Below are 48,526 nucleotides of genomic sequence, written 5' to 3'. Positions count from 1 at the left end.
GGCAGGTGCTCGCGCGCGAGATGTGGTTCTGCAGTGTTCGATGACTTCGACATAGGTCCTGGTGCCTTTCAGTTCACTGTCGCGCCATGGCAACTCGTGCCTGGCTGGATTCAACTTCGTCGTCGTGCCTGGCTGGATTCAACTTCGTCGTCGTGCCTGGCTGGTCCGGCGCCAATGATGGTCACCGCGATGAATGTGCCGGTGTATTCAAACGGCGACTGGTGCGGCACCGACACCGGTTAGCCCTGGTTACGTCCGACACTGATGCCAAGGCCGAAGGCGATCGTCGCGCTCCCTGCGTCATCTCATGCATCCAGTCACTGTGCATTCAGTTCTACTCGGTGCGGTGGTTGCCAACAACGCTATGCCATGTGGATCGCGACCTTGCGGCATTCGGCGTTTTCCCCTTGCCGATTCCCCTTGCCGAGGTTCCGCTCTCGGCCGGCCCCGGTGTCAGGCGGTCGTGGGGGCTCCGCTGGTTCTGCCCTGACCGGAGTCACTGCCCGCGCACCGGAGTCCGGTCCCGCGGGAATGCGGCGCCAGTTTCATCGAAGACGCCACCTGGCGCACCAAAACCTGTGGAATGGGTGACATGGCCAGGGCCTCCACCAGGTGGCGCGGCGGCAGGTCTGAAGCGAAAGGGGTACAGGTGAAACGGCTCAACGGCTTGGACGCCACCATGCTGTACAGCGAGACGCCCGAGATTCACATGCACACCCTCAAGATCAGTGTGCTCGATGTGTCGAACGTCGAAGGCTATGACTTCGACCTTTTCCGCAGCATCGCTCAGACGCGATTGCACGCCCTGGCGCCACTGCGCTACCAGTTGGTCGACATTCCGCTGAAACTCCACCACCCGATGTGGGTGCAGAATGCGGAGATCGACCTCGACTATCACCTCCGAAGGGCGCAGGTCGCGGCTCCGGGCGGACGCCGGGAACTCGACCGGCTGATCGGCGAGATTGCCAGCACGCCACTGGATCGGGGTCACCCGATGTGGGAGATGTACGTCGCGGAGGGATTGGCGAACAATCGCATCGCGATCATCCACAAGGTCCACCACGTGCTCGCCGATGGTGTCGCCTCTGCCAACCAACTGGCCAGGGTGCTGCAGTCGGACCAGTCGGAGGTGGTCGGGCAACTCGCACCGGCACCGGCAGATTCGAGGACGGCGGTGAACCTACTCAAGGCCGCGGGACGGGATCACGTGCGACTGATGCGCCGATTGCCCCGGCTGTTGAACGAGACCGCCACCGGTGTGGGCAAGGTTCGCAAGCGGTCCAAAGAGAGGGGCGCTCATCCTGACCTGGCACGCAACTTCGCTCCGCCGGCGACTTTCTTCAACCATGTCGTCACCCCGGGCCGGCTGTTCGCGACGGCACCGCTGGCGCTGGCCGATGTCAAGCAGACTGCCAAGCATCTCGGCGTCACTCTCAACGACATCGTGCTTGCGATGGCGGCCGGCGCCCTTCGTAAGCTTCTGCTGCGCTATGACAAGAAGGCTGACTCGCCATTGATCGCCGGCGTCCCGGTGAGCATAAATACTGCCCCCGAGCGATTGATGGGCAACGAATTCACCTATATGACACCGTCATTGCCGGTGCACATCGAAGACCCGCTGGAGCGGGTCAGGCTCACCGCGATGGCGACCGCCATCGCCAAGGAAAACCATCGCTTACTCGGTCCGACCGTGATACCCAACTGGCTGAGTTATCTGCCGCCTGCCAGCACAGCGGGCGTCTTCAGCAGGCAGGCACGACGGGTCGAATCCGCGGCTGTGATGAATCTGACGATCTCGAACGTCCCGGGGCCACGAGAACGCGGCTGCATCGAAGGGGCGACGGTCGAGGAGATCTACTCGGTCGGGACGCTCGTCGCCGGCAGCGGAATGAACATCACCGTGTGGAGTTACGTCGATCAACTCGCCATCTCGGTGCTCACCGACGACCGCACCCTGGCCGACCCGCATGAGGCCACCGATACGCTGATCGAATCCTTTGTCGAGATCCGACGGGCAGCCGGTCTGTCCGTCGATCTGACTCAAATCGACAACGCGCTGCCGCTGGCCCACGTCGACTAGCGGCAACGCCGGTACTCGGTCTGAGCTGAATTAAACCTATCTGGTGGTGCTGTTGCGAACGACGTACCAGCTGCGCGCGACCATGCCGAGGACGAGCGCCGCGAAAGCGATCAGGAACCAGTCCTCCACGCGTCCGGTGTGGTTGCCGTGCATCATCAGCAGCAGGAAACCGGCCGCCAGCAGTCCACCGATCTGCTTGACTCGGGGATTCTCTTTGGACCAGCCCCACTCGGCAGACGGCACGTCCTCGACGTCGACATCGGTATGCCGTTCCACTTCGGTGCTTGCCATGGCTGCTCCTCATGATCGGGCCGCTTGGATGCGGTCATTCTGACACAGGTCCATTGCCGGTGGACGTAGAGCCGCCGGATGAACAGTCGCTTCGCCCCAAGAGGGCGCCAGCGCCTCATTGCTTCAGGGCCCGGTACCGGCGCAGCGACTCCATGCGCTCCTGCGCGTGATCGACGATGGGGTCCGGGTAGGTATTCGGGCGGTTGCTGCCCGCCTTGCAGACGTCGACGTGTACGTCGCCGGTGTCCTCCATCTCGCGCCATTCGGGCACCCAGCGACGCACGTATTCACCCGCGGGATCGAACTTGGCGCCCTGAGTGGTGGGATTGAACACGCGAAAGTAGGGCGCGGCGTCGGTGCCACACCCGGCCGCCCACTGCCACCCGTGCTGGTTGCTGGCCATGTCACCGTCGACCAACTGCTCGAGAAACCAGCGGGCGCCCCACTGCCAGGGCAAATGCAAGTCCTTGACCAGGAACGACGCCACGATCATCCGCACCCGGTTGTGCATGAATCCGGTCTCGGAAAGTTGACGCATACCGGCGTCGACAATCGGAAAGCCGGTCCGTCCGGTTTTCCAGGCAGCAAATAGCTCCTCGGCGTCGCTGTCCACATCGACCTCGATGCGGTCGAACGCGGAATTCCAGTTATGCCACGCGCTGTTCGGCCACTCGTGCAGCACGGCGGCGTAGAAGTCGCGAAACGCCAACTCTCGCAGGTATGCCTGCGCGCCCCCGCCCGGCCCCAGATCCACGGCCAAGGTGCGCGGATGGATTGTGCCGAACTTCAGGTGTGCCGACATGCGACTGCTGCCGTCCAAGTCCGGACGGTTTCGGTCGTCGGCGTAGTCGGTCAGACCGGTGCGGGTGAAGTCCTCCCACTGGCGCCGCGCGGCCTGCTCGCCGGCGGGCAGTTCGAGTTCGATACCGGCGTCGGGAATATCAGCGATGCCGGGGTGCCCGGGCACGTCGGCGGGATCGATCCAGCGTGCCGAGGCCGGGCCGGAGTCGGCCGGCGGCCGCCAGCCATGCTTGCGCCAGGCCCCGAAGAACGGGGTGAACACCTTGTACGGAGTGCCGTCGCCCTTGCTGATCCGGCCCGGCGATACGAGATAGGGCGACCCGGTCGGCACCAACTCCACGTCACAGAGCGCATCGGCCACCGCCTCGTCGCGTCGTCGGCCGAAGGGCGAGAAGTCCTGCGATACGTGTACCGACGTGGCCTCAACAGCCCTGGCCAGCAGCGGCACCATCGTCGTGGGGTGACCGCGCGCGACGAGGAGCCGTCCATCGAGGCCGTCGCGCAGCGCGCGCAGCGCGTCGTAGAGGTACTGCAACCGACGGGGGCCGACCGAGGCTGTCAAACGTGGGTCCAGCACGTAACAGGCCAGCACCTCACCATCGACGTCGGCGGCGGACAACATGGCGGGCAGGTCCGACAGGCGTAGATCGCGACGGAACCACAACACGGCAGGCATGGCATTGATGGTGCCCGCAATCGCCGCTGAAGAAAAAACGAAACCCCCGCACGCCTGGCAAGCGTGCGGGGGAATCCGCCGTGTGTGAGCTGTGTCGCCTTAGGAGGCCGGGGGCATCAGCACGGTGTCGATCAGATACACCGTCGCGTTGGCCGTCTGCACTCCACCGCAAACCACCGAAGCATCGTTGACGTGCAGCGCGCTCGGATCACCGGTGACGGTGACATCGCCGCCCTCCACGGTGGTGTGGGTGCCCACAACCTGTGACGGGCTCGCCTGTCCGGGGACGACGTGGTAGGTCAAGATGCTGGTCAACAGTGGCGCATCAACCTTGAGCTGTTCGATGGTGGCCGGATCGATCTTCGCGAACGCCTCGTCGGTGGGTGCGAACACCGTGAACTCACCACTGTTGAGGGTATCGACCAGATTCACCTGCGGATTGAGCTGTCCCGAAAGTGCTTTGGTGAGCGTGGTCAGCAGCGGGTTGTTCGACGCGGCGACCGCGACCGGTGCCTGCGACATACCCTGCACCGAGCCCGGACCCTCGGGCACCATTTCGGCGTAGGCAGTGCAGCCCGGACCGACCAGTTCCGCGCTGGCCGTTGTCGCAGTTCCGAGCGACAAGCCGATTGCAGCGGCCACCGCGAACCCGGCTCCTGCCAATGCTTTTCCGTTGACCGTCATCTTGTACGTTTCCTTTCACCGCAGCGACGCTGTTTGGCAGCCACTGTGTGGTCACTGTCCTACCGGACACTTGCACCTCGTATTCGGAGCATCTTGTGGCGCGGATGGGTTGTCGGACAAAATATTTCGGATGATCGGTCTGGATCGTCGTTTGGGCTGTTCGGTGTCGCGGCCGCCGCGCACCGGTCCCTCGCACACGAAATCCCCCGCCCTGCAAGGGACGGGGGATTTCGGGTAGCCGAGATGTCTAGCTGGCCGGCGGCATGAGCACCGTGTCGATCATGTAGACCGTGGCATTGGCGGTCTGAACGCCGCCGCACACCAGGCCGGCGTCGTTGACCTTCAGATCGTCACCTTCGCCGGTCACGGTCAGGGTCGCGCCCTGGACCGTCGCGTGGTCTCCGGCGACCTGATCCGGTGCGGCCTGACCAGGCACCACGTGGTAGGTCAGAATGCTCGTCAGCAGGTCAGAGTCGGTCTTGAGCGACTCCAACGTGGCGGCGTCGATCTTGGCGAACGCCTCGTCGGTCGGCGCGAACACGGTGAACTCGCCACCGTCGAGGGTCTCGACCAGGTTGACGTCCGGATTCAGCTGACCCGTGAGGGCGGAGGTCAACGTCGAGAGCATCGGGTTGTTCGATGCCGCGACTGTCACCGGATCCTGTGCCATGCCCGCCACCGAACCCGGACCGGTGGGCACCTGCTCAGCGTACGCCGCACACCCCGTGCCGACGAGGTTGGCGGCGGGATCGGCCGCCGCCGTGGGCTCGGCCGACGTGGTCTGCGCAGACGTGGTTGTCGTGGTCGCCGTGTCGGTCGCATCGGAGCTGCTGTCGCTGGAACAAGCGGCTGCGCCAAAGATCGCGACCGCGGCGATTCCTGCCGCGGCAGCTGTCTTCCGGTGAACTGTCTTCATATTTTCCCTATCCCTTCACGAACGGACATCGTCACCCGTCCTAAGCTGACGTAGAACATTCCCCGCTGTGAAGCGAATGGATGGGCCTGCAGGCTGTTCGTAATATTTGCGTAATATTTCCCGGACCATCTCGCATGCTTGTCGGGCTGCCCGAGGTAAGTCGGCGGCGAGCGGCACAATGGACCGGTGAGCGAATCCGGCGAACACGGGCAGCGGAACAGGCTGCGGGTGCTGATCCTGGGCAGCACGGGATCCATCGGGACGCAGGCGCTCGAGGTCATCGCCGCCAATCCCGAGCGCTTCGAGGTCGTGGGGCTCGCGGCCGGGGGAGGCAATCCTGACCTGCTGGCCAGGCAGCGCAAGCAGACCGGTGTGGCGAATATCGCCGTCGCCGACCCTGCCGCCGCCGCCAGCATCGGTGGCGTCAGCTACTCGGGACCGCAGGCGGTCACCCGGCTAATTGAGGACACAGCGGGGAAGGCCGGCGTCGACGTGGTGCTCAACGGGCTGGTCGGCTCGCTCGGGCTCGAACCCACGCTGGCGTCGCTGGCTACCGGCGCCCGACTGGCGCTGGCCAACAAAGAGTCCCTGGTGGCGGGAGGCCCGCTGGTGCTCAAAGCGGCGGCGCCCGGGCAGATCGTGCCAGTCGATTCCGAGCACTCCGCGCTGGCACAGTGCCTGCGTGGCGGTGCCGCCGACGAGGTCGCCAAGCTGGTCCTGACCGCGTCGGGAGGTCCGTTTCGAGGCTGGACCGCCGCGCAACTCGAGCACGTCACACCCGACCAGGCAGGCGCGCATCCCACCTGGTCGATGGGGCCGATGAACACGCTGAACTCGGCATCTCTGGTCAACAAGGGCCTCGAGCTCATCGAGACGCACCTGTTGTTCGGGGTCGATTACGACCGCATTGATGTGGTGGTGCACCCCCAGTCGATCGTGCACTCGATGGTGACGTTCACCGACGGCTCGACACTGGCCCAGGCCAGTCCGCCCGACATGAAGCTGCCGATCGGACTCGCCCTGGGCTGGCCTTCCCGGGTCGCCGGAGTTGCGTCGGCATGTGACTTCAGCACGGCCGCGAGCTGGGAGTTCGAGCCGCTCGACAGCGAAATTTTCCCGGCAGTCGACCTGGCGCGCGAAGCCGGTCGAGGGGGAGGTTGCTTGACCGCGGTCTACAACGCTGCCAACGAGGAGGCGGCGGAAGCCTTCCTGCAGGGACGCATCCCATTTCCGGCGATCGTACGAACCGTGTCGCACGTGCTGCGCGCTGCTGACCAGTGGGCGGCCGAACCAGCTAACGTGGAGGACGTACTCGATGCGCAGGACTGGGCCCGGGACCGGGCTCGGCGTGCGATCGAGAGGGAACCCGCAGGTAACAGCCCGCAGGTATTCGGTAGAAGTAGTAGATAGGGACTGGCCACCACATGATGTTCGCGATCGGCATCGTGCTCTTCGCACTCGCCATTCTGCTGTCGGTCGCCCTGCACGAATGCGGCCATATGTGGGTCGCGCGGGCGACGGGCATGAAGGTGCGCCGCTACTTCGTCGGCTTCGGTCCCACCCTCTGGTCCACCTTCAAGCCGAACAGGCTGGGGGTGACGGAGTACGGCCTCAAGGCAGTCCCGCTGGGCGGGTTCTGCGACATCGCGGGTATGACGGCGGTTGAGGAACTCACTCCTGACGAGCAGCCCCACGCGATGTACAAGCAGAAGACCTGGAAACGCGTCTCGGTGCTGGCTGCCGGGCCGGCCATGAACTTCATCATCGGCCTGGTGTTGGTCTACGGGATCGCCGTCATCTGGGGCCTACCCAACCTCCATCCCCCCACCAATGCCATGGTGGGGGAGACGTCGTGCGTGAAATCCGAAGTCACACAAGGCAATTTAGGTGAATGTATTGCCCCGAGCCCGGCGGCGGCGGCCGGTATCCAGGCCGGCGACGTCATCGTCGAGGTCGGTGACACGCCGGTGGCGACATTCGACGAACTGGTCTCGGCAGTCCGCGCGCTGGGCGGACCGACCACGTTAACGGTGCAGCGTGATGACAACGGTGTGACGCGCGAGTTCAACGCCTTGGTCGACGTGACACCGAGTCAGCGCTTCGTCGCGGGCGGCGTTGATTCCGCCGACGCGGTACCCACCGAGGTAGGCACCATCGGCGTCACCGGTGCCTATTTCGGTCCGACGCAGTACAACCCGCTCGCGGCGGTGCCGGCGACGTTCGCCTTCACCGGTGACCTCGCCGTGGAACTGGGCAAGGCGCTGGCCAAGATCCCGACCAAGGTCGGCGCGCTCATCGACTCTATCGGCGGTGGTGAACGTGACCCCGAAACGCCCATCAGCGTCGTCGGCGCCAGCATCATCGGCGGAGACACCGTGGATCACGGGCTGTGGGTGGCGTTCTGGTTCTTCCTCGCCCAGCTGAACTTCGTGCTCGGGGCGATCAACCTGGTTCCGCTGCTGCCCTTCGACGGCGGGCACATCGCGATCGCGGTATTCGAGAAAATCCGCAACCTGTTCCGGTCGGCGCGCGGCATGGTGGCCGCGGGGCCGGTGAACTACCTCAAGTTGATGCCCGCCACCTACGCCGTGCTGGTGCTGGTGGTTGGTTACATGCTGTTGACCGTTACCGCTGACTTGGTCAACCCGATCAGGCTCTTCCAGTAGGAGGCTTCATGGCTATCGGACTGGGGATGCCGGCACCCCCCGCGCCCACACTCGCCCCCCGCCGGAAGACGCGCCAGCTGATGGTGCGTGATGTCGGGGTCGGGAGTGACCATCCGATCTCGGTGCAGTCGATGTGTACCACCAAGACGCACGACATCAACTCGACACTGCAGCAGATCGCCGAGCTCACTGCCTCGGGATGCGACATCGTCCGGGTCGCGTGCCCCCGCCAGGAGGACGCAGACGCACTGTCGGTGATCGCGAAGAAGTCGCAGATCCCGGTGATCGCGGACATCCACTTCCAGCCGAAGTACATTTTCGCGGCGATCGACGCCGGCTGCGCCGCCGTGCGCGTCAACCCTGGCAATATCAAGGAATTCGACGGCCGGGTCAGGGAAGTGGCCCAAGCTGCCGGCGCGGCGGGCATTCCGATCCGGATCGGCGTGAACGCCGGTTCGCTGGACAAGCGGTTCATGGAGAAGTACGGCAAGGCTACGCCGGAGGCGCTGGTCGAGTCGGCGCTGTGGGAGGCCTCGCTATTCGAGGACCACGGCTTCGGCGACATCAAGATCAGCGTCAAGCACAACGACCCGGTCATCATGGTCGCCGCATATGAGCTATTGGCCTCCAAGTGCGACTACCCGCTGCACCTGGGCGTCACCGAGGCCGGCCCCGCTTTCCAGGGCACCATCAAATCGGCTGTCGCATTCGGTGCGCTGCTGTCGAAGGGCATCGGTGACACCATTCGGGTGTCGCTGTCTGCCCCGCCCGTCGAAGAGGTCAAGGTCGGCAACCAGATCCTCGAGTCGCTGAACTTGCGCCCGCGCGGCTTGGAGATCGTGTCGTGCCCGTCATGCGGGCGGGCGCAGGTTGACGTCTATACATTGGCCAACGAAGTGACCGCCGGTCTGGAGGGCATGGATGTGCCGTTGCGGGTCGCGGTGATGGGCTGCGTCGTCAACGGGCCCGGCGAAGCCCGCGAAGCCGATCTGGGCGTCGCATCCGGCAACGGCAAAGGGCAGATCTTCGTCAAGGGTGAGGTCATCAAGACCGTGCCCGAAGCGCTCATCGTGGAGACCTTGATCGAAGAGGCCCTCAGGCTCGCCGCCGAAATGGGTTCGGAGATGGAATCTGGAGCTGAGACAAACCGGGGTCCAGATGATGCAGGCGGTTCGCCCATTGTGACCGTAAGCTGATACCTGGTCCCGGGTGTGCGGGGCTGGCTGGTCAGGGTAAGTCGCAGAAAGAGTCCAAATGTCGGCTCCTCCGCTTTTTCGCCTCGTTGACGAGCGAAGGGTGTCGGTTGTGCGCGACAACCGTGACATGGCAGCGGTGCGTCAGGTACTCGACGATGATCCGGTGGCGTCGTGCATGGTTGCCTCCCGGGTTGCCGAGCACGGTGTCGCCCCGTCGGGGATCGGCGGCGAGCTGTGGACACGGCGGCGCGCGAACGAAGCGCTGTGCTTCGCGGGGGCGAATCTGATCCCCTTGCGCGGCGGGCACAACGATTTGAATGCATTCGCCGACAAGGCGATGAGCCAGGCGCGACGGTGCTCTTCGCTGGTCGGTCGTGCGGAACTGGTTCTGCCCATGTGGCAGCGCCTCGAACATGTCTGGGGCCCCGCCCGCGACGTACGCGCACATCAGCCGCTGATGGCTTTGGGCAGCGCGCCCGCCTGCGAGATTGATCCGGCGGTCCGGCCGGTCCGCATGGACGAGCTTGACGCCTACCTCGTCGCGGCCATCGACATGTTCATCGGCGAGGTGGGTATCGACCCACGGGGCGGAGACGGCGGCCGGGGATACCGCCGCCGGGTTGCCGGTCTGATCGCCGCCGGGCGGGCGTGGGCTCGGTTTGAACACGGACAGGTGGTGTTCAAGGCGGAGGTCGGTTCGCAATCTCCGGCCGTCGGTCAGATCCAGGGCGTGTGGGTGCACCCCGAGTGGCGTGGGCGCGGTATCGGCACCGCTGGAACCGCCACGCTGACCGGCGCAGTCATCGGCAGCGGCCGCATTGCCAGCTTGTATGTCAACAGCTTCAACGCCGTCGCGCGGGCTACCTACGCGCGGATCGGATTCAGTGAGGTGGGAACTTTCGCCACCGTATTGCTGGACTGAACTCCCGGCCGCATACGCTCCACCTCATGGCCGAGCCGGACAGGACAGCTGAGCGCAGGGCAATCGCCGACGCTATCGTTCACGCACTCGAACGCAGACACGCGGTGCTCGACGTGGTGGTCGGCTCCGAGGACTACGACGACGCGCTCGAGGCGATCGCTGACTTGCTGGACACCTCCGAGGTAGCCGCCGAAGCCGTCCTGACGTTGTCATTCGATCGGCTGACCAAGGTGGCGCGCCGCAGGATCGCCGCCGGCCTGGAGAACCTCGGCAGGGAACTGGCCTTCACCTCCGCCGAGCGGACCGGCGGATCCGCTCGGCGACTGACGCTGCGACCCTTCGCCGCTGACGCAGACCGGGACATCTTCGCCGCGCGAACCGCCGACATGCGCGTCAAAGGTGACGGCACCGCCGCCCCCGCGGGCGATCTCGGCGACGAGATTCGCGAAGCGGTCGCCCGTGTCGCCGCCGAGGAGGCGGCCTGGTTGGTGGCAGAGGTCCGACGGACGAAGGTCGGCATGGTCTTCGGTGAGCTATCCCACGGTGAGGTCGAAGTACGAGTCTGGATCCATCCTCACCATCGAAAGCAGGGCCACGGTACGGCCGCGCTGCGCACCTCGCGCTCTGAGTTGGCCGCCTACTTCCCGGCCGTGCCCCTGGTCGTGCGGACGCCGGCCGCGGGAACCTAGGTCTGCGGGAATCTGGGTCTGCGGGAATCTGGGTCTGCGGGAATCTGGGTCTGCGGGAATCTGGGTCTGGGGAAATCTGGGTCTGGGGGAATCTGGGTCTGGCGGACCTCTGTTCCGCCCCGACCGGTGCGCCTGCGCCGAAATCGGACTGTTACTTCCTAACATCAGTCCCAATGGCAACATTGACCTCATTAGTAACACGTGCGGCCGGGCTCGCCACGGTAACCGCGTTGGTCGTCACGCTCGGCGCCTGCACACCTCGGCCCGACGGACCCGAATCCACGGCGGAGGAGTTCTTCGCCGCGCTGGCAGTCGGTGACACTTCGGCGGCAGCTCAGCTCAGCGACCGCCCGGAAGCCGCAAGGGCGACGCTCAACAAGGTGTGGGCGGGCCTACAGGCCACCGGGCTGGACGCGCAGATCCTGAGCGCCAAGTACGCCGAGGACACCGGAACCATCACCTACCGCTACACCTGGCACCTGCCAAAAGACCGCACCTGGACCTACGACGGACAACTCAATATGGCCCGCGAAGAAGGTCACTGGGGAGTGCGATGGAGCGCCACCGGAGTGCATCCGCGGTTGGGCGAGAACCAAACTCTGGCGTTGCGTGCCGACGAGCCACGGCGGGCCTCGGTCAATGAACGTGGCGGCACGGATGTCCTGGTCCCCGGCTATCGCTACAACGTCGCGCTGGATGCCCGTGCAGCGGGTGCTGAGCTCATGGCCACCGCTCGGGTCGTCGCGGGAGCGCTGCACCGGTTCGACGACACCCTGGATCCGCAACGACTCGCCGAGCAGGCCAGCTCGACGACGGGCTCGCTGAGCCTGATCACGCTGCGGCAGGCCGACCACGAAGCGGTCTCGGGCACGATCGGGGCTCTACCGGGGGTGGTGATCACCCCGCAGCCCGAAATTCTCCCTGCTGACGAGGATTTCGCGCCCGCGCTCGTCAACCAGATCAAGGATGCCGTCGCCGGCGATCTGGACGGCGCCCCGGGTTGGCGCGTTGTCACGGTGAATCAGAACGGGGTCGACATCGATGTCGTCAACGAGGTGCCCGCCCAGCCGGCACCTTCGGTGTCGATCAGTCTGGATCGCGCCGTACAGGATGCCGCCCAGCATGCTGTTGACACCACCGGCAATCAGGCCATGATCGTGGTCATCAAACCGTCGAACGGTGAGATCCTGGCCGTCGCCCAGAACGCACCAGCCGACCAGGAGGGGCCGATCGCGACCATGGGCCTGTATCCGCCCGGTTCGACGTTCAAGATCGTCACCGCCGGTGCTGCGATCGAGCGGGACATGGCCACGCCCAACACTCTTCTGGGATGCCCGGGAAAGATGGATATCGGCCACCGCACCGTGCCCAACTACGGTGGTTTCGATCTCGGCACCGTGCCGATGTCGCGAGCGTTCGCCAGCTCGTGCAACACGACATTCGCCGAACTGGCCAGCCGGATGCCCCCGCGCGGGCTCACCCAGGCTGCTGCGCAGTACGGCATCGGGCCGGACTACAACATCGAGGGCATCGACACCATCAGCGGATCGGTGCCACCCACCGTCAACCTCACCGAGCGCACCGAGGACGGGTTCGGTCAGGGCAAGGTGCTGGTCAGCCCCTTCGGGATGGCACTGGCCGCCGCGACCGTCGCCGCAGGCCGCACGCCGGTTCCCAGCCTCATCGAGGGGCGGGAAACCGAGATCACCGGTGAGAGCAAGCCCATCGCCGCCACCGTTGTGGACAGTCTGCGCCCGATGATGCGCCTGGTGGTCACCAACGGCACCGCCAAGGGGCTGGAAGGTGCCGGCGATGTTCGCGGCAAGACCGGCGAAGCCGAGTTCGAGGGCGGATCGCACTCCTGGTTCACCGGCTACCGGGGCGATATGGCGTTTTCGGCGCTGATTGTCGGCGGCGGCAGTTCCGAGTACGCGGTGCGGATGCTCAAGGGCATGCTCGACGAGTTGCCGCCGGGGTATTAGCCGGCTGGATTGCCAGGATCACACCGCTCCGATGTGGTTTGCGCAGTTTGCGGCGGTACCGTGGAAGTTGTCATGACCGAAATCAACCATCTGCCCGCCGGTATTCCCACCGATTCAGTCGAGATGCGGATCTCCGACGCCGATCGCAATGGCACGCTGCGCCGTCTGCACAACGCTGTCGCACTCGGGCTGATCGACATCGACGAGTTCGAGGAGCGCTCGGCGCTGGTTTCGAGGGCCAGATTGCGCTCCGACCTCGACACACTGGTCGGCGACCTGCCCGGACCGGGCGCAATCGTCACTTCGGCGGCCGACCGCGTCGAGTTGCGGGGCGTGCTCGGGTCGCTGAAGCGTCAAGGCGAGTGGGTGGTTCCCAGCCGGCTGGCCCTGCACCGGCGTATGGGTTCGGTCGAGCTCGATCTCACGCGCGCACGGTTCGCCGGACCGATCGTCGTCATCGAGCTGGACATGAAGTTCGGCGGCCTGGATCTACGGCTGCCCACAGGCGCGAGTGCCTCGATCGACGACGTCGAGGTCAATGTGGGCAGTGCCCACGACCACCGCAGGGACGCCACCGCCGAAGGGAATCCGCACGTCATCCTCACCGGCAAGGTCGTCTGCGGGTCGGTGGACATTCGCGGTCCCCGCAAGTCCTGGCGGTTCCCGCGGCCGCTTCGTCACACTTAGCGATCCGGCGCTGGGCAGCCACCGGAGCGGCTTCGCCCGAAACGGTCCGCACGGCTGATCTCTGTTCGCGGACGCCCGGAGCTGCCTTTTCGTGTCGGTAGCATTGCGTCATGCCAGTAAGAACCGTCCTTCGTCCGGGCGTGGTTTCACCGATGCGGACGGTACCCAAGTCGATCGCACGTCCTGAGTACGTGGGGCGGTCGACCGTGCGCGAGGGCACTGAACCCTGGGTGCAGACGCCCGAGGTGATCGAGAAGATGCGGGTGGCCGGTCAGATCGCCGCCGGTGCGCTCGCCGCGGCCGGCGAGGCCGTCAGGCCCGGGGTGACCACCGACGAACTCGACCGGGTGGCTCACGAATACATGATCGACCACGGCGCATATCCGTCCACGCTGGGCTACAAGGGTTTCCCCAAGTCCTGCTGCACCTCGCTGAACGAGATCATCTGTCACGGAATTCCTGACTCGACGGTGGTCCAGGATGGCGACATCGTCAACATCGACGTCACCGCTTACATCCACGGCGTGCACGGCGACACCAACGCGACGTTTCTGGCGGGCAACGTCTCCGAGGAACACCGCCTGCTCGTCGAGCGCACCCACGAGGCCACCCGACGGGCGATCAAGGCGGTCAAGCCCGGCAGGGCGCTCTCGGTAGTCGGCCGTGTTATCGAGGCATACGCAAATCGCTTCGGCTACAACGTGGTTCGCGACTTCACCGGACACGGTATCGGCACCACGTTCCACAACGGGCTGGTGGTGCTGCACTACGACCAGCCGTCCATTCAGACCGTGCTCGAACCCGGCATGACATTCACCATCGAACCGATGATCAACCTCGGCGCGCTGGACTACGAGATGTGGGACGACGACTGGACCGTGGCCACCAGGGACAAGAAGTGGACGGCACAGTTCGAGCACACGCTGGTCGTCACCGACATCGGCGTGGATATCCTCACCCTGCTCCAGGCGTAGGGGATAGGTAGCCTGAACAAATGACCATGAGGCAGGTGGCGGGGACGGCTGTGGCGATACTCGTCACTGCCATGCTCGCCGGGTGTTCGCAGCTGGTTACCGGAAGCGCCGAGTGGCCCGGTGTCCGGCTCGAGCGCGCAGTGCTCAACGAGGGAGACTTCGCGCCCGGCGTGCGCTACCAGCGCATCATCAAGGATCGCGGTGAGGCAGATGGCGCGGGCGGCCCGCCGCCGATGCTCTCGTCGCCGCGGGGTTGCACCGATGGGTTGACTCGTGACATCGCTTCCACCGCCGAGCGCGGAGCAGGCAGCGCCGCGGAGTACATGGTGGCCTATGACGGCGCGCGGATAATCATCTCGGTGTTGACCTGGCCGCTGAATCTCGAGCGGTTGGCTGCAACCGCGGAGCGCTGTGCCGAGTACGAGACCTTCTTCGAACCAGCGGACAGGGGCATTCCGGTGACCACGACCCAGCTGGCGTCTCCGCGGCCCGATTCCTTGGTCTACCGGCAGACTATGCGGCTCGGTGCCGCCGAAAGCAGCGTTTACTTTTCTTTCGAGAACGTGGGGACTATGGCGGTTTTCGCCATCGCATTTCCCACGCCGGATCCGTCAATACTCGTCAAAGGCACTCTGCCACAGACATTCTTGGAAATCACCGGGAAGCAGGCCGCACGTGCGGAAGCAGTGTGAGCACCTGCGTCGAGCGTTCAAACCTACCCGGCGGGTCGGCTCCTGCCTGTAGCGTGACGCCGTGCCTGCTGTGCCGTCCGCCACCATCGTCGTCGATGGCTTCGCGGTGCCGGTTGAGGTGGCCGGCCCCGACAAGGGGTCGGTCGTGGTTCTGCTCTGCGCAGCGAACCAGGGTGCCGGCGCGTACGCAGCATTGTGTGAGCGGCTGCACACCGCCTCGCTGAAGACCGTCGTTATCGGTTCGGATCCGCGGTTGACCGACACGGCCGTCATCGGGATTCTCGATAAGCTCGATGTCCGCTGGGCACTGGTGGTCGGCGATCGGCAGGGCGCGGAATTGGCCTGGGAGCTGGCTGCGACTCGGCTCGACCGGTTCACCGGGTTGGTGGTCGTCGATCGCGGCCATCCGCGGGTGGCCGATCATGCGGGGGTGATCGTTGACGAACGCTGTCCGCCGGTCGAATTGAACACCACGGCGCTCGTCAGCACTAGCGCCGCACGGACGGTGGCCAAAGCCAGCCAGCGGTTCGTCTACGGGGACTACCGGGTCGTCGAGCTGCTTGGCAGACGTAAGGCCGCCGATTCGACAGCGCAACTGGCCGCCGAGATCGTGATGCGCACCAGCACCTGGTAGGGACGTTTTAGGGCTCCGCTGAATCTGAGGACGCTTCGGTGCCTGAGGACGGTTCGGCCTCGGCCGACTCCTGCTTGGTCTTGGCGTCCTCGACCTCGTCCGGTGTCCAGGGTTGGGGCAGACCGGGCTGGCCGGGGAACAGGAAGTCCACGAACGCTTTCGCAGTGGGCTGTGGCTCGTGGTTGGCCAGGCCGGGGCGTTCGTTGGCTTCGATGAACACGTAGTCGGTCCGGGTGACATCTGGGACCAGCAGGTCGACCCCGGTCACCGGGATACCGATGGCCTCTGCGGCGGCGACCGCCACCGACCGCAATTCCGGATGCACGCGGGAGGTGACGTCGTGGATGGTCCCGCCCTGGTGCAGGTTGGCCGTTCGACGAACCCTGAGCCGGGATCCTTCAGGTAGGACTTGGTCGAACGACCAGCCCGCCTCTTTCACGGTGTGCTCGGTGACCGCATCGATCGGAATCTGGGATTCACCGCCGGTGGCGGCCGCACGCCGCCGGCTCTGTGCCTCGATCAGCTCGCGGACGGTGTGCCGGCCGGTGCCGGTGACCTCGGCGGGCCTGCGCAGCGCGGCGGCGACCACTCTGCCGTTGATCACCACCAGCCGCAGATCGTCGCCTTCGGCGCGCTGCTCGATCAGGACCTCGGGGTGCTGCTCGCGGGCCCGGGCCAGCGCCGCGTCGAGCTCAGCGTGGTCACGGACCCCCACCGTGATTCCCTTGCCCTGTTCGCCCCGGGTGGGCTTGACGACCACATCGCCGACCTCGGTGAGAAATTCGTGGTCCGCGTCGTCGAACGTGGCCAGCCGACCCTTCGGCACGATGATGCCGGATTCGGAGACGATGCGCCGGGTCAGTCGCTTGTCGTCGCAGCGGCTCATGGCCACCGCGGAGGTGTACTCGGACAACGCTTCCCGAGTGACGACGCTGCGCCCGCCGTGCGAGAGGCGCATCTCGCCGGACTCGGCGTCGAGCACCTCCACCCAGAGCCCACGCCGCAGGGCCTCGTTGGCGATGATCCGCGCGTACGGATTGAGATCGTCCACGGTCTCCGGCGGATGAGTGAACAGCGGTTCGTTGATGGCGTTCTTCCGCTTCACCGCCATCACCGGCACCCGGGTGAACCCGAGTTTTTCGTACAACGCGATCGCTGCGGTGTTGTCGTGTGCCACCGAGAGATCCATGTACGCGCGGTTGCGGTCGCGGTAGATCGCGCTGAGGGTGTGGGTCAGAGCCGCGCCCACGCCGGGCAGGGTTGCGGTCGGGTCCACGGCCAATGTCCATAGGCTCGAGCCGTTCTCGGGGTCGCAGAACAGGGCCTGGTGATCCACGCCGGTCACCGTGCCCAGCACGGCGCCGTCGTCGTCGCGCACCGCGATGAGGTAGGTGACGGACTCCTGGTGGCGATAGTTATCCCAGATGGCGTCTATGGGCGCGGGCACCATGCCGCAGCGCACGTACACACGATTCATCTCGTCGGCGTCTGAACGGCTGTTCAACGTGCGAACGCTGAAGCCGGCCGACGCGGTCCTGACGTCCTCGCTGTCGGCGAACCTCAGCCGGTAGGTGTGGCTTGGGTCGATGAACAATTCAGCGGGCGCTTTCGCCACCAAGACATGGGGTTCTCGCGCGTAGATGCAGATGTCGCGGCGGCCGTGCCCCTCCTGGCGCAGCACCTCTGCCAGTTTCGTCGGGTTGGCGAACGTTTGGCCGAAAATGAGCCGGCCCCAACCGAGTTCGAGCGCAACGTCCCGGGCCATCGCATCGATCATGTTCGGCGGTGATGCGTCGTGCAGGGCCAGCGTGATTCCCTCGGGGTGGTCCTGATCGGCCTCCGGCTGAGAGGCGTCTTCGGTCACGTCTGGACTCCCGCTCGTTCCGGTCCCAGCGCAGGCCTCGTGGCGACCCCCACTCGCGGTGGTGTTGGGGTGCTCATGCGGCGGGTCCGTTGACACCGTGTCGTTGCAGCCACAACTCGAGCAGCGCGATCTGCCACAACTCATTGCCCCGCAGCGGCGTGAGCTTGCCGTTGGGGTCGCTCAAGAGTCGCTCCACGGCCTCCGGGCGGAACAGCCCACGCTCCTTGGCCTCGGGCGCGTACAACGCGTCGCGAACCAGATCGAGGTAAGGGCCTTCGAGATGGGTGAGCGCCGGCACCGGAAAGTAGCCCTTGGGCCGATCGATCACATCGGCGGGGATCACCTGGCGCGCAGCCTGCTTGAGTACCCCTTTGCCGTCGTGGGCGATCTTGTATTGCGGTGGACAGGTTGCGGCGAGTTCCACGAGTTCGTGGTCGAGGAACGGCACCCGGCCCTCCAGCCCCCACGCCATCGTCATGTTGTCGACCCGCTTGACCGGGTCGTCGACCAACATCACCGTGCTGTCCAGGCGCAGCGCCCGGTCGACGCCGGTCTGCGCACCCGGGCGGGCGAAGTGTTCTGTGACGAAGAGCTCACTGGGATCATCTGAGGTCGCCACCGCTGGGGACACCAGCGAGGCGTAGCCCGATTGGTCCCGATCGAAGAAGGCCCCGCGGTAGCTGGCCACCGAACCTTCCAATGAGGCCGCGGCCGGCTCGCCCATCGGTGGGTACCAGTGGTAGCCGGCGAATACCTCGTCGGCGCCCTGTCCGGACTGCACGACTTTGACGTGCTTGGAGACCTCCTGGCTGAGCAGGTAGAACGCGACGCAGTCGTGGCTGACCATCGGCTCGCTCATGGCGGCGATCGCGCCGTCGAGCGCGGGCAGCATGCGTTCGGTACCGATCCGGATCTGGTGGTGATCGGTGGCGAATCTCTTGGCGATGACGTCCGAATACCGGAATTCGTCGCCTTCGACGCCGCCGACCGACTCGAAGCCGATGGAGAACGTCTTCAACCCGTGCTGGCCGGCTTCGGCGAGCAATCCGACGATCAGGCTGGAGTCGACACCGCCCGACAGCAGACAACCGACCGGCACGTCGGCCACCAACCGTCGCTTGACCGCGAGTCGTAAGGACTCGAGAACCGCCTCCTCCCAGTCCCTTTCGGACCACGACGAGCGTTCATCGATGCGGGTGAAGTCCGGCTCCCAGTACGTCGTGATGGAGGGCTTCTGGTAACCGCCCCGTCCGTCGGGCTCGATCGCCACCAGCGACGCGGGCGGTACCTTGCTGACCCCGCGCAGAATCGTGTGCGGTGGCGGCACGACCGAGTGGAACGTCAAGTAGTGGTGCAGAGCCACCTGATCGATCCGGGTGTCGATACCACCGCCGGCCAGCAATGCGGGCAGCGAGGACGCAAATCGGATTCGGTGGGCGTCCTCGGTGATGTACAGCGGTTTGATGCCGAGACGGTCGCGGCCCAGCAACACCCGTCCACTGTCGCGCTCGACGATGGCGAAGGCGAACATGCCCTGGAGGTGGTCGACGAAACGGTCGCCCCAGTGGTGGTAGCCCTTCAGCAGCACCTCGGTATCGCTGTGGGAGAAGAAGCGGTAGCCGTGCCCGCAGAGCTCGTCGCGCAGCTGCTCGTAGTTGTAGATGCAGCCGTTCCAGGCCATCGACAATCCGAGCTCGGAGTCGACCATCGGCTGCCCGCCGGCTTCGGAGAGATCGATGATTCTCAGGCGCCGATGCCCGAGCGCGACGCTGCCCTGGGACCACACGCCTGCGGCATCGGGCCCTCGGGGAGCCATGACCTCGGCCATCGACGCGACGGCGCTGATATCTGGGGTTCTTCCGTCGAGACGTACCTCGCCGGTGGCTCCACACACGTGTTCGACCCTACTCCAGTGTTGACGTTTCCTCGCGCCAGCAGCTGGCCGGACGGGGTCGGCCAACCGGTTGCCGAAAGGGGAATCAGTTCGCCTATTGGTCTGGTGTCCCACCTGTGATCATGGCAGTTTGTGGAGACGTGGGAGCAGGTCCGCCGGAGAGCGCTCCGCGCACAGAGGGGAGAGCACCGATGGGTACACGGGGCATGCTGTCGAGGGCGGACCTCGAGGAACAGGTCGCCTCGGGGGCCATCGACACCGTGATCGTCGCGTTCTGCGACATGCAAGGCCGGCTGACCGGCAAGCGGGTCTCGGCGCGGCTGTTCGTCGAGGAGGTCGCCGCGCACGGCGCAGAGTGCTGCAACTACCTGCTGGCGGTCGACGTCGACATGAACACTGTCGACGGGTACGCGATCTCCAGTTGGGAGACGGGCTATGGCGACATGGTGATGACCCCGGACTTCACCACTTTGCGGTTGTTGCCGTGGTTGCCCGCCACCGCGATGGTGATGGCGGACCTGTCCTGGAACACCGACGGGCCGGCCGCCTCACCGGTTCGTGAGGCGCCCCGCAGCATCCTGAACCGTCAGCTGGATCGGCTTGCCGCCCGTGGTCTGGTGCCCTACGTGGGCACCGAGTTGGAGTTCATGGTGTTCGACGACAGCTTTCGTTCGGCCTGGCAGGCCGGCTACCACGGCCTGACGTCGGCGACCGACTACAACGTGGACTACGCGATGCACGCATCGACCCGGATGGAACCGCTGCTGCGGGACATTCGCCTCGGTATGGACGGTGCCGGCATGTACTGCGAAGGCGTCAAAGGGGAGTGCAATCTGGGCCAGCAGGAGATCGCGTTCCGCTACGACCACGCGCGGGTGACGTGCGACAACCACACGATCTACAAGAACGGCGCCAAGGAAATCGCCGATCAGCATGCGAAGAGCCTGACGTTCATGGCGAAATATGATGAGCGCGAGGGTAATAGCTGTCACATCCACATCTCCCTGCGAGGCGAAGACGGGTCGGCGGTATTCGCTGATCACGGCGACGAACTGGGGATGTCCGCGATGTTCCGCAGCTTCGTTGCGGGCCAACTGGCGACACTGCGGGAGCTGGCGCTGTTTTATGCGCCGAACGTCAACTCCTACAAGCGTTATGTCGAGGGCAGCTTCGCGCCCACGGCAATCGCCTGGGGGGTCGACAACCGGACCTGCGCCTTGCGGGTGGTCGGCCAGGGCCACGGCATGCGGGTGGAATGTCGTGCCCCCGGTGGCGATGTCAACCAGTACCTGGCGGTGTCGGCCCTGATTGTCGGGGGACTTCACGGGATCGAGCAGGGGCTGGAACTGCCGGAAGCATTGCAGGGCAACGCGTATGTCAGCGGTGTTCCGCGGCTACCGACGACGCTGGCTGAGGCCGTTGAATTGCTGGACAACTCGCAGATCGCGCGGGACGCGTTCGGCGACGACGTCGTCGACCACTACCTGAACAATGCGCGCGTGGAACTCAAGGCGTTCAACGCCGCGGTGACGGACTGGGAGAGGGTGCGTGGCTTCGAACGGCTCTAGGTCTGCTCGCGCCGAGGGACCGAGCGCGGAGGGGCCGAAGATTGGGCTGACCACCTATCTGCAGCCTGCTCAGACCGGCGTATGGGACGTGCGGGCCAGCTTCCTGCCCGCGATCTACTTCGAAGGTGTCGGTCGGGCCGGAGGGATCTCGGTGCTGCTGCCGCCGCAGCCTGCTGACGCAGGTACCGCCGGGCGCCTGCTCGACGGCATCGACGGTCTGATCATCACCGGTGGCCGCGATGTCGACCCGGTGGCCTATGGGAGTCCGCGTCACCCGGCGACCGACGAGCCCTTCGCGGACAGCCGTCTACGCGACGCCTTCGAGATCACGCTGCTGCAAGGAGCCCTGAGCCGAGGGATGCCGGTGCTGGGTATCTGCCGCGGTGCGCAAGTGCTCAATGTCGCACTCGGCGGCACGTTGCACCAACATCTGCCCGATGTGCTCGGCCACGCCCACCACCAGCAGGGAAACGCAGTATTCACCACGTCTTCGGTCAGGACGGTGCCCGGAACCCGGGTCGAGTCTCTCGTGGGTCAGACCGCCGAGGCCCAGTGTTATCACCACCAAGCCATCGATCGGCTGGGGGATGGGCTGATCGTCAGCGCATCCGACGCCGATGGGGTGGTCGAAGCCGTGGAGATCGACCCGGCCCGGTATCCCCACAGTTGGGTGGTGGCAGTTCAGTGGCACCCCGAAGAGCGTCTTGACGACCTGCGATTGTTCGCCGGCTTGGTGAAGGCCGCGCAGCGGGATGCGACCCGTAAGGCTCAGAAAGTGAACCCATGACATCCAGCGATGTGATCAACCCTGCGACCGAGGAACTGCTGCGTACGGTCGAGCAGACTGATGCCGCCGCAGTAGACGACGCGGTGGCACGCGCGAAGGCGGCCCAACGGAATTGGGCCCGACAAGCCCCCGCCGACCGGGCTGCGGTGCTGAGAGCCTTCGCGACGGCGGTGGACGCCCATATCGAGGAATTGGCCGAACTCGAAGTAGCCAACTCCGGGCACCCGATCGGCAATGCGCGTTGGGAGGCCGGTCATGTCCGCGACGTACTCCACTACTACTCCGCTACACCGGAGCGCCTGTCCGGTAAGCAAATTCCGGTAGCCGGAGGGTGGAATGTCACGTTCAACGAGCCGATCGGGGTGGTCGGGGTGATCACGCCCTGGAACTTTCCGATGACCATCGCCTCGTGGGGCTTCGCCCCGGCGCTCGCGGCGGGCAACGCGGTGCTGGTCAAACCCGCGGAGTGGACTCCGCTGACAACGATCCGGCTCGGCGAACTCGCCATCGCCGCAGGGCTGCCCGCCGATCTGTTTTGCGTGCTGCCCGGCAAGGGTTCGGTGGTCGGGGAACGGTTCGTCAGCCATCCCGACGTCAATAAGATCGTGTTCACCGGGTCCACGGCGGTCGGTAAGCGGGTGATGTCGGGCGCCGCGGATTACGTCAAGCGGGTCACCCTGGAGTTGGGGGGCAAGAGCGCCAACATCGTCTTCGACGATTGTGATCTGGAGCGGGCCGCTGCCACCGCACCGTACGGAGTCTTCGACAACGCTGGGCAGGACTGCTGTGCACGCAGTCGGATTCTTGTGCAGCGCAGCGTCTATGACAGGTTCATGGAGCTCTTCGAACCCGCCGTCAGAGGCGTCGTGGTAGGGGATCCACGTGCGGGCGACACCGAGATGGGTCCCCTGGTTTCCCAAGCCCACTGGAATTCGGTGAAATCATTCGTGCCCGACCACGCGCCCATCGCGTTTCAGGGCTCCGCCCCGGCGGGCCCCGGACACTGGTTCCCCCCGACAGTCCTGACACCGCGGCCCGACGACCGCACGGTCACCGAGGAGATCTTCGGGCCGGTCGTGGTGGTTCTGCCGTTCGACGACGAAGCCGACGCTATCGCGCTGGCGAACGACTCCGTCTACGGGCTGTCCGGATCGATCTGGACTGACGATCTTTCGCGCGCGCTGCGGGTGTCGCGTGCGGTGGAATCTGGCAACTTGTCGGTGAACTCGCACTCGTCGGTCCGCTACAACACGCCGTTCGGCGGCTTCAAGCAGTCCGGACTGGGGCGCGAACTCGGGCCCGAAGCCGCGATGTCGTTCACCGAGACCAAGAACGTGTTCATAGCTGTTGCAGACGCGCAGGAGGCACCCTGATGGACTTGACCCGACGCCTGGCCGGCAAGGTCGCGGTGATCACCGGGGGTGCCGGCGGCATTGGTCTGGCGACGGCCAAACGGATGCAGGCCGAAGGTGCCATCGTCGTCATCGGTGATATCGACCCCGCGGCGGGCACGGCCGTCGCGAACGAAATGAACGTCACCTTCGTGCAGGTCGATGTCTCCGACCAGGCCGCAGTCGACAATTTGTTCGACACCGCCGTCGAGGTGCACGGCGGGGTCGACATCGCGTTCAACAATGCGGGGATCTCGCCGCCGGACGACGACCTGATCGAGCACACCGGGCTGGACGCGTGGCAGCGCGTGCAGGACGTAAATCTCAAATCGGTGTTTTTGTGCTGTAAGGCCGCGCTGCGCCACATGGTTCCGCAACACAAGGGCTCGATCATCAACACCGCGTCGTTCGTCGCGATGACGGGGTCGGCGACATCGCAGATCTCCTACACCGCTTCCAAGGGAGGCGTGCTGGCAATGTCGCGCGAGCTCGGTGTGCAGTTCGCCAGGGAGGGCATTCGCGTCAACGCGCTGTGCCCAGGACCGGTGAACACACCGCTGCTCAAGGAGCTGTTCGCCAAGGATCCCGAGCGTGCCGCCCGCAGGCTCGTGCACGTGCCGCTGGGCAGATTCGCCGAACCGTCGGAACTCGCGGCCGCAGTGGCGTTCCTGGCCAGCGACGACGCCTCGTTCATCACCGCATCGTCGTTTCTCGTCGACGGCGGAATCTGTTCTGCCTACGTCACGCCGTTGTAGGGCGAGCGCGTGCCCCGCGAGCGCGCGGGTCTGCACGCTGACGCGCCGGTGAATGCCGGCATTTTGCGCGCGCTCGCGCCGGACTGCAGCCGGACTGCAGCGGGACTGCATTTTGCGCGCGCTCAAGCGGGACTACATTTGGCACTGTGGAGGATGAGTCGGTGGTTGAGCTGGCCTCGTCGGCGTTGTCCGACGTGGACACCGCGGGCTGGGCTCAACGCTTCGATCTGGTATCCGACCCACATCGCCTGGAGATCCTGCTGAGCTTGCATCGGGCGCCCGGTATTTGCGTCAGTGACCTCGCCGCCGCGTTGGGGCGATCAGAAAATACTGTCTCGCAGGCACTTCGGATCCTCCGTGGGCAGGGCTGGGTGACCAGCACCCGCACCGGACGCTCGGTCAATTACCGGTTGGACGACGAGACCGTGCACGACTTGCTGCACTGGATCGGCGCTCGCCACCGCGAACCGCACGGCCCATCGCCACGCCACTGACCGGCAATGCTGCCGCCCGCCGGGGCCACAAACCGGCTGTTCATCTGATCAGCTGGACAGATGTTCAAATGGCGGAATAAGCTCGCAGCGTGAGCGCCCAGTATGTCGCCATGCATATGAGCGACGGCATCGTCAACGCGCAGACCTCGGCGCTGTTCGGGGCTATTGCACTCATTGCACTTGTATTTTGCGGCTGGAAAGCCCGCACCGAACTCGATGAGCGGACCGTGCCTCTGGCGGGCTTGGTCGCGGCCTTCATCTTCGCCGTGCAGATGGTGAACTTTCCGATTCTGCCCGGCGTGAGTGGCCACCTGCTCGGTGGTGCGTTGGCCGCCATCCTCGTCGGGCCGTATACCGGCGCCTTGTGCATCGCGATCGTGTTGGTGGTGCAGTCCCTGCTGTTCGCCGACGGCGGCGTCACCGCACTGGGCATGAACGTGGTCAACATGGCGATCATCGGGGTGGGTGCCGGGTACGGGATCGCGGTGGGGATGTATTCGGTGGCGCGGCGTTCGGCGGCACTTCGTGGGGCCGACCCTCCTCCGACGCGCATCGTCGGCTTGATCGCATTCCTCGCGGGACTCATCGGAACTATCTGCGCGGCAATGGGCTTCGTGCTCGAGTACTCGATCGGCGGAGCCGCTCCGGCGTCCATGGGCACCATCGCGGGCTATATGTTCGTTACCCATGTGCTCATCGGTGTCGGCGAGGGCGTCATCACCGCAGTCACGGTGATGGCCGTGGCGCGGGCCCGCCCCGATCTGGTGTACCTGTTGCGGCGCCACCGAGCAGAGGTTCGGGTATGAGCGGGCGCCGGTCGTTCTGGGTGGCCCTCGCCGCGGCCACTCTGCTAATCGCCGGGGTGGTCTCCTACTTCGCGAGCTCAAGCCCGGATGGTCTGGATTCGACGACACTTCGCGGCTGCGAGGTGGTCAAAACCGCCGCCGGGGAGGACCTGACCGGCGAGTGCATCGCGCAGGAGGCCGGCGAACACCACCTCGCCCATTCGCCGCTGGCCGACTATGCGATCGGCGGTCGTGACGGCACCAGCGGGCTCGCGGGAGTGATCGGTGTGCTGGTCACGGTGGTTGTCGCGGGCGGCGGCTTCTGGCTGATCGCCCGCACCCGGCCCGAGGGCAGCAAAGACCCCGCCGCGGCCGAGCCAGGCCGGAGCTAGCAGTGGGCGCGGGAGCGCACCCGCTGTACCGCCACGGCGACTCCGTCGTGCACCGCGCTCCGGCCGAGGTCAAGATCGTCTGTCTGCTGGTCTTCGTGCTGGCCGTGGTCGCCACGTCGCGGGAGATGTTCTGGCCGTATGCGGTCTACGCGCTGATCGTCGTGGTCGTGTGGCGGCTGGCGCGCATCCCGCTTCGGTGGGTTCTGCCTCGGATGCTGATCGAGGCGCCGTTCCTGGTCCTGGCACTGCTACTACCGTTCGCCGAGGGCGGTGACCGAGTCGAGGTCGGCGGGCTGCAGCTGTCGGTGGCTGGGCTGTATGCGGCGTGGGGGATCGTCATCAAGGGCACGCTGGGTGTGGCCGCAGCCCTCACCCTGGCCGCCACCACATCGGCGGCCGAGCTGCCCGCGGCGCTGAGCCGGTTGGGCGTCCCCGCGATGGTGACATCGGTACTCGTGCTGATGATCCGGTACGTCGATCTGCTTGCCGCGGAGGCCGGCCGGATGCGGATGGCGCGGATCTCGCGGGGAGATTCGCCGCGCGCGCTGCACCAGGCGCGGGCCATCGCCACCGGAATCGGTGCGCTGTTCCTCAGGTCCTATGAGCGGGGAGAGCGGGTGTATCACTCGATGCTGTCGAGGGGTTTCGACGGGGAAGTGCCCGACCTGGCAGTGATCGGAGCGCCGCCCAGGGCGATACCGATCCAGTGGGCGTTGACGATGATCCCGGCTGTCGCTGCCGTCATGGTGTCGGCGCTGGCCTGGGTGATCCGATGACCGTCTCCGCCGTCCGGGTCGAAGCCTTGCGGCATGTCTATCCGGACGGGCACGTAGCTCTAGACGGTGTCGACCTCGTCATAGCTCCCGGTGAACGGGTTGCCGTACTCGGGCCCAACGGTGCCGGCAAGACCACGTTGATGCTGCACCTCAACGGTGTTCTCACCGCTACCTCGGGGGCGGTGCACATCGGCCAAACCTCGGTGAGCCGCAAGAACCTGCAGGATATCCGTCAGCGTGTCGGCCTGGTTTTTCAGGACCCCGACGACCAGCTTTTCATGCCGACCGTTGCTCAGGACGTCGCCTTCGGCCCGGCCAACTTCGGGCTTCGGGGCCGACAGCTCGCCGATCGGGTCGCGCAGGCGCTAGCCGCTGTGTCACTGACCGAACACGCCGACCGCAACCCCACCCACCTGTCGGCGGGTCAACGGCGCCGCGCGGCGCTGGCGACAGTGCTGGCATGTGATCCGCAGATCCTGGTCCTCGACGAACCATCGGCCAATCTCGATCCAGTGGCCAGACGTGAACTGGCCGAGACGCTTTCGGGGCTGGACGCGACGATGCTCATCGTCACCCACGACCTGCCCTACGCCGCCCAGTTGTGCGATCGCGCGGTCGTGGTGGACGGTGGAGTGGTGGTCGCAGACGGCGCTATCAACAAGATCCTCGCCGATGAGCCGTTGCTGGCCGCACACCGTCTGGAACTACCGTGGGGCTTCGCCGTTCACTGAATACTTCGCCGAACTCCTCAGTGTCGCCGCGGCGGCGGCCAGGGCGGTTCGCCGCACAGTGCCAGCAAGGCGTTCTCGATCACTTCGGGCAACGCCGGATGAATCCAGTACTGGCCTCGAGCCATGTCGCGCGCGGGGACGTCGAATGCCATCGCCTGGATGACCGGCTGGATGATCGACGACGCCTGGTGTCCCATGATGTGCGCACCGAGGAGTAGTCCCGTGTCGTCGTCGATGATCAACTTGGCGAATCCGGTGGAATCCTCCATCGCCCAGCCATACCCGACATCGCTGTAGTCCTGCACCTTGGATCGGGTGCGGTAGCCGGCGGCACGTGCCTCGTTCTCGGTCAGTCCGACCGAAGCGATTTGAGGTTCGGTGAACACTGCCGCCGGCACGTTGCGGTGATTGGCCGGCATCAGGTTGTCGGTGTCGTCCCAGTCCTGCAGCAGGTTGTTTTTGACAACCCGCGCTTCGTGATTGGCGACGTGCTTGAGTTGATAGGGCGAGCAGACGTCGCCGAGCGCGAAGATGTTTCGCGCTGTGCTGCGCTGGAATTCGTCGACAACGACGCGCCCCCCGTCGACCTGGACGCCGACGCGGTGCGCGTCGAGCCGGTCTCCGTTGGGTACCCGCCCGGTAGCGATCAGCAGCCTGTCGCCGTGCAGCGTCGAACCGTCGTCGAGCTTGAGGGTGACGCCGGCCACGTCTGAGTCAGTTCGTCGGCTTCCGTGCACGATATTGCGGCGGCTATGGATCTCCCACTTCCTGGAAGCGATGTCGGTGAACCGTTCGCAGACGGTGTCATCGCTGTGGCTGAGCATCGTGCTGCCGCGCAGCACGATCGTCACCCGGGAGCCCAGCGAGGAGAAGATGTGCGCGAACTCCGCAGCCACGAAGCCGCCGCCCACGATGATGATGTGCTCGGGCAGGTCGGCGATACGCATGATGGTGTCGCTGGTGTGGTACTCGACTCCGCAGTCGGCGATGGCCGGCGGCACGGTGGCGCGCGCCCCCGCTGCGATCACCACCTGGTCGGCGCTGAACTCATCGCCATCCTCGGTGCGTAACAGATAGCCGCCTCCTGGGGCCCGCGCGGCGAACCGGGCGTGGCTGGCGAACACCTCCACGTTCGGTGAGGAGCGTCGGTAGTCCGCACCGCCGGCCGCCAGTGGGTCGATGCGACCGAACACCCTGGAGACGATGTCGGGCCAGCGCACTGTTTCCAGATGGGTGTCAATACCGAAACGGCTTGACTCGCGGGCTTGTTGGGCCACTCCCGCGGCGTAGACGAACATCTTGGTCGGCAGACACCCGACATTGAGGCAGGTGCCACCAAACACCCCCTGCTCGCAGATGGCCACCCGCTTGTGGTCGTAGCGCTCATCGAGGATCGAGTTGCCTGAGCCGGTGCCGATGATCGCGATGTCGAAGTCAGCCATGCCCTTCACTTTCGTCGGTTTGTGTCGGCTTTGCTGAAGTGTCGGCGAGGTGGCTGGTCAGGTACCAGTCCAGCCAGCTGTGCAACTCGGCATAGGCCTGCGCTCGGGAGTCGGGCACCGACAGGAACACGTCGTGTTTGGCCTCGGTGATCGGCGCGATGGTCGTCCGGTTGCCGATGCAACCCGCCCAGCGGGCGATCTGTTTCACGTCGAGCACAGCGTCCCCGCGCCGCATCATCTCGATGGCTCCGATGCCCTCGACTCCCGCGATGTCTTCGGGGGCGTCGCCGACCTCGCGGACGCTGCGGTCCGAGCGCAGCACCAGGTTCGGGACTCCGACGTCGAGACCGCGGTGCAGCCTGGCCTGCCCGCGTCTGATCGCGTGGATCCAGCCGAACGTGACCGGGAAGCCCCCGATCGGTTTCCAGGTCAGGTCGTAGTCGAACTCACCGTGGTAGTCCCGGTGCAGGGTGATGCCGTAACCACCTTCGGTGGGTCGACGCACCACTGTCCGCTTCCGGAGCCGGCCCAGGGCCATGATCGCCGCCGTGGCGGGCGGCATCCGCAGTATCGGGTGTCCATGCAGGTCCAGCCACGGGCTGTTGAGAACCAGCCCCGACACGCCCTTTTCGGGGGTGGCTGCGCGGCGACGCCGATCAAGCCAGAGAGAGACGACCAGGCCGCCGGCCGAGTGGCCGTAGATCAAGACCGGCGCGTCGCACTCCGCGGCGATGGTGTCCAGTGCCCGCTCCAGCTCGGCGTCGTAGCGGGCCAGGTTCGTGGTGAAGTGCGGGGTCTGTCCCTCGCGGTGGGAGCGTCCGCATTTGTGCAGGTCGAGCGCGTAAGGAGCGATCCCGCGGGCGGCGAAGCAATCCGCTAGCTCGGTATTGAAAAAGTAGTCGGTGAATCCGTGAACCATCAGTACGGCGCGCCCGACCGATGTGTCGGGGGCGCCGCGGCGGACCAGCGTCGCTTCGAGCTCGCCCTCGCCATCGGGATCGGGACCCAGGGCGAAGGTGGTCTGCCAGTAGCCGGGCAGCACGTCGGGCTCCCATCCAGACACGACAGCCAGCTTAGTGCCGAACAGCGGGGTCCAGGAGCCGTGTGTGGCGGTCTGCACGGTGTGAGCGACCGTGTCGGGATAACCTGAACACCGGTAAGCCGTGATCAACGGGCAGCGACCACGAAGGACCAGTACAAGGTGTCTGAACCAGAGAAGACCGACGTCCTGCTGGTAGGTGCAGGCATCATGAGCGCCACCCTCTGTGCGCTGCTGCGTTTGGTGGAGCCCGACTGGTCGATGACGTTGGTGGAACGTCTCGACGGCGCGGCTGCAGAGAGCAGCGACCCGTGGAACAACGCGGGAACCGGCCATTCGGCACTGTGTGAGCTGAACTACACGCCGGAGCGGACCGATGGCTCCATCGACATCACCAAGGCAGTCCACGTCAACGAGCAGTTCCAGGTGTCGCGGCAATTCTGGGCTTACGCGGTCGAGAACGGGGTGTTGCCGGATGTGCGTAACTTCCTGAACCCGATACCGCATGTCAGCTTCGCGCACGGGGCGGAGAACGTCGACTATCTCAAGAGGCGCTACGAGGCGCTCGTCGGCAATCCGCTGTTCGCCACGATGGAGTTCATCGACGATCGCGATGAGTTCACCCGCCGGTTGCCGCTGATGGCCCACGATCGCGATTTCTCCGACCCGGTGGCGCTGAACTGGACGCAGGAGGGCACCGACGTCGACTTCGGTTCGCTCTCGCGGCAGTTGATCGGGTTCGGCGCAGAGCAGGGCATGGCGACGCTGTTCGGTCATGAGGTGCGTGACCTGCGCCAGGAGTCCAACGGCACCTGGACGGTCAAGGTCGTCAACCGGCGCACCGGGGCAACCCGCAAGTTCAACGCCAAGTTCGTCTTCGTCGGTGCCGGCGGTGGTGCCCTTCCGTTGCTCCAGAAGGCGGGCATCAAGGAGGCCAAGGGATTCGGTGGCTTCCCGGTGGGTGGCGAGTTCCTGATCACCGGCAACCAGGTGCTCGCGGCAGCCCATCAGGCCAAGGTGTACGGCTTGCCGCCGCTGGGCGCCCCACCGATGTCGGTGCCGCACCTGGATGCCCGGGTGATCAACGGTAAGTCCTGGCTGCTTTTCGGTCCGTTTGCGGGGTGGTCCCCGAAGTTCCTGAAGCAGGGCAAGATCACCGACCTGCCGTTGTCGGTGAAGCCGAACAACCTGGTGTCGATGCTGGGTGTGGGGCTCACCGAGGGGGGACTGCTGAAGTACCTCATTAGCCAGCTGTTGCTGAGCGAAGGCGCTCGTGTGGACGCGCTTCGTGAATTCGCCCCCGGCGCAGTCGATTCCGATTGGGTGCTCGACGTTGCTGGGCAGCGCGTCCAGGTGATTCGGAAGGCGAAGGGCAAGGGCGGCGTGCTGGAGTTCGGCACCACCGTGTTGTCGGCGGCCGACGGCAGCATCGCCGGCCTGCTCGGCGCGTCCCCGGGCGCATCGACCGCGGTGCCCGCGATGTTCGACGTGATGGAGCGTTGCTTTCCTGACCAGTACCAAGGCTGGCTGCCCAAGCTCAAGGAGATGGTTCCGTCGCTGGGCACCGAGTTAGCCAGCGAGCCAGCGCTTTTCGAGAAACTCTGGGCGCATGGAACCAAAGTGCTCAAGCTCGATGAGCCCGCCGGTGGCGCCCCGGCCACCTCCGGCAACGGGTCGATCGCCGACCCCGAGCATTCCTCCACTGCAGCCACCGCATGACAGCAGCCGAACGATGACGGCAGCGTCGCGGCGCGGCTGGGCCAGGACCGGGATGCCACCGCATATTCCGATGGTGAGGCTGTGACTGCATCCAAACATTCGCCAGCCAAACATGCGCCCGATTCCTCTCCAGCAGGTTTCCCCTTCAGCGCCCTGGTGGGCCACGACCGGCTCCGGTTGGCGCTGGTGCTGTGCGCAGTGCGACCAGACATCGGAGGAGTGCTCATCCGGGGAGAGAAGGGCACCGCGAAGTCGACCGCTGTCCGCGGTCTGGCGCAGGTGTTGACCAAGGCTTTCGAGGTGTCCGGCGGAGGTGGCGGGCAGCTCGTCGAACTGCCGATCGGCGCCACCGAGGACCGGGTGGTCGGGTCGCTTGACCTGCAGAAAGTGTTGCGTGATGGCGAGCATGCGTTCTCGCCAGGCCTGCTGGCCCGGGCGCACCAAGGCGTGTTGTACGTCGACGAGGTCAATCTGCTGCACGACCATCTGGTCGATGTCCTGCTGGATGCGGCGGCAATGGGCCGAGTGCATATCGAGCGCGACGGGGTGTCACACAGCCACGACGCCCGGTTCGTACTGATCGGCACCATGAACCCCGAAGAGGGGGAGTTGCGTCCGCAGTTGCTCGACCGGTTCGGGCTTACCGTCGACGTCCGGGCCTCCCGCGATGTCGACGTGCGGGCCGAGGTGATTCGTGCCCGCCTGGCCTACGAGTCCGATCCGGCGAGCTTCGCCGAGCGGTACGCCGAAGCCGATGCCGAACTCGCTGCCCGCATTTCCCAAGCCCGTGCAGTCCTGCCCGATGTGGTGTTGCCCGACAACGAGTTACGCCGTATCGCAGCGTTGTGTGCGGCTTTCGACGTCGACGGTATGCGCGCCGACCTGGTGGTCGCGCGCACCGCCGTGGCCCATGCTGCGTGGCGGGGAAGAATCACCGGGGCGAGCGAAGCGACGGGGAAAATCACCGGGGCGAGCGAAGCGACGGGAAAAATCACCGTCGATGAAGAGGACATCCGGGTGGCCGCCGAACTCGCGCTGCCCCACCGTCGCCGCCGGGATCCGTTCGACGACCCGGGTCTGGATCAGGACCGCCTCGACGATGCGATGGAGCAGGCCGGCGAGGCGGCCGACGACCGAGCCGAACCCGAGCCCGAGCCCGATCCCGACCCATCCGGCGGCGGCGAATCGCTGCCGGGTGGGATGGCTGATGGCCAGGCAGCGCCACAGAAGTCGACGTCGCCGGGAACCCCGAACCGGGCGAGTGCAGCACCGTCGACGGAGTTTCGCACCAAGGCCCTCGTCGTTCCCGGGGTCGGCCAGGGCGCACCGGGCAGGCGATCGCGTGCACGCAATCGCACCGGCAGGGTCGTCGCGGCGACCGAACCCGAAGCCGGACACGGCGTACACCTGTTCGCGACGCTGCTGGCTGCAGCGGGACGGAAGACCCGCCCTGGTCGACTACGTCCCGGCCCCGGCGATGTCCGAGGTGCCGTGCGAGAAGGACGCGAAGGGAACCTGGTGATCTTCGTCGTTGACGCGTCGGGTTCGATGGCCGCCCGCGACCGGATGTCGGCGGTCAGCGGTGCCACATTGTCTCTGCTTCGTGACGCCTACCAGCGCAGGGACAAGGTAGCGGTAATTACCTTTCGCCAGCAGGACGCGCTGGTGTTGCTGCCTCCGACCTCGTCGGTATATATCGCCGGCCGCAGGTTGGCCCGCTTCGACACCGGCGGCAGAACGCCGCTGGCGCAGGGACTGCTGGCGGCCCGCGACATGGTGGTGCGGGAGCGGGCCCGTGACCGGGCGCGCCGCAGCCTCGTGGTGGTGCTCACCGATGGCCGCGCGACCGGTGGGCCCGACCCGCTCGGCCGTGCCCGCATCGCGGCAGCCCGGCTGGTCGCCGAAGGCGCGGCGGCCGTCGTTGTCGATTGTGAAACAGCCTATGTGCGACTGGGTTTGGCAGCTGAGTTGGCCAGCCATCTCAATGCCGAATCGGTGCGGCTGGATCAGCTTCGGGCCGACAGCCTGACCGGTCTGGTCAAGGTGCAGGCCGACCAGGGTGCGGCCTGAGAGTGACAAACCTCAGAGTCACGAACCTCAGAGTGCTGAATTGGGTGATGCGATGCCTCAGGGTCAACCGCTGACGGTTCCCCGCGACGGGTTGACGACCCGGGCGCGGCGCAACGCTCCGTTGCTGGCCGTGCATACCGGGCCGGGCAAGGGTAAGTCGACCGCTGCGTTCGGGATGGCCTTGCGGGCCTGGAACCAGGGCTTCGACGTCGGGGTGTTCCAGTTCGTCAAGAGCGCCAAATGGAAAGTCGGAGAGGAGGTTGCGCTGCGCGAGCTGGGGCGGGTCCATGAGGAGCGCGGTGTGGGCGGACCGGTCGAATGGCACAAGATGGGCGCCGGGTGGTCGTGGTCACGCAAATCCGGGACCGAGACCGATCACGCGACCGCGGCTGCCGACGGGTGGGCCGAGATCGCGCGTCGATTGGCCGAACAGCGCCACGACTTTTATGTGCTCGACGAGTTCACTTACCCCCTCAAGTGGGGGTGGGTGGACCTGGCGGATGTGGTCGAGGCGCTGCGCACCCGACCCGGTGTCCAGCATGTGGTCATCACCGGCCGTGACGCACCCGCCAAGCTGCTCGACGCCGCAGACCTGGTCACCGAGATGACCAAGGTGAAGCACCCGATGGACGCCGGTCGCAAGGGCCAGAAGGGTATTGAGTGGTAACGATATGGGGAGAGCGATGGTGAGGGCGCGCACCCACGATCTGCGCGAGAGAGCGCGAAATGACAGCTACCGCGGCGCGTCGGTGTGCAAGCACGCGCGCTCGCGGGGCTCGTGGGCTAGCGGATGAGCGTACCGGCCGTCGTGATCGCCGCACCGGCGTCGGGCAGCGGAAAGACGACCGTTGCCACGGGTCTGATGGGTGCGCTGCGACAGGCCCGTCGCCGGGTGGTGGGGTTCAAGGTGGGTCCGGACTTCATCGACCCGGGCTATCACGCGCTCGCCTCGGGTCGGCCCGGCCGCAACCTCGACCCGGTGCTCGTCGGTGACCCCCTGATCGGTCCGCTGTACCGGCACGGCAGCGAGGGCGCTGACATCGCGGTCATTGAGGGTGTCATGGGCCTGTTCGACGGGCGCATCGGCGCCGCCACTGACATCGCGTCGGGCACTGCCCGGGGCTCCACCGCGCATGTCGCCTCGCTGCTCGGCGCACCGGTGATCCTGGTGGTCGACGCACGCGGACAGAGTCAGAGCGTCGCAGCCCTGCTGCACGGTTTCGCGACGTATGACCCGAGCGTGCGACTCGCCGGGGTGATACTCAACCGCGTCGGATCCGCGCGACATGACGAAGTGCTGCGCCAGGCATGTGCGCAGGCCGGGGTGGGGGTACTGGGATCCATTCCCCGCGCTGACGAGCTGACGGTGCCATCGCGGCACCTTGGGCTGGTCACCGCCGTGGAACATGGCGACCGGGCCGACGCCGCGGTCGAAGCGATGACGTCGTTGGTCGCCCGCCACGTCGATCTGGACGCGGTGGTGTCGGTGGCGGTTGGCAAGGTCCTCGACAACCCGTGGACGCCGGAGGTGGCTGAACCGCTCCTGGTCCAACCTTTAGACGGCCCGGTGACCGTGGCGCTGGCCGGGGGCAAGGCGTTCAGCTTCGGCTACTCCGAACACGGCGAGATGCTCCGGGCGGCGGGGGCGCGCGTCGTGGGTTTCGACCCGCTGCACGACCCGTTGCCGTCCGGAACATCAGCGCTGGTACTGCCGGGCGGATTCCCCGAACAATTCGGCGCCGAGCTGTCGGCCAACGAACTGGCGCGCGGGCAGATCAATGAGCTGGCCGCACGCGGCGCACCGATCCACGCCGAATGCGCTGGACTGACTTACCTGGTCGATGACCTTGACGGGCATCCGATGTGCGGAGTGCTGTCGGGATCGGCGTCATTCTCCGACATGCTGACGCTGGGGTATCGCGACGCGGTCGCGGTGGCAGATTCGTCGCTGCACGCCCTGGGTGACCGTGTGGTCGGCCACGAATTTCACCGGACCAAGGTGCATTTCGCAAGCGCCCCGCGACCGGCATGGCGGTATACCGGCCGCTCGGGCGGGGCTGTCGACGACGGTGCGGTCCAGGGTGGGGTGCACGCCGGCTACCTTCACACCCATCCCGCCGCCCACCCACGGGCAATCGGTCGCTTCATCACCGCCGCCTCAACATTTAAGCTCGCCGGGTGACCGACAACGTCTATCTGGTGGGCCTGCGGCTGGCAGGCAAGCTGGTCGTCGTCGTGGGCGGAGGGACGGTCGCCCAACGACGCCTGCCGCTTCTGGTCTCCAGCGGCGCCGACGTACACGTCATCACCACGAAGGCCACCCCTGCTGTCGAAGCTTTGAGTCGGGAGGAGGCCGGAATCACGCTCACGATTCGCCAATTTCGTGACGGCGATCTGGAAGGCGCCTGGTACGTGATCGCGGCCACCGACGATCCCGACGTCAACGCCGCTGTGGTGGCCGAAGCCGAACGCAGGCATGTGTTCTGTGTGCGTGCCGATGTGGCGCGCGAGGGCACTGCCGTCACACCGGCGTCCTTCGAGTACGAAGGTTTGTCGGTTGGGGTGCTGGCGGGTGGAGAGCACCGCCGGTCGGCTGCCATCCGCTCGGCGATCCACGAGGCGCTGCAGCAGGGTCTCATCGCGAGGGATAGCCAGGTAACGCCCGGCGTATCGCCCGGCAGCGTGGCGTTGGTGGGCGGTGGGCCCGGCGATGCCGAACTCATCACTGTTCGCGGTCGACGCTTTCTGGCCCACGCCGATGTGGTCGTCGCCGATCGGCTCGCGCCGCAGGAACTCCTCGCCGAACTGTCACCGGACGTGGAGGTGATCGACGCCGCGAAGATCCCCTACGGCCGGGCGATGGCGCAGGAGGCGATCAACGATGTCCTCATAGACAGAGCCAAGGCGGGCAAGTTCGTCGTCCGACTCAAAGGCGGTGACCCGTTCGTGTTCGCGCGGGGCTATGAAGAGGTCCTTGCGTGCGCGGATGCGGGCATTCCGGTCACTCTGGTGCCGGGTGTGACCAGTGCCATAGCCGTTCCTGCACTTGCCGGAGTTCCCGTGACACATCGGGCCATCACCCACGAGTTCGTCGTGGTCAGCGGCCATCTTGCCCCTGAGCACCCCGAATCGTTAGTGAATTGGGATGCGCTCGCCGCCATGACGGGCACGATCGTGTTGCTGATGGCGGTTGAGCGGATCGAATTGTTTGCCAAAGTCTTGCTCGCAGGCGGCCGACCTGCGGATACCCCGGTTCTGGTGGTCCAGCACGGCACCACGTCCTCACAGCGGACGTTGCTGGCAACGCTTTCCGACGCGCCAGAGCGCATCCGTTCGGACGGTATCCGCCCTCCCGCGATCATCGTGATCGGCGCGGTCGCGGGTTTCGCGGGTTAAAGGATTCTTAAGAGTACTGTAAGGTAACTTCGCATGACGGCTCTCAATGACGCCGAGCGTGCCGCCATCCACCGTGATGCGGGAAGCTGGGGAAGGCGCAGCTCGAATCGAGCACTGCCCGCTGATACCGCTGGTTTGGCTGACGGCGCCGGCGATGCTGCCGCGCCACGACCCGGCAAGGCTCCGGCTTGGCTTCCCTCGCGCCGCTTCTTCGCCGCGGTCATCGCGATCGGCGGGATGCAGCTCCTGGCCACGATGGACAGCACCGTTGCGATCGTGGCGCTGCCGAGGATTCAGGACGAGCTCAGCCTTTCCGACGCCGGCCGCAGCTGGGTCATCACCGCTTATGTCCTGACGTTCGGCGGGTTGATGCTACTGGGTGGTCGCCTCGGTGACACCATCGGTCGCAAGCGCACCTTCATCGTCGGTGTCGCGCTGTTCACCATCGCGTCCGTTCTGTGTGGAATCGCCTGGGACGAAACTACGTTGGTGACCGCCCGGTTGCTGCAGGGCGTGGGTGCCGCCATTGCCTCGCCGACCGGTCTGGCGCTGATCGCCACGACGTTCCCGAAGGGTCCGGCGCGCAACGCGGCCACGGCGGTCTTCGCGGCGATGACGGGCATCGGCTCGGTCATGGGCCTGGTGGTGGGCGGTGCGCTCACCGAGGTGTCCTGGCGGTGGGCGTTCATGGTGAACGTGCCGATCGGCCTGGTGATGATCTATCTGGCCCGCAAGACGCTGCGGGAGACCAACAAGGAGCGGCTCAAGCTCGACGCCGCGGGTGCGCTGTTGGCCACTATGGGCTGCACCGCCGCAGTGTTCGCCTTCTCGATGGGGCCCGAGCAGGGCTGGATTTCGTCGGTGACGATCGGGTCCGGCATCGCGGCGCTGGCCTGTATGGCCGCGTTCTTCTTCGTCGAACGCACGGCCGAGAACCCGGTTGTGCCGTTCGATCTGTTCCACGACCGAAACCGGGTTGCCACGTTCGCCGCAATCTTCCTCGCCGGCGGCGTGATGTTCACGTTGACTGTGCTGATCGGACTCTACGTCCAGGACATCATGGGTTACAGCGCGCTGCGGGCGGGCATCGGATTCATCCCGTTCGTCATCGCGCTGGGGATCGGCCTGGGCCTGTCCTCGGCGTTGGTGTCGAAGTTCCCGCCGCGGGTGCTGGTTATCGCCGGCGGTGTGCTGGTCCTGGCGGCGATGCTCTACGGCTCGACGCTGGACGCCGGCATTCCCTACTTCCCGAACCTCGTGCTCCCCATCACCGTCGGCGGCTTCGGCATCGGCATGATCGTGGTGCCGCTGACCGTGTCGGCCATCGCCGGCGTCGGCTTCGATCAGATCGGTCCGGTGTCGGCGATCGCGCTGATGTTGCAGAGCCTCGGCGGGCCGGTCGTGCTGGCGATCATCCAGGCGGTCATCACGTCGCGCACCCTGTACCTGGGCGGAACGACCGGCCCGGTGAAGAACATGAACGATGCACAGCTGCACGCGCTGGATCAGGGCTACTCCTACGGCTTGTTGTGGGTCGCGGCGGTCGCGGTCCTCGTGGGCGGTGCGGCGCTGTTCATCGGCTATACCGCTAAGCAGGTGGCGCACGCGCAGGAAGTCAAGGACGCGATCGACGCCGGAGACCTCTAGCTCATCAACTGACGGACAGGCGGCCAAACGAGTCGAAGATGCCGATGGGCCTCGACGCGGCCCGCGTAGCCCGGCCGCCTCAGCGCAGGTCGGTTTCTGTGCGAGGCCCGCTCATGCCTTTTGCGCGGTACGTTAGCTGCGGTACGTAAGCTAACGTACCGCGCTGAATTCCCGATGCGCACCGATCAGGACTGGGGACCGTAATGGTCATCGATTACAGCCAGGGCGATACCGCCGAGCAGTACGAAAAGACCAAGCAAGTACCCGTCCGGTCCCGGATTGAGGCGTATTCATTCCTGAAGCACATCGGCGACGTGAAGGGTAGGAAGGTCCTTGACGTCGCGTGCGGGGCGGGGGACTACACCCGCATCTTGCGTTGTGCGGGCGCCGATCCCACGGTGGGGTTCGACATTTCCGAAAAAATGATTGGCCTGGCCCGCGAGCAGGAGGCCCGCGAACCGCTGGGCATCGAGTATTCGGTCGCCGATGCGCGCGCGACCGCGGTGCAACAGGATTTCGACATCGCCGTCGCGGCTTACCTTTTGGTCTATGCGCGAGATCGAGATGAACTCGGCAGGATGTGTCGTGGCCTGGCGTGCCGCGTCAAGTCGGGCGGCCGGTTCGTCACCATCACCACCAACCCGGGTCTCTACGCGTTTGAACAGGTGCCCGACTACCGCAAGTACGGATTCCAGATAAAGCTGGCCGACACCGCCTACGACGGAGCGCCGATCGAACTGACGGCATTCCTCGACGATGCCCCCCTTGTCATCGAGAACTATTACCTGCCGATCGAGGCATACGAATCCGCCTTTCACGATGCCGGCTTCCGCGATTTCGTCGTCCACATGCCCGAACTCTCCCCTGCCCCCGAAGCCGGTGACGAGGGCGACTACTGGGACGATTACTTGAACTACCCACCTGCGATCGTCATCGAGTGCGTCCGGTCATAACTGCCTCGTAGAGAAGCGTGAACAAGCGCATTCGGCTATTCGACAAGGCGATACCTGGCCGGTGATCGCCGCGATGACGACCGCGGGGATCGGGCTCGAATCGGTTGGCACAGGGCCTTGTGTTGGCTTCCGTTGTCTTGGCTTCCGTTTCGCCGAATTCACGACCACGGCGCGTGGGGGTAGGAACAATGGCGCTGTGGTTGAGCTGAGCCGACTGCTCGGGGGAGGATCTGTCTGCGACGTGGCGACGGCGCTGACCTATCAGGGCAGCAGGTGGAGTTACGGCGACCTCGGCGCAGTGACCGATGCGTTGACCCGAGCGATGTGCGCGGATCGGTTGTCCGGCGAGCGCGTGGCACTGTTGCTGCCCAACGGGATCGAATTGGTGACCTGCTATCTCGCATGCTTTTCCGCCGGTGTGATCGCAGTTCCGCTGAATACCCGCTATTCGGCGCCTGAGTTGGAAAACGCACTACGAAGAGCTGGTCCTCGCTGGCTGGTGACAGATGTGACTCAGAGTTCCCTGCTGAGCGCTGTCGATGACTCGGTGTTGTGCGGAATCAGAGTGATCACGGTTGGTCAGATCGCATCTCTGACCACCCCACCCGAGGACTCGTACGAGGCGATCGTCGACCGGCCCGCCTTGACCGCGAGCTCCATGCCAGACATCGCCCCGGATTCTCCGGCAGTCATATTCTTCACCTCCGGGTCCAGCGGCCGCCCCAAAGGGGTGGTGCACACTCACCGTTCCGCACTGGCGATATTGACTAGTACCTCGGAGGCGCTCGGTGGTGTGCAATCTGATGACGTTGTGCAGGTTTTCGAACCGCTGGTGCATGTCAGTGGATTCATCGCGACGTTTGCAACCCTGCTCGCGGGGGGCACCGTCGCGCTAGACGCTGGCTTCGACATCCGGCGCTATGCGCAGGCTTTGACCGCTAATCGCCCCACGTTGATCTGTACGCACATCGACGTATTGGTCCAGTTACTGCGCCTGCCCGGGGTGTGCCGGGATTGGTTTACCTCGCTGCGCGGGGTCTACGTGGGAGGAGACACGGTCCCGGCGGGGGTGCAGCGCGAATTCCTTCAGTGCAGTGGGTTACCGATCGGCGTCGGATACGGAATGACTGAGGCCATCTGGCTGACGGTGCAGCGCGAACCCAGCACTGCCGGGCAGGGCTGTATTGGACGACCAGTCGGCGGCGCCCAGCTGAGAGTCGAGGAAACAACCAATGAGCTGCTTGTCGCGGGGCCGATGGTCATGCAGGAGTACTGGAAAGATGAGGAGCTCACCGCCGCCACGCTGAAAGACGGCTGGTTTCGCACTGGTGACCTCGGGGAGCGAGACCCCGAAGGGGTGTGGTGGTTCACGGGCAGAATCAAAGACATCATTGTGCGACGCACCTCCAAGATCACGCCCGGCGAGGTTGAGAGCGCGCTAGGCCGGCATCCTGAAGTAGCGATGGCCGCCGTCATCGGAGTGCCAGACCCCGACGAGGGCCAGGTTCCGGTCGCGTTCGTTGTGCCACGCTCTGAAGGTTCGACGTCGGTCGACCAGCTAAAAGAGTTCCTCGCACAACAGATCGCCGCGTACAAGATTCCCGTCCGTATTCACCTACGTTCGACGCTGCCGCTCACCGACAGCGGAAAGTTGATGCGCGGCGACCTACGCGAAGATGGCGCCGAGGAGCTCGGGGCGTAAACTTGAACACGGCAACATGAACACAGCGAATTGGCCATCAGCCGTTCCCTTTTCATCACTGTCGACCAGCCCGCGGGCCACGACGACATCACCCACCGCCCACAACGTGGCGCGCGCCGCCGGCTTGCTCCGCGGTGCCGCCAACACCGTCGCCCGAGGTCCGGGCTACGCGGGCGACCACTGGCCGAGCAGGCCCAGCCTGAGTGCACCGGAAAAGCTCGGCAAACCAGTCGATACCCGCTGCTCACAGCCAGAAATAACCGCCTCAGGCCAGCACTGTCCCGGCTACACCTGCCCATCCCTGGATTGAGGTACGACTGCGCGGCGAGGGGACGACTTGGAAGGTCAGCGCAGTCAGTAAGGTTGTCGGCTGTGATCACCCGCATGTCCGAGCTTTTCCTGCGCACTCTCCGGGAGGACCCGGCCGACGCCGAGGTGCCGAGCCACAAGCTATTGATCCGGGCCGGTTACATCAGGCCTATCGGCCCCGGCCTGTACAGCTGGCTACCGCTGGGGTTGAAGGTGCTGCGCAAGATCGAGGCCGTCGTCCGTGACGAGATGAACGCGATTGGGGGACAGGAGATCCTGTTCCCGGCGCTGTTGCCGCGTGGCCCCTACGAGGCGTCAAACCGGTGGTCCGAGTACGGCGACGGCGTTTTCCGCCTGAAGGACCGGCGCGGCAACGACTACATGCTGGGGCCGACCCACGAGGAGTTCTTCACGCTGACAGTCAAGGGGGAGTACTCCTCCTACAAGGACTTTCCGCTGCGGCTCTACCAGATCCAGACGAAATACCGTGACGAGGCGCGACCGCGGGCGGGCATTCTGCGGGGGCGCGAGTTCATCATGAAGGACTCGTACTCCTTCGACATCGACGACGCCGGCCTGGGGAACGCCTATCACGCGCACCGCGGTGCGTACCAGAAGATCTTCGACCGGCTGGCGGTGCGCTACGTCATCGTTTCGGCAGTGTCGGGCGCCATGGGGGGCAGCGCATCAGAGGAGTTTCTGGCAGAGAGCGAGGTCGGAGAGGACACCTATGTTCGCTGTCTCGAGTCCGGATACGCCGCCAATGTCGAAGCCGTGATCACCGCGGCGCCGGAAGCGCTGCCTGTCGACGGCATGCCCGAACCGGTCGTGCACGACACCGGGGACACCCCGACCATCGCCACTCTGGTCGACTGGGCCAACGGCGCCGGGCTCGGGCGCCAGATCACCGCCCCGGACACGCTGAAGAATGTGCTGCTGAAGGTGCGCCGGCCCGGCGGTGAGTGGGAACTGCTCGCCATCGGCGTGCCCGGCGATCGCGAGGTCGACGACAAGCGCCTCGGCGCGGTGCTGGAGCCGGCCGAGTACGCGATGCTCGATGACGCCGACTTTGCCGAGTATCCGTTCCTGGTGAAGGGGTATATCGGACCGAAGGGATTGCTGGCCAACGGGGTTCGCTATCTCGTCGACCCGCGGATCGTCGACGGCACGAGCTGGATCACCGGGGCTGACGAGCCGGGTCGCCACGTGGTCGGACTAGTTGCGGGCCGCGACTTCATCCCCGACGGCACCATCGAGGCAGCCGAAGTCCGCGAGGGGGATCCCTCTCCTGACGGCGCCGGGCCCCTGGTCGCGGCACGGGGCATCGAGATCGGTCACGTCTTCCAACTTGGCCGCAAGTACGCCGATGCGTTCAGCGCCGACGTGCTCGGGGAGGACGGCAGGCCGGTCCGGTTGACCATGGGCTCCTATGGCATCGGGGTGTCGCGTCTGGTGGCCGTGCTCGCTGAGCAGCATCACGACGAGCTCGGGTTGCGCTGGCCGCCGGCCGTGTCGCCGTTCGACGTGCACGTGGTGATCGCAAACAAGGACGGCGCCGCCCGCGACGGGGCCACCGAGCTGGCGGCCCAGCTGGACCGGCTCGGCGTCGAGGTGCTTCTGGATGACCGCAAGGCGTCCCCAGGCGTGAAATTCAAAGATGCCGAGTTACTCGGGGTGCCGTGGATCGTTGTGGCGGGGCGGGGGTGGGCAGACGGTGTCGTCGAACTACGTGACCGGCTCACCGGTGAGAAGCGGGAAGTCCCCATCGAGGACGCCGCCGGCGCGATAAGCACAGCTATCGGTTAGCGCTACCGGGTCCCGCTCGCCGGCGCACGCGTCACCGGCGGAAGGAGACGAACCCGACTTACGGTCCCCGGGGCGGTACTTGCGGCAGGATGTACGAGTGTCCGGATCGCTGCTGTCGCCGCTGGAGTCACTGCGCGAGGTCCTGGGGCAGGTGCGGATACCCTTGCTCGTTCCAGGTTCAGCCGAGGCTCGGTCATCGGTGGGAAACCTCACCAACCAGTTGGACGACTACATCCTGCCCCGGCTTCGCGATGCCGACGCGCCGCTGCTGGCCGTCGTCGGCGGCTCCACCGGAAGCGGTAAGTCCACCCTGGTCAATTGCCTGGTCGGCAAGCCGGTGACGACGCCGGGTGTGCTGCGTCCGACGACCCGTCACCCCGTCCTCGCGCACAACCCGGCCGACACCGTACGGTTCGCCTCCGACCAGATCCTGCCTCGGCTGCCCCGCATCACCGGCGGAACTGCGCTCGGCGGCACCGACGATGTGTTCGGCTTGAGGCTTTTCGCCGTCGAGGAGGTTCCGATCGGCGTGGGCCTGCTCGACGCCCCCGACCTGGACTCGGTGTCCCAAACCAACCGCGAGATGGCCGGCATGTTGATGGCGGCGGCAGATCTGTGGATTTTCGTCACCACTGCTGCGCGATACGCCGACGCAGTGCCGTGGGCGGCGCTGCGGGCGGCCGTCGACCGCAACGCCGCGGTGGTGATCGTGCTCAACCGCGTGCCCGTCGAGGCCATGACTGAAGTGACCACCCATCTGCGGCAGCTGCTGGTCGAGGAACGCCTGGGAAACGCCCCGCTTTTTGTTGTTCCCGAGTCGCCGTTGGTCGACGGAATGCTTCCGGCCGATCGTGTGGCAGAGCTCCAGACGTGGCTCAACGATCTCGTCGCGGATGCGTCGATGCGCGCGGCGGTGGCTCGGCGCACCGTCGACGGTGCCGTTGGTCGCATCATCTCTGATATGCCCGGCATCGCCGATGCCGTTGCGCTGCAGTGCAATACCGCCGATCGATTGCGCGCGGCGGTGGACCAGCCCTATGCCCGGGCTGCCGCGGCGCTGGAAGAAGCTGCCTCGGACGGTTCGCTCATGCGTGGTGAGGTATTAGCCCGATGGCAGGAGTTCGTGGGGACCGGCCAGTTGCTCAAGCGGTTGGAAGAGGGCGTCGGCCGCCTGCGGGATCGCATCAGCGCGGCCGTTCGGGGCGGGCCCCCGCCGCCGGAACGGGTCAGTGAAGCCATCGAGTCCAGTCTGGCGACTCTGCTGGTGGACTCCGCGAATGACGCTTCGCGGCGCACCGATCTCGCATGGCGCGAGGACGACGCCGGGCGGGCGCTGCTCGCCGGTTCCGACCTCGCGCGCGCCTCCGGTGATGTGGCCGACCGCGCCGCCACGCTCGTCCGGGCATGGCAGGACGACCTGCTGGACATGATCCGAACAGAGGGAGCCGACAAGCGGCAGACCGCGCGGGCGATGGCCTACGGGGTCAACGTCGTGGCCCTCGCGCTCATGGTTGCCGTGTTCTCGACAACCGGTGGTCTCTCCGGCGCAGAGATCGGTATTGCCGGGGGATCCTCGGTATTGGCTCAGAAGTTGCTCGAAGCGGTCTTCGGTGAGGACGGAGTTCGACGAATGTCGGCGATCGCTCTGGAGAAACTCCGGGACCGCGTCGACGGGCTGATGGCTGATGAGAAAGGTCGCTTCCTGGGACGCCTGGACGCACTGGAACTCGATCCCGAGTTGCCCGCCCGTCTGCACGCCGCAGCGGAGCAGATACAACGGGCACGACATGCCGAAGATGCGGGAGCGGTGCTGCCGGCCAGCCCACCAGCGGCGGGGAAAGCGGCCGCGCCACGCAAGAAGTGGCGTCAGTCCTTGCGGGATTGGATGAACGGCTCATGATGAAAGATCTGCTCGCACGGCTGAACCCGCTGCGTACCGAGCCCGTGACTGACATCGACGCGGCGGCGTTGGACCGCCGGCTTACCGGCCTGGCCGCGGCCGCGGGTCTCGCTGAGGGGCGGCTGCCGGCATCGCCGGTGGCGCAGGCTCGGGCGTTGGCCGACCGCGTCCAGGCGCGGCGCGGGCTGTCCGAACAACTCACCGTGGTGGCTTTCGCGGGCTCCACCGGTGCGGGCAAAAGCACTCTGTTCAACTCCATCGTGGGCGAGGAGGTAGCCAAGGCAGGCGTGCTGCGGCCCACCACATCCGAGCCGTTGGCGGCGATCTGGCGGGAGAGTCCGGAGACGGTCGCACTGCTGCAGTGGCTGGGAGTTACCCGATGGCATGTCGCCGAAGGCGGGGCCGAAGCACTCGCCGAACTGGTGCTCATCGATCTGCCCGACCATGATTCCACCCAGTCTTCGCACCGGGCTCAGGTGGATCACTTCGTCGAGCGGGTTGATCTGATGGTGTGGGTGCTCGATCCGCAGAAGTACGCCGACGCCCTGGTGCACGAGCAGTACCTGCGTCGATTCTCCCGTCACGACGAAGTCACCGTGGTCGTGCTCAATCAGGTCGACAGGCTGACCGTCTCAGATGCCCAGCAGTGTCTGTCGCACCTGAGGCGTCTGGTGGCCGAGGATGGCCTGTCCGATGCCGTTGTTCTGGCCACGTCCAACCGCAGCGGCGAAGGTCTGGAGAGCCTCGCCGATCGGATCCTGACCGCGGCCGCCGGTCGGCGAACAGCGGTCGCCAGATTGGCTGCTGACGTCGCGACGGCTGCCGACGGGCTGGCTCAGGCCGCCGACGACCCGGGGACACCGGTTGCCGGTGTCGCCTCCACTGACGTGGCGCGGCTGACCGACACCTTGACCGAGGCCGCCGGTGCCTCCGTCATCGCGGCGGCGATCGAGAAATCCAGTCAACGCAGGGCAGTGCACTCGGTGGGGTGGCCACCGCTGAAATGGGTCGCCCGCTTGCGCAAGGACCCGGTGGCGCAACTGCGACTCGAACGCCCCGGCGTCGACCCGCGCCTGGTGCGATCGTCGCTGCCGTCCAACGATCCGGTGGCCAGGGCGCGCGCCGACACCGCGGTGATGGATTGCGCCGACAAAGCCAGCGTGGGAGCACCGCAGGCGTGGGTGCAGAGCACCCGCGCGGTAGTGGATCGGGCATCGACGGCCCTGACCGACCATCTGGACCAGGCCGTTACCCGAGCTCCACTGATCGCACCGCGCGACCCACGCTGGTGGGGCGTGTTCGGGGCGTTGCAGTGGGCACTGTTCGCGCTCGCGGTGGCCTCGGGACTGTGGTTGCTGGGCCTGGCCGGGCTGCAGTACCTGCAGTTCGACGTACCCCGGGCACGCACGGTGGGCGGTTTCCCCGTGCCCACGCTCCTGCTCATCGTCGGTCTGCTCGGCGGCGCGGTCCTGGCCGGCCTCGGCCGGTTCTTGGCACGAGCCAGCGCTACCCGGGCGGCCCGATCCGCCCGCGCCGCGCTTCGGGTCGAGGTCGGGAAAGTCGCCGAGCAGTACATTGCCGCGCCGGTGAGTGCCGAACTGGCCACCGTCGAGCAGTTCCGTGCCGCGTTGAGCCTTGCCCGGGGCGGCTGAGCATCAGAACCCATGCTGAGTATCGGGACTATTCGGTACCGCCCGGGAACGCCACGGTGATGGTGGGGTCGCCGCTGACGCGGCGCCAGCGCGCCGCCGTGACGGCACTGTCGGTCAGCGCGGTGACCGCGAACGCCCGCAGACTCTGATCGGTCGCCTGCTCGATGACGGCCCGCCATGCCGTGGCCGAGTCCTGCTCCATGGTCACCGCGAGTTTGGCGGCATCGGTGGGAGCGTCGACTTCCATCGGCAGCGAATACCCCGCCGCGGGTAGCGGTGCCTCGATGTCGGCGTCGGCGAGCATCGCGATCGCGGACTCCCGGCGTGACCGGTGTTGGGCCATGGCCGCCGAAACGAGGTAGTTGACCTCGGGGATCGAGTGCGCCGACACGATGCCGTATCCGTAGATGGTCGCGTGCTCGGTGGCGATCGCGTCGAACAAGGCCCCGTCGGCGGCGTTGCTCGGGCGAGTCGGCGCGACCGGTTCTGGAGAAGTCACCGATTACCTCCCTGCGGGGTCAACGCCACCTGGTAGGACGCCGTGCATGCCGCGGCTATGGACCCCAGCAGCCCTGCGCGATAACCGGACAGCGTCGCCGCTGCCTGCGCGGCGTTGTCGGCCGATGCCCGCAACGCACCCACCACGTCGGCGACTGTGGGTACCGGCGGGACCGCTGGTGGTGGCGACGCCGCCGTCGTGGTTGTACTGGTCACGCTGGTGGTCGGGGCAGCCTGGCCGGTCATTCGCACGATCTCGTCGGCGAGGGCGTCGGCGTGCGCGGATCGTTCGGCGGCGACCGCGGAGAGCTCGTCCACCATGGACCCGCGAGCGGTAGCGGCGTCGGCGGCCAACTGGCTGTCGGCCCGGGCGAGGTCGAGGGCTGTCGTCAGATCGTCGAGATCAGGTTCCGGGGGCGGGGTGCTGCCGCAGGCCGTTGATGTCACCGCTGTTGCGCCGAGAGCGACCAGAGCGGCGGCCCCGGCGAGCACGCGTCGACGGCTGACGGAAGGCGGGCGGGTCTGCACGAGCAACATCCTGCCATTCCCGCGGGGCTGCCCGGGCCGACCGAGTTCGGTGTCGGCCTGCAGTGGTGGCCGATTATCGCCATTCGGCACGCCGACACCGGCGTATCGTGGAGTCGCGGGTGTCGGGGACTGTGTTCGCATGGAGTAGTTCGCATGGAGTAGTTCGCATGGAGTAGTTCGCATGGAGTAGTTCGCATGAAGTCCTTGCAGCACAGAAGTCCCTGCACGCCGTGTCCGGACAACTCAAGACGAGGAGCTCGCCGTGGCGGAGCGGTCTACGGGATTACCGTCGCAACGACAGGTGACTGAACTGCTCGATGGGGAGTTCGCGCGTGCCGGGTTCGACATCGAGGACGTTCTTGTCGACGCTGCCGCGCGTCCGCCCAGGATCACGGTGGTCGCCGACGGCGAGGACGGGCTGGACCTCGATTCGGTCGCGCGGCTGTCCCGGGTAGCCTCCGAGCTGCTCGATGACCTCGACACTGCGAGCTATGTCCTCGAAGTGACCTCGCCCGGGGTGGAGCGCCCGCTGACCACC

Annotated in this window: 43 protein-coding genes; 33 read left to right on the top strand and 10 right to left on the bottom strand. The window is 66.0% G+C overall.

Annotated features, from left to right (window positions below; all coding sequences use genetic code 11):
• Positions 1–243: hypothetical protein (locus ACPGXI_RS10235; RefSeq protein ID WP_526652433.1), on the top strand; the 243-nt coding region annotated here is incomplete at its 5' end.
• A gap of 406 nt (positions 244–649) precedes the next feature.
• Positions 650–2,080, top strand: a complete 1,431-nt coding sequence (locus tag ACPGXI_RS10230) for a WS/DGAT/MGAT family O-acyltransferase (protein ID WP_526652431.1) — start codon at positions 650–652, stop codon at positions 2,078–2,080.
• Positions 2,081–2,116: 36 nt separating this feature from the next.
• Here the strand turns inward: ACPGXI_RS10230 and ACPGXI_RS10225 are convergent, their stop codons facing one another.
• The 4 genes from ACPGXI_RS10225 to ACPGXI_RS10210 form a co-directional block, all read right to left on the bottom strand.
• Positions 2,117–2,371 carry a DUF2631 domain-containing protein gene (locus tag ACPGXI_RS10225; protein WP_526652429.1) on the bottom strand — a complete coding sequence of 85 codons (255 nt, stop codon included), beginning with the start codon at positions 2,369–2,371 and terminating at the stop codon, positions 2,117–2,119.
• A gap of 115 nt (positions 2,372–2,486) precedes the next feature.
• Positions 2,487–3,848 (bottom strand): cryptochrome/photolyase family protein, encoded by a 1,362-nt coding sequence (locus tag ACPGXI_RS10220; protein WP_526652427.1) that lies wholly within the window; start codon positions 3,846–3,848, stop codon positions 2,487–2,489.
• A 99-nt stretch (positions 3,849–3,947) separates the two neighbouring features.
• Entirely contained in the window at positions 3,948–4,532 is a 585-nt protein-coding gene (locus ACPGXI_RS10215; protein WP_526652425.1) for a fasciclin domain-containing protein, read from the bottom strand.
• A 247-nt stretch (positions 4,533–4,779) separates the two neighbouring features.
• Positions 4,780–5,448 (bottom strand): fasciclin domain-containing protein, encoded by a 669-nt coding sequence (locus tag ACPGXI_RS10210; RefSeq protein ID WP_526652423.1) that lies wholly within the window; start codon positions 5,446–5,448, stop codon positions 4,780–4,782.
• A gap of 186 nt (positions 5,449–5,634) precedes the next feature.
• Between ACPGXI_RS10210 and dxr the strand changes: the two genes are divergently transcribed.
• The 10 genes from dxr (at position 5,635) to ACPGXI_RS10160 (ending at position 15,890) form a co-directional block, all read left to right on the top strand.
• On the top strand, positions 5,635–6,858 hold the full coding sequence (gene dxr, locus ACPGXI_RS10205; RefSeq protein WP_526652421.1) for a 1-deoxy-D-xylulose-5-phosphate reductoisomerase: 1,224 nt from the start codon (positions 5,635–5,637) through the stop codon (positions 6,856–6,858).
• A 14-nt stretch (positions 6,859–6,872) separates the two neighbouring features.
• Positions 6,873–8,114, top strand: a complete 1,242-nt coding sequence (locus ACPGXI_RS10200; RefSeq protein WP_526652419.1) for a M50 family metallopeptidase — start codon at positions 6,873–6,875, stop codon at positions 8,112–8,114.
• Positions 8,115–8,122: 8 nt separating this feature from the next.
• Positions 8,123–9,310, top strand: a complete 1,188-nt coding sequence (gene ispG / locus ACPGXI_RS10195; protein WP_526652417.1) for a flavodoxin-dependent (E)-4-hydroxy-3-methylbut-2-enyl-diphosphate synthase — start codon at positions 8,123–8,125, stop codon at positions 9,308–9,310.
• A gap of 58 nt (positions 9,311–9,368) precedes the next feature.
• Positions 9,369–10,232, top strand: coding sequence for a GNAT family N-acetyltransferase (locus tag ACPGXI_RS10190; RefSeq protein ID WP_526652415.1), 864 nt, complete (start codon positions 9,369–9,371; stop codon positions 10,230–10,232).
• A 26-nt stretch (positions 10,233–10,258) separates the two neighbouring features.
• Positions 10,259–10,921: a GNAT family N-acetyltransferase gene (locus ACPGXI_RS10185; RefSeq protein ID WP_526652413.1), complete on the top strand. Its 663-nt coding sequence runs from the start codon at positions 10,259–10,261 to the stop codon at positions 10,919–10,921.
• 173 nt (positions 10,922–11,094) lie between these two features.
• On the top strand, positions 11,095–12,903 hold the full coding sequence (locus ACPGXI_RS10180) for a penicillin-binding transpeptidase domain-containing protein (protein ID WP_526652411.1): 1,809 nt from the start codon (positions 11,095–11,097) through the stop codon (positions 12,901–12,903).
• Positions 12,904–12,975: 72 nt separating this feature from the next.
• Complete coding sequence (locus tag ACPGXI_RS10175; protein ID WP_526652409.1) at positions 12,976–13,590, top strand: DUF1707 domain-containing protein; 615 nt, start codon at positions 12,976–12,978, stop codon at positions 13,588–13,590.
• Between the two features lie 110 nt (positions 13,591–13,700).
• Complete coding sequence (map, locus tag ACPGXI_RS10170; RefSeq protein ID WP_526652407.1) at positions 13,701–14,564, top strand: type I methionyl aminopeptidase; 864 nt, start codon at positions 13,701–13,703, stop codon at positions 14,562–14,564.
• 20 nt (positions 14,565–14,584) lie between these two features.
• The gene (locus ACPGXI_RS10165) at positions 14,585–15,256 is read left to right on the top strand and encodes a hypothetical protein (protein WP_526652405.1); all 672 of its coding nucleotides are present in this window, start codon (positions 14,585–14,587) and stop codon (positions 15,254–15,256) included.
• A gap of 70 nt (positions 15,257–15,326) precedes the next feature.
• Positions 15,327–15,890: an alpha/beta fold hydrolase gene (locus ACPGXI_RS10160; RefSeq protein WP_526652441.1), complete on the top strand. Its 564-nt coding sequence runs from the start codon at positions 15,327–15,329 to the stop codon at positions 15,888–15,890.
• A 7-nt stretch (positions 15,891–15,897) separates the two neighbouring features.
• Here ACPGXI_RS10160 and ngg read toward each other — a convergent pair whose 3' ends face one another.
• Both ngg and ACPGXI_RS10150 read right to left on the bottom strand, forming a co-directional pair.
• Positions 15,898–17,667 (bottom strand): N-acetylglutaminylglutamine synthetase, encoded by a 1,770-nt coding sequence (ngg, locus tag ACPGXI_RS10155; protein WP_526652439.1) that lies wholly within the window; start codon positions 17,665–17,667, stop codon positions 15,898–15,900.
• A gap of 160 nt (positions 17,668–17,827) precedes the next feature.
• The gene (locus ACPGXI_RS10150; RefSeq protein ID WP_526652404.1) at positions 17,828–19,648 is read right to left on the bottom strand and encodes an N-acetylglutaminylglutamine amidotransferase; all 1,821 of its coding nucleotides are present in this window, start codon (positions 19,646–19,648) and stop codon (positions 17,828–17,830) included.
• A 191-nt stretch (positions 19,649–19,839) separates the two neighbouring features.
• Here ACPGXI_RS10150 and ACPGXI_RS10145 point away from each other — a divergent pair, with 191 nt between their 5' ends.
• The 9 genes from ACPGXI_RS10145 to ACPGXI_RS10105 all read left to right on the top strand — a co-directional run bounded on the left by ACPGXI_RS10145 (position 19,840) and on the right by ACPGXI_RS10105 (position 27,327).
• Positions 19,840–21,216 (top strand): glutamine synthetase family protein, encoded by a 1,377-nt coding sequence (locus ACPGXI_RS10145; protein WP_526652402.1) that lies wholly within the window; start codon positions 19,840–19,842, stop codon positions 21,214–21,216.
• The gene (locus ACPGXI_RS10140) at positions 21,197–22,003 is read left to right on the top strand and encodes a gamma-glutamyl-gamma-aminobutyrate hydrolase family protein (protein ID WP_526652400.1); all 807 of its coding nucleotides are present in this window, start codon (positions 21,197–21,199) and stop codon (positions 22,001–22,003) included. Before ACPGXI_RS10145 ends, ACPGXI_RS10140 begins: the two co-directional genes overlap by 20 nt.
• Positions 22,000–23,376 (top strand): aldehyde dehydrogenase family protein, encoded by a 1,377-nt coding sequence (locus ACPGXI_RS10135; RefSeq protein ID WP_526652398.1) that lies wholly within the window; start codon positions 22,000–22,002, stop codon positions 23,374–23,376. Before ACPGXI_RS10140 ends, ACPGXI_RS10135 begins: the two co-directional genes overlap by 4 nt.
• Positions 23,373–24,149: a 3-oxoacyl-ACP reductase gene (locus tag ACPGXI_RS10130; protein WP_526652437.1), complete on the top strand. Its 777-nt coding sequence runs from the start codon at positions 23,373–23,375 to the stop codon at positions 24,147–24,149. The genes ACPGXI_RS10135 and ACPGXI_RS10130 overlap by 4 nt, the downstream gene beginning before the upstream one ends.
• A 146-nt stretch (positions 24,150–24,295) precedes the next feature.
• A complete protein-coding gene (locus ACPGXI_RS10125) occupies positions 24,296–24,643 on the top strand; it encodes an ArsR/SmtB family transcription factor (RefSeq protein ID WP_526652396.1) in 348 nt (115 codons plus the stop codon).
• Between the two features lie 89 nt (positions 24,644–24,732).
• On the top strand, positions 24,733–25,449 hold the full coding sequence (locus tag ACPGXI_RS10120; protein WP_526652394.1) for an energy-coupling factor ABC transporter permease: 717 nt from the start codon (positions 24,733–24,735) through the stop codon (positions 25,447–25,449).
• Complete coding sequence (locus tag ACPGXI_RS10115; RefSeq protein ID WP_526652392.1) at positions 25,446–25,820, top strand: PDGLE domain-containing protein; 375 nt, start codon at positions 25,446–25,448, stop codon at positions 25,818–25,820. Before ACPGXI_RS10120 ends, ACPGXI_RS10115 begins: the two co-directional genes overlap by 4 nt.
• A 2-nt stretch (positions 25,821–25,822) precedes the next feature.
• Positions 25,823–26,596 (top strand): cobalt ECF transporter T component CbiQ, encoded by a 774-nt coding sequence (gene cbiQ / locus ACPGXI_RS10110; protein ID WP_526652390.1) that lies wholly within the window; start codon positions 25,823–25,825, stop codon positions 26,594–26,596.
• A complete protein-coding gene (locus ACPGXI_RS10105; RefSeq protein ID WP_526652388.1) occupies positions 26,593–27,327 on the top strand; it encodes an energy-coupling factor ABC transporter ATP-binding protein in 735 nt (244 codons plus the stop codon). The genes cbiQ and ACPGXI_RS10105 overlap by 4 nt, the downstream gene beginning before the upstream one ends.
• Positions 27,328–27,344: 17 nt before the next feature.
• Here the strand turns inward: ACPGXI_RS10105 and mtr are convergent, their stop codons facing one another.
• The gene (gene mtr, locus ACPGXI_RS10100; protein WP_526652386.1) at positions 27,345–28,769 is read right to left on the bottom strand and encodes a mycothione reductase; all 1,425 of its coding nucleotides are present in this window, start codon (positions 28,767–28,769) and stop codon (positions 27,345–27,347) included.
• On the bottom strand, positions 28,762–29,832 hold the full coding sequence (locus tag ACPGXI_RS10095; RefSeq protein WP_526652384.1) for an alpha/beta hydrolase: 1,071 nt from the start codon (positions 29,830–29,832) through the stop codon (positions 28,762–28,764). The genes mtr and ACPGXI_RS10095 overlap by 8 nt, the downstream gene beginning before the upstream one ends.
• Before the next feature lie 138 nt (positions 29,833–29,970).
• On the opposite strand from ACPGXI_RS10095, the gene mqo reads away from it, so the two are divergent.
• The 11 genes from mqo (at position 29,971) to ACPGXI_RS10040 (ending at position 46,962) form a co-directional block, all read left to right on the top strand.
• The gene (mqo, locus tag ACPGXI_RS10090) at positions 29,971–31,527 is read left to right on the top strand and encodes a malate dehydrogenase (quinone) (protein ID WP_526652383.1); all 1,557 of its coding nucleotides are present in this window, start codon (positions 29,971–29,973) and stop codon (positions 31,525–31,527) included.
• An 81-nt stretch (positions 31,528–31,608) separates the two neighbouring features.
• Positions 31,609–33,597 carry a magnesium chelatase subunit D family protein gene (locus ACPGXI_RS10085; RefSeq protein ID WP_526652381.1) on the top strand — a complete coding sequence of 663 codons (1,989 nt, stop codon included), beginning with the start codon at positions 31,609–31,611 and terminating at the stop codon, positions 33,595–33,597.
• A 52-nt stretch (positions 33,598–33,649) separates the two neighbouring features.
• A complete protein-coding gene (gene cobO, locus ACPGXI_RS10080; protein ID WP_526652379.1) occupies positions 33,650–34,264 on the top strand; it encodes a cob(I)yrinic acid a,c-diamide adenosyltransferase in 615 nt (204 codons plus the stop codon).
• A gap of 123 nt (positions 34,265–34,387) precedes the next feature.
• The gene (locus tag ACPGXI_RS10075; RefSeq protein ID WP_526652377.1) at positions 34,388–35,779 is read left to right on the top strand and encodes a cobyrinic acid a,c-diamide synthase CobB; all 1,392 of its coding nucleotides are present in this window, start codon (positions 34,388–34,390) and stop codon (positions 35,777–35,779) included.
• The gene (gene cobA, locus ACPGXI_RS10070; protein WP_526652375.1) at positions 35,776–36,993 is read left to right on the top strand and encodes a uroporphyrinogen-III C-methyltransferase; all 1,218 of its coding nucleotides are present in this window, start codon (positions 35,776–35,778) and stop codon (positions 36,991–36,993) included. The genes ACPGXI_RS10075 and cobA overlap by 4 nt, the downstream gene beginning before the upstream one ends.
• A 33-nt stretch (positions 36,994–37,026) precedes the next feature.
• Positions 37,027–38,640: an MFS transporter gene (locus ACPGXI_RS10065; RefSeq protein ID WP_526652373.1), complete on the top strand. Its 1,614-nt coding sequence runs from the start codon at positions 37,027–37,029 to the stop codon at positions 38,638–38,640.
• Between the two features lie 203 nt (positions 38,641–38,843).
• Positions 38,844–39,593, top strand: a complete 750-nt coding sequence (locus ACPGXI_RS10060; RefSeq protein ID WP_526652371.1) for a class I SAM-dependent methyltransferase — start codon at positions 38,844–38,846, stop codon at positions 39,591–39,593.
• 196 nt (positions 39,594–39,789) lie between these two features.
• Positions 39,790–41,295 (top strand): class I adenylate-forming enzyme family protein, encoded by a 1,506-nt coding sequence (locus ACPGXI_RS10055; RefSeq protein ID WP_526652369.1) that lies wholly within the window; start codon positions 39,790–39,792, stop codon positions 41,293–41,295.
• Positions 41,296–41,667: 372 nt separating this feature from the next.
• A complete protein-coding gene (locus ACPGXI_RS10050; protein WP_526652367.1) occupies positions 41,668–43,410 on the top strand; it encodes a proline--tRNA ligase in 1,743 nt (580 codons plus the stop codon).
• A gap of 97 nt (positions 43,411–43,507) precedes the next feature.
• Positions 43,508–45,310, top strand: a complete 1,803-nt coding sequence (locus ACPGXI_RS10045; RefSeq protein WP_526652365.1) for a GTPase family protein — start codon at positions 43,508–43,510, stop codon at positions 45,308–45,310.
• On the top strand, positions 45,307–46,962 hold the full coding sequence (locus ACPGXI_RS10040; protein ID WP_526652363.1) for a GTPase: 1,656 nt from the start codon (positions 45,307–45,309) through the stop codon (positions 46,960–46,962). The genes ACPGXI_RS10045 and ACPGXI_RS10040 overlap by 4 nt, the downstream gene beginning before the upstream one ends.
• A 28-nt stretch (positions 46,963–46,990) precedes the next feature.
• Here the strand turns inward: ACPGXI_RS10040 and ACPGXI_RS10035 are convergent, their stop codons facing one another.
• Both ACPGXI_RS10035 and ACPGXI_RS10030 read right to left on the bottom strand, forming a co-directional pair.
• Positions 46,991–47,461 (bottom strand): ferritin-like domain-containing protein, encoded by a 471-nt coding sequence (locus ACPGXI_RS10035; protein WP_526652361.1) that lies wholly within the window; start codon positions 47,459–47,461, stop codon positions 46,991–46,993.
• Positions 47,458–47,997, bottom strand: coding sequence for a hypothetical protein (locus tag ACPGXI_RS10030; RefSeq protein WP_526652435.1), 540 nt, complete (start codon positions 47,995–47,997; stop codon positions 47,458–47,460). Before ACPGXI_RS10030 ends, ACPGXI_RS10035 begins: the two co-directional genes overlap by 4 nt.
• A 253-nt stretch (positions 47,998–48,250) precedes the next feature.
• Between ACPGXI_RS10030 and rimP the strand changes: the two genes are divergently transcribed.
• On the top strand, positions 48,251–48,526 hold a 276-nt coding region (gene rimP / locus ACPGXI_RS10025), incomplete at its 3' end, for a ribosome maturation factor RimP (RefSeq protein ID WP_526652359.1).

It is taken from the genome of Mycobacterium sp., from assembly GCF_049608025.1.
Classification (GTDB): domain Bacteria; phylum Actinomycetota; class Actinomycetes; order Mycobacteriales; family Mycobacteriaceae; genus Mycobacterium.
Note: the sequence above shows the minus strand (reverse complement) of the source record. Positions and strands in the feature narration are given on the sequence as shown.

Excerpts from the sequence above, each read along its gene's own strand:
- ACPGXI_RS10225 (WP_526652429.1), bottom strand. The coding sequence starts at position 2,371 with ATGGCAAGCACCGAAGTGGAACGGCATACCGATGTCGACGTCGAGGAC.
- ngg (WP_526652439.1), bottom strand. The coding sequence starts at position 17,667 with ATGATCGATGCGATGGCCCGGGACGTTGCGCTCGAACTCGGTTGGGGC.
- ACPGXI_RS10115 (WP_526652392.1), top strand. The coding sequence starts at position 25,446 with ATGAGCGGGCGCCGGTCGTTCTGGGTGGCCCTCGCCGCGGCCACTCTG.
- ACPGXI_RS10030 (WP_526652435.1), bottom strand. The coding sequence starts at position 47,997 with ATGTTGCTCGTGCAGACCCGCCCGCCTTCCGTCAGCCGTCGACGCGTG.
- ACPGXI_RS10185 (WP_526652413.1), top strand. The coding sequence starts at position 10,259 with ATGGCCGAGCCGGACAGGACAGCTGAGCGCAGGGCAATCGCCGACGCT.
- cobO (WP_526652379.1), top strand. The coding sequence starts at position 33,650 with ATGCCTCAGGGTCAACCGCTGACGGTTCCCCGCGACGGGTTGACGACC.
- ACPGXI_RS10210 (WP_526652423.1), bottom strand. The coding sequence starts at position 5,448 with ATGAAGACAGTTCACCGGAAGACAGCTGCCGCGGCAGGAATCGCCGCG.
- mtr (WP_526652386.1), bottom strand. The coding sequence starts at position 28,769 with ATGGCTGACTTCGACATCGCGATCATCGGCACCGGCTCAGGCAACTCG.
- map (WP_526652407.1), top strand. The coding sequence starts at position 13,701 with ATGCCAGTAAGAACCGTCCTTCGTCCGGGCGTGGTTTCACCGATGCGG.
- ACPGXI_RS10060 (WP_526652371.1), top strand. The coding sequence starts at position 38,844 with ATGGTCATCGATTACAGCCAGGGCGATACCGCCGAGCAGTACGAAAAG.
- ACPGXI_RS10135 (WP_526652398.1), top strand. The coding sequence starts at position 22,000 with ATGACATCCAGCGATGTGATCAACCCTGCGACCGAGGAACTGCTGCGT.
- ACPGXI_RS10180 (WP_526652411.1), top strand. The coding sequence starts at position 11,095 with ATGGCAACATTGACCTCATTAGTAACACGTGCGGCCGGGCTCGCCACG.
- ACPGXI_RS10200 (WP_526652419.1), top strand. The coding sequence starts at position 6,873 with ATGATGTTCGCGATCGGCATCGTGCTCTTCGCACTCGCCATTCTGCTG.
- ACPGXI_RS10220 (WP_526652427.1), bottom strand. The coding sequence starts at position 3,848 with ATGCCTGCCGTGTTGTGGTTCCGTCGCGATCTACGCCTGTCGGACCTG.
- ACPGXI_RS10105 (WP_526652388.1), top strand. The coding sequence starts at position 26,593 with ATGACCGTCTCCGCCGTCCGGGTCGAAGCCTTGCGGCATGTCTATCCG.
- ispG (WP_526652417.1), top strand. The coding sequence starts at position 8,123 with ATGGCTATCGGACTGGGGATGCCGGCACCCCCCGCGCCCACACTCGCC.
- ACPGXI_RS10215 (WP_526652425.1), bottom strand. The coding sequence starts at position 4,532 with ATGACGGTCAACGGAAAAGCATTGGCAGGAGCCGGGTTCGCGGTGGCC.
- ACPGXI_RS10065 (WP_526652373.1), top strand. The coding sequence starts at position 37,027 with ATGACGGCTCTCAATGACGCCGAGCGTGCCGCCATCCACCGTGATGCG.
- ACPGXI_RS10145 (WP_526652402.1), top strand. The coding sequence starts at position 19,840 with ATGGGTACACGGGGCATGCTGTCGAGGGCGGACCTCGAGGAACAGGTC.
- ACPGXI_RS10040 (WP_526652363.1), top strand. The coding sequence starts at position 45,307 with ATGATGAAAGATCTGCTCGCACGGCTGAACCCGCTGCGTACCGAGCCC.
- ACPGXI_RS10175 (WP_526652409.1), top strand. The coding sequence starts at position 12,976 with ATGACCGAAATCAACCATCTGCCCGCCGGTATTCCCACCGATTCAGTC.
- ACPGXI_RS10190 (WP_526652415.1), top strand. The coding sequence starts at position 9,369 with ATGTCGGCTCCTCCGCTTTTTCGCCTCGTTGACGAGCGAAGGGTGTCG.
- ACPGXI_RS10075 (WP_526652377.1), top strand. The coding sequence starts at position 34,388 with ATGAGCGTACCGGCCGTCGTGATCGCCGCACCGGCGTCGGGCAGCGGA.
- ACPGXI_RS10165 (WP_526652405.1), top strand. The coding sequence starts at position 14,585 with ATGACCATGAGGCAGGTGGCGGGGACGGCTGTGGCGATACTCGTCACT.